This is a genomic window from Microbacterium schleiferi (assembly GCF_038150145.1).
GTDB classification, from domain to species: Bacteria; Actinomycetota; Actinomycetes; order Actinomycetales; family Microbacteriaceae; genus Microbacterium; species Microbacterium schleiferi_B.
In genome coordinates this window covers 1-55,647 of record NZ_JBBWSA010000011.1, presented here as the reverse complement: position 1 = coordinate 55,647, position 55,647 = coordinate 1, and the positions used below count along the sequence as shown (strand labels likewise).

Below are 55,647 nucleotides of genomic sequence, written 5' to 3'. Positions count from 1 at the left end.
AGGTCACCGAGCGCTTCCTCGGCAAGCGCCAGATCGGAACGACCGGCCGCGGCATCGGGCCGGCTTACGCCGACAAGATCAACCGTGTCGGCATCCGGATGCAGGATCTGTTCGACGAGAAGATCCTGCGGCAGAAGGTCGAGGGTGCCCTCGAGCAGAAGAACCACCTGCTCGTGAAGGTCTACAACCGCCGCGCGATCGAGGTCGACGAAATCGTCGAGGATCTGCTCTCGTACACCGAACGACTTCGCCCGATGGTGACCGACACCTCGCTCCTGCTCAACGACGCGCTCGACAGGGGGGAACTCGTCGTGTTCGAGGGCGGTCAGGCGACCATGCTCGACGTCGACCACGGCACGTACCCGTTCGTGACGTCGTCGTCGGCGACCGCGGGCGGCGCGGCAACCGGATCCGGGGTCGGCCCCAACCGGCTAGACCGCATTGTCGGCATCGTGAAGGCGTACACGACCCGTGTGGGCTCAGGCCCTTTCCCCACCGAGCTCTTCGACGAGCAGGGCGAATGGATTCGGCAGCGGGGCTTCGAGTTCGGGACCACGACGGGTCGTCCGCGGCGGGTCGGCTGGTACGACGCGCCCATCACGCGGTACGCCACGCGCATCAACGGCATCACCGACCTCGTGCTCACCAAACTCGACATCCTGACCGGCCTCGAGCAGATCCCGGTGTGCGTCGCGTATGACGTCGACGGGACGCGATTCGACGACATTCCCGACAATCAGTCGGACTTCCACCACGCACGCCCGATCCTGGAGTACTTGCCCGGCTGGAGCGAGGACATCTCCGGGGCGCGCACGTTCGAGGATCTTCCGCTGGAAGCTCAGGACTACGTGCTCGCGCTCGAGGAGATGAGCGGCACGCGCATCTCGGTGATCGGTGTCGGACCTGGTCGCGATGCGGTCATCGTCCGCCACGACCTGGTCGACTGAGGCCCGCGCGCATGCGTTTACTCGTCGGCGGCTACACGGCCGATATGGACGGCACTGCCGACGGGATCGGTCTGCTCACCGCTGGGGACGCTGACTCGACGAGTGCCGGCGCCCTCAGCTGGCGGGGAACCCTGGCCGCCGCTCCCTCTCCGTCGTGGGTGGCGAAGCATCCGACGCTGGATGTGGTCTACGCGACACTCGAGGGCGCGGGTGCTGTCCAGGCGTTCCGGGAGCAGGGGCCAGACCAGTGGGTCGCGTTCGGGCAGCCGAGCCCCGTCGGTGCGGCGCCGTGTCACATCCTCGCTGGCCGCGAGCGGCTCTTTGTGACCTGCTGGGGCGACGGACAGGTGGTGCAGCTCGAGTTGGACGCCGACGGCGGCATCCGTGGTTCCGTCACGGCGGATGCCGCATCCGATCCCTACGCCGGCTACGACCCCGAGCCGCGAGTCTCGCACGCCCACCAGTCCATCGTCGTGGCTCCGGGTGTTGTCGCCACGACGGACATGGGGTTCGACCTCGTGAGGTTCTGGCGCACCGGTTCGCGCGCGCCGCGACTCATACAGGAGGTGACGCTGCCCCGAGGATCCGGGCCGCGGCACGGGCTCCTGCATCCCAGCGGCCACCTGTACATCGTCGCGGAGCTCTCGTGTGAGCTGTTCGCGCTGGCGCCGGACGACGCTGGAGTATGGCACGTCGTGGGCGGCACACCGCTGGGCGCCGGGACGCTCGACGGTGACACGGCAGCGGAACTGACGCAATCGTCCGACGGCGCACTCCTCTACGCCGGTGTGCGAGGAAGCAACACGATAGCCGTGATGCGGGTCGCCGGCGAGGGCGAGGCGACTGCACCGCTTGCGCTCGTGGAGGCCGAGGTCGACTGGCCGCGGCACCACCTCGTCGTCGGTGACGGATTGCTCGTCGCGGGTCAGCGATCGAGCGATGTCGCAGTACTACCGCTCGATGCTCGCGGCATCCCGGGCCGGACTACGACAAGGACCGAGGTCCCTTCACCGACCTGCCTCCTGCGCTTACCGTGACAATCGTCGCAGCGGTCTGACTCCGAGCTCGCCCCCGGCGAGCGGTCACCGGCGACGCGCGGAGGTCGTGATGCCGTCTGCCGTCGACAGCGCCGTAGCCGGGCGCCGGGGAAGCGTCGTCGTCTATCTGATGGTCGCGTTCGGGGTCACCTGGCTGGTGTGGGCGCCCCTGGCGGTTGCGGCGCTGGGCGCGACCGAACTGCCCCCGGTTCCCCTCGTCTTCTTCGCCGGCTCCTTCGGGCCGCTCGCTGGGGCGGTCGTTGCGAGCCTTTTCAGCGGCGGATGGCGCGGGGTGCGAGCCTGGGCGAACCGAACATTCTCCGTGCGATTCCGCCGGGTCTGGTGGTGGTGGGCCGTCGGGATGCCCGTGGCGTACTTTCTCGTCGGCTACCTCACCGCGGCGATCGTCGCGGGCGGCTGGCCCGATATGACACAGTTCGGCCTGACCGAGAAGCTTCCGGGGTGGAACGTGGCAGCCGTGGCCGTCGTATGGATCCTCACCTTTGGGCTCGGGGAGGAAGCGGGATGGCGGGGCTGGTTGCTACCGCACCTCGCGGAGCGCTTCTCCACGTTCTGGGCGGCGCTCATCGTTGCGGGTGTCTGGATCGTATGGCACGCCCCGGCCTTCATCTTCAACCCGACCTATCGCGAGATGGGCCCCGGAATCATCGGATGGATGCTTGCCCTCATCACGGGCTCGTACCTTCTCGCATGGATGGGGCGCGGCGCCGGATGGAGCATCGTCCCCGTGCTGATCTGGCACGGGGGATTCGACCTTCTCACGGCATCCGACCAAGCTGCCGGGACGATTGCGGCCACCATCAGCGCGATCGTCATGGTTCAGGGTGTCATCGCTGCAGGCATCCTGTGGCGCGATCGTAGACGCGAGCGCCTTAGTTCGGCGTAACCGTGTCCAGCATCGGGCCTGTAGCAGGCAGACCGAGCGACACAACACGTTCGCGGGGCTGCGGCGGCGAATGGTCTTGGGTGAGCGCGGCGCCGGCCAGGGCGATGGCGATGGTTGCGAGCAGACCGACCAGCAGATAGTGCCACCACCGTGGCCCAGCGGGCGGTGGAGCAGGGCGACGAGCGCTCGGGTGCTTGCTCGTAGGGGCGTGTCTCATGCGGCGCTCTCCTCCGGTTCGGGCGGGGTGATAGCGGGTAGGGGAACGCGCATCGGCGGCGAGATGTGGATCTCGCGGATTCGCCCGCGTGCGGTCAGCACCGCAAGGGGCGTCCAGACCGTCACCTCGTCGTGAAAGCTTGTGGCCCGCCACTCCGCCCACGCGAGGAGGTGGTCGGGCTCGGCGTCGTGGGTCGAGATGAGTCGGAGCGTGGATGAGCGGTGCAGCACCACCATCTCGAACCAGCGGGCGAGGTTGCCCTTGCCGAGATAGGTGTGCTGCGGCTCGACGAGAATGCACTCCTCTTCCAGCTCACTCAGAAAGCCGGAAAGGTCAGCAGCGCTAATGGCCCGGATCCATCCGGCCACGACAGAGGCAGCAGAACTGCGGGTCACGGGCCTTCCCCAGACGACACACCGGACGCGAGCTCCGATACGCCCACGTTTCCCCCCGCCGCGCTTCGACCGGGTGGACGACGAGATCCCCGCGCCCTGGGCTCGGGCGCTTCGGGAGGAGCGGGGGCCTGGCCGAGGCGATGATGCTCGTCGAGCGCTTCGACGACCACGATCCCGAGATGGATGGCCCGAGGTCGAAGCTTCGGATGATCTCTGGCCCATCACCGCCCTCCTTCGAGCCAGGCACGCTCTGCTTGAACGGAGCCCCATGCGGGCGCCCGAGATCGTCGAGTTCGCCGAGATGACCCACCAGGGCTGGAACAGTCTGTTCGGGCGCGATGTGGTGGCCGCAATGAAGGCCCATGCGCTGCTGCAGCTCTCGGAACCCGAGCGGGCGCGAGCGGTACTGACCCAGGCGCCACAGGGGCCCCTCGTCGCTCTCGCGACAGCGCACCTGAACATGTCAGTGGGGCCAGCCAGACGCTGCGCGTGAACTCGCGACCGCCGTCCTTGATCGCTCGACGAGCAGCCTTGCGGAGCGTGCTGAGGCGCTGCTGGTGCGCATCTGGGCAGACGCGGTGCTCGGCCGTGTGCCGACTGCGAGGGAGGGCGGCATCGTGGGCCACATGGTTGTCGCTGCGGGTCTTGTCCGACGTGGCCAAATCACTGTCGGTATCGCCGAGCACCATCAAGACCCAGCTATCGGCGATCTACCGCAAGCTCGGCGTGAGCTCGCGTCATCACGCGATTCCCGCGGCCTATCGCCTTGGCCTCCTAGAGCGGGGCAGTACCACCCGCACGGTCTAGAGCTTCGCGTCCTGACGGGGAATCACGACCTGCTTGATGATCAGCAGGATCGATGCAGTGATCGGGATAGCGACGAGCGCGCCGAGCAGTCCCAGCAGGGTGCCTCCGACAAGCGCGCCGATCACGACGAGAGAACCGGGAACCGAGATCGCACGGTTCATGACCCGGGGAGTCAGAACGTATGCCTCGAGCTGCATGTAGACCAGGTAGAGCGCCGCGAAGATCAGCGCAGCAACCGGGTCGGTGAACAGCGCGATGATCGTCGCGATACCCCAGTAGAGCACGGGGCCGATCAGAGGGATCAGGGTGATGCAGAACGCGATGACCGCCATCAGCGCGGGGAACGGCAACCCGAGGAAGAGGTGAAGGAAGAAGGCCACGACAGAGTTGAAGAACGCGAGGATGACCATCCCCATGAGGTAGCCGCCGATGCCGTCAGTGATCTGCTCGGTCATCGCCGTCACCTTCGCGCGGGACTTCGCCGGGGTCAGGCGCACAAAGCTTGCCTTGATCGTGTTCAGCGAGGCGAGGAAGTAGAGGCTGAGGACGATCACGATGATGATGCCCGAAATCGCCGTCGCGATTCCCGCACCGACAGCCAGCACGCCGCCCGTGATCGATGCGATGTTCGCAGGATTGAGGATGAACGTTTCGACATCCTTGAGGATGCTGCCGATCTGGTCGCCGAAGTTCGTCTGAAGCCACGCGAAAGCGTCCGACTTTTCGAAGTCATTGATCATCGAGGGGATGTCGCGGATGAACTGCGCGATCTGGGCGACCACCGTCGGCATGATGAGCAGGATGACGCCGGCGATGACGAGCAGGAAGCCCACGTAGACGATCACCATTCCCCAGACACGCCCAACGCCCTTGCGTTCGAGAGCGCGCACGATGGGGTCGAGTCCGAGTGCGGCGAAGAGAGCGAAGCTGATGTAGATGATGACCGTGGCGAGGTTCGACACGGCAAGCCCGAGCAGAAGGGCAGCCAGCGCTCCCAGAGTGACGGCAAACCCAACCGCGAACGGCTGATTCAGGCCGACCCAGAACGACCGCCGTTGCGGCGCTGGGGTGATGGCGTCGTCGGTGGGTGCGGCGGCCGCCGCGGCGGTCTCTCCGTCGGGCGCCACCGAGGATGACGGGGTCGGGCTCTCGTCGCTCATGGTCACACTCTAGGGGTCGGCGGTCGCTGGGTGAGGGAGGCGATAATCTCGACACAGTCCGAAGGGAGTGGCGATGACCGAGCCGACCGATCCAGTTGCCGACCTGCTGCGTTTGCGCGCGACCATCGACAACATCGACGCCGCCCTGATCTTCATGCTCGCGGAGCGTTTTCGCGCTACCAAGCAGGTGGGTGTCTTGAAGGCTGAGCACGGGATGCCTGCCTCGGACCCGACGCGAGAAGAGCAGCAGGTCGCCCGTCTTCGGCGTCTCGCAGAAGAGGCGGATCTGGACCCCGAGTTCGCGCAGAAGTGGTTCTCGTTCGTCGTCGCCGAAGTGATTCGCCACCACACGGAAGCCGCTGACGGGCGCTGATCTCACGCGCTACCGGGTGGAGATCGTCCACGAAGCCTGGTAACTTGGGCCGCCGGGTTCCCCGAACCCTTCGACCCAGTCCGCGGTTGCCGATGTTCGATCTCGGCGAGCGTACGGTCGGTGATCTTGATCGGATCCGACATCCGATGCCAGCGCATGCGTGCCCTATTTCCGCGTGCCTGTGATCGCCACCCGGGCGTGACCGATGCAGCCAGCTGCAACGGCTGCCAAGGTGCACACAGTGACCACATCCCCTGCCCTCCAAGCGCGAGGACTCTTCAAAGTCTTCGGCAAGAACCCTCGATCCGCCGTCGACCGCCTGCGGGCTGGCGCCTCCCGAACCGAGGTCGCCGACCAGGGCACTGCTGCGGTCATCGACGCGAGCTTCACGGTCGAAAAAGGCGAGATCTTCGTCATTATGGGCCTGAGCGGTTCGGGCAAGTCGACAGTGATCCGGATGCTCAACGGACTGCTCGAGCCGACCGCGGGCGATGTCGTCGTCCAGGGCGAGAACGTCACAACGGCCAGCGCGAGCCAACTGCGCGACATCCGGCGCCGCTCGATCTCGATGGTCTTCCAGCACTTCGCCCTGCTTCCGCACCGCACGGTGCTCGACAACGCTGCCTATGCGCTCGAGATCCAGGGCGTCGGGGCGAGCGAGCGACGCGAGCGTGCGCGGGAGATCCTCGACAAGGTCGGGCTGGCCGATCGCGCCGACGCGATGCCCGATGAACTGTCGGGCGGAATGCGTCAGCGTGTGGGACTTGCCCGCGCCCTCACCGCAGGCACCGACATCATGCTCATGGACGAGGCATTCTCGGCGCTCGACCCACTCATCCGGCGGGAGATGCAGGAACAGCTCGTTGAGCTGCAGCGCGAGCTCGGGCGAACGATCATCTTCATCACCCATGACCTCAACGAGGCGATGTTCCTCGGCGACCGCATCGCGGTGATGCGCGATGGCCGGATCGTTCAGAACGGCACACCCGAAGAAATCCTCACCGACCCCGCGAACGACTATGTCGCGCAGTTCGTGCAGGACGTTGACCGAACCCGTGTGCTTACGGCGTCCTCCGTGATGGAACCCCCGGCAGCGATGATGCCCGTCAGTGCCGGCGTGCGTGGCGCGCTGAAGATCATGCGCGATCTGCAGACCGGCTCGGTGCTCGTCACCGAGAACCGAAAGTTCCTGGGAGCGGTCACGGACCGTAGCGTGGTGCGCGCAGTCAAGAACGGCAATACGGACCTGCGTTCCCTCGTGAAAAGCCCGCAGTCGGTCGTCGGACCCGATGAGGCACTCGCTGATGTCATCGAGCGCTCTGTCGAAAGTCCCGTGCCGATCGCCGTCGTCGACGACAAGGGTCGTCTGCTCGGCGCGATCCCACGGGTCGTCCTACTCGCAGCCCTTGGCAACGTCGAACCCACCACGACCGAGATCCCGATCATCGACGTGCCGATGACGGTGCCTGTTGCTGAACTGACCGCGACCCTCGAGGCCGTGTCGGCTGCAAACCAACCGGTCATCGCGACAGAGGGGAGCGTCTGATGGAGAACCTTCGACTTCCCCTCGGCGCATGGGTCGAGGCGCTCCTCGACTTCATCGGGGCCGTGTTCGGCTGGCTCTTCGACGCGATCGCGCTCGCGCTGGGTGCCATTTACGAGGGCCTGGACTGGGTCCTCGTCACTCCGCCGTTCTGGCTGATCATCATCGCCCTGGCAGCGCTCGCCTACTGGGTCAAGGGATGGAAGCTCGCCCTCGGCACAGCGCTCGGCCTGTTCCTGATCGTCCTACTGGACCAGTGGGAGAACGCGATGGACACCCTCGCGCTGGTGCTCGTCGCAGCAGCCATCGCGATCATCATCAGCATCCCGGTCGGCATTTGGGCAGCGCGCAACGACACCGTCTCGCGGATCGTCCGCCCGATTCTCGACTTCCTGCAGACGATCCCCGCCTTCGTGTACCTGATCCCCGCCATCATCTTCTTCGGAGTAGGCGCCGTTCCCGGCATGATCGCGACGATCTTGTTCGCCCTCGCGCCCGGCGTGCGCTTGACCGAGCTCGGCATCCGTGGCGTCGACAGTGAAGTAGTCGAGGCCGGTCAGGCCTTCGGCGCGACCCCGGGTCGCATCCTGCGCCAGATCCAGCTGCCGCTTGCGCTCCCGAGCATCATGGCCGGCGTGAACCAGATCATCATGCTCAGCCTGTCGATGGTCGTCATCGCCGGAATGGTCGGTGCCGGTGGACTCGGTGGCGAGATCGTGCGCGCCCTCGGCCGCATCAACGTGGGGCTTGCGTTCGAGGCAGGGATCTCTGTCGTGATGATCGCCATGATCCTTGACCGCATGACCTCGGCGCTGGCCGACAAGGGTGGCCCGCGCGCCGCTTCCCGCCGCCGCGCCAAGCGCGTCGACGCAGCGCCCACGGCACGTGACAAGCAGGATGCCGCCGGCTCGGTGAGCCGCATCCCGATGCGTTGACCACGACGGATGCCGCGGCATCCGTCCCTCAAGACCGGGTGGGTTCATCGCCCACCGGAGGCACGCGGACCCGCGCGCCTGACAGACAACGACCGATCCGCGGACAGCAACGCGGAAGGAGAGGAAGTCATCATGATGACCAAGAGAAAAAACCTGATCGCCGGTGCAGCACTCGTCGGCGCGGCAACCCTGGCTCTGGCCGGATGTGCCGGCTCGAGCGAGCCCGAGACCACCTCGGACGCCGGAAGCGGTTCGGGCGCTGATCGCCCGATCGAGATCGCCGTCTTCAACGGATGGGACGAGGGCATTGCCGCGTCCTACCTGTGGCAGGCCGTGCTCGAGGAGCAGGGCTACGACGTCAACCTCACGTACGCCGATGTGGCGCCCGTCTACCAGGGTGTTTCGCAGGGCGACTTCGATGTCGTGCTCGACACGTGGCTGCCCGTCACCCACGCCGATTACATGGAGACGTACGGCGACTCCCTCGAGGACCTGGGTGCCTGGAACGACGAGGCCAAGCTCACCATCGCGGTGAACGAGGATGCTCCGATCGACTCGCTCAGCGACCTCGCCGCCAACGCCGACGCGTTTAACAACGAGATCATCGGTATCGAGCCAGGCTCCGGACTCATGGGGATCACTGCCGACGACGTCGTTCCCGGCTACGGCCTGGAGGGCATGAACCTCGTCGCGTCCTCGACCCCCGCCATGCTCACCGAGCTGCGCGCGGCCACCGACGCCGACGAGAACATCGTCGTGACGCTGTGGCGTCCGCACTGGGCCTACGACGCCTTCCCGATCAAGGACCTCGAAGACCCCGACGGCCTGCTCGGCGGTGCTGAGAGCATCCACTCGGTTGCCTCGACGACCTTCGCGACGGACTTCCCGGACGTTCACCAGTGGATCTCGAACTTCACGATGGACAGCGCGACGCTCTACTCGCTCGAGAACGCCATGTTCAACGAGTACGAGGGTGACGACTACCTGCCCGTCGTGCAGCAGTGGATCTCCGAGAACCAGGACTGGGTCGACTCCCTGACCTCCTGACGCTCTGGCGCCAAAAGCGGGCTCCCTACCTGGTGGTGGGGAGCCCGCTTGCGTCGTGTTACTCGACTATTCGGAGATCGGGTCCACCCAGTAGAGCAGGCTCTCGTCGGCGTGCGTCTCTTCGAGTTTGATCGCCCAGCTGGCGCTCTGGAGGTACCACTGCTCGACGCCGTCGGAGTCGACGGTGACCATCTGCTCAAAGCCCATGTCTTTCAGAGAGTCGGCGAAGGCGCGAGCCTCGTCGCTCGTGACTCCCGAGTAGATGTACTCCCAGGCGCTCGCCTCCGGGGTGGCGCTCACGAGCGTGCCGGGCGGAACCGGGAGGCTCGAGTCGAGTCCCTCGGGACGCTCACCTTGGGGCTCGGCGTCGGTCTCGTCGACTGCCTCGTCAGAACCCGACGTATCGGTTGCTGCGGCGTCGGCCGTGGCGACGGGGCCCTCTGCAGCCTCGGCGTCTGTGCCGCCGGTCGCGCAGCCGGCGAGCAGTAGCGCAGCAAGGACGGCAGTGGCGAGGGCGGCGGCGGGGGAACGGAACGCGGGCATGGATCTCCTTGGCTCATCGCGGGATGCGGTCGTCGTGGCGACTGTAGGAGTCCGGCGCGACGGTGTCGATGAGTAAAGATTGCCTACGAGGCGCTGAACGGGGCTCCCGGCCATGTGGCCGGGAGCCCCGTTTCGTTTCGTTGCAGCATCCGTCACGGAATGGCGCGGCGGAGAAGTCCGTAGGCGATCCCCGACAGGACGACCAGGGTGATCACCAGACCAATGGCAAGTCCCTCGGGTCCCTGCGTGACGATCCAACCGAAGACCTGTCCCCACGCGTTGAGGCGTCCGATGAGCCACATCGCACCCACCAGCAGCAGGCCCAGACCGACCAGGATGATCGTGAGGGCGGTGGGACCGAACCGCTTGTAGATCGTGGCGATCGCGAAGCCCGTGACGAAGAAGGTCATCGTCATGAACAGGATGAGGGCTGCTGCCACGACCGGTCCCGAGCTCCAAATCCAGTCCAGGTAGAAGAAGTACCCGTTGACACCCCAGCCGTTGGTCGCCTGCTCGATGAACCCGCCGATGACGAAGATCACCGTGAGGATCGCCGAGGTCAGGGATGCGGTCAGCAGCGATCCGAGGAAGAACTCGCGTCGCGTGACGCTCATCGCCTGCGAGAACGGGAAGGTCTGAGTCATGCCCATGATGCCGACGGCAAAGAAGTACCACATCGGCGCCTGCGCACCGCCGCCGTACTTCACCGCCGCAGGAGGCAGCATCGCCCAGATCATGAGCGTGACCGCGAGCGTGCCACCCAGGACGAGAAGCGGCACCCAGATGAATGTCTGTTTGTTGACCAGCTGCATGCGAACGACATTCCCGATGCGGTTCATCGCCGGCCTCCCTTCGTGGTCGTGTGGGTATCGGATGCCGCAGCATCCGTCTCGTCGGCGTGCTGTGTCGTGCGGACGATCAACTGCTGCAGCGACACCGGACCGATGTCGAGACCAGCAGCCGTCAGGCGGGAGCGCTCATCTGCGGACAGTGCGCCCGCGATCGTGACGGATGCCACCCTTCCGAGGCTCTCGCGGTGAAGCACTTCGCGTCCCGCGACGAAGGCATCGACGGCAGCGGCATCGCCCACGATCGCGGTGGCCTGATCGCGAACGTCATCGGTGGCTGCGTCCATGATGATCTGCCCCCGGTCGATGACGAGCACCCGCTCGATGAGGTTCGAGACTTCATCGATGAGGTGGCTCGAAAGGATGACGGTGCGGGGATGCTCGGTGTAGTCCTCGAGCAGCCGGTCGTAGAAGATCTGACGCGCAACGGCATCCAGGCCCAGGTACGGCTCGTCGAAGAAGGTCACTTCGGCCCGTGATGCGAGCCCGATGATGACCCCGACGGCCGAAAGCTGTCCGCGCGAGAGCTTCTTGATGCGGGTGCGCACGGGAAGGCGGAAGTCGGCGATCAGGCGATCGGCGAGCTCCTGGTTCCAGTTGGGGAAGAACAGCTTCGCCGTCGCGAACGCGTGGATCGGCTTCGCGTCGTCAGGATAGCGCTGGCTCTCGCGGACGAAGCACATGCGGCGCAGCACCCGGGCGTTCTCGTAGGGGTGCTCGCCGAACACGCGCACGTCACCCGACGTGGCGAAGTTCTGAGCAGTGAGGATCGACATCACGGAGGTCTTACCCGCACCGTTTCGGCCAAGCAGCCCGTAGATGGTGTTCTTGTGGATCGAGAAGCTCACATCGTCGACCGCGACAGTATCGCGGTAGCGCTTGGTGAGGTTCTTCACCTCGATCACCGTCTCATCGGCACCCGCGGAGGGTGCGACATCGTTGATAGTCATTGGTCGCCTTCCGTTGTCGTGTTCTGCGCGTGCTCACGGAGCAGCTGCGCGAGGTCTTCGGAGCCGAGCCCGAGCTTGCGGGCCTCGGCCAAGAGGGGGGTCAGGTAGCGGTCGCGGAACGCCGCACGCCGTTCGGCGAGCAGGCTTTCGCGAGCACCCGGGGCGACGAACATGCCGATGCCCCGTCGCTTGTAGAGCACGCCCTTGTCGACGAGCATCGTCACTCCTTTCGCTGCCGTGGCGGGGTTGATCCGGTAGAAGGCGGCGAGTTCGTTCGTCGACGGTGCCTGCGCCTCTTCGGCCAGGCTCCCGTCAACGATCGAGTCCTCGACGCTCTCCGCGATCTGCAGGAAGAGGGCCTTGCCTTCTTCGATCATCCGCGCCTCCGATGTGTTCCTGGGTTAGTTACTCAAGTAGGTAACCACATAACGCAGGATGCGTCAAGCACGGCATCCATCGGGCTTGTCGCCGGGCCTGCTCGTCTGGAGCTGGTTTCAGGAGCGCGGGGTGCGGGAGGGGACGGGCCAGATCCCCGGAGATGCGGGGCCGGCCGTCCGCTCGGATGACGAAGCCGACGGCTCTGCGGTCGGGGGTGACGCCGGAAGCTCGAGAGCCACACGCTCCTCGAGGATCGTGATCGCGTCATCCGAGATAGCGAGCAGACCGTCGAGCTCGTCGCGTACTCGTCGGTACGCGAGCTGGCGCTCGGCGGGGGTGGCAGCCTGATCGATCGCGACGCTCAGCAGTTGCTGCGCGGTGCTCAGGCGTTTGCGCTCATCGGCGGTGAAGGACGAGTCACGGATGCGGCGAGCCTCACGCTCGGCCAGATCGAACGCGACCTCGTAGTCGGTCACGGCGGTGCGGTACTCGGCGAACTGTTCCTTCGAGAGCTTCGCGGTCGCGGAGTCGGGGCGGAGTCGGTCGGCAACCTTCTTGGCGCGCAGAAACGCTGCGGTCAACGGTTGTCGGCCATCGCTCATGGCGGGGTAGGCGATGATCTTGGCGACATCCAGTTCGTACTCGAGCCAGCGCTTGGTCACCGCGTCGTGTTCTGCCAGCAGCTTCTGAAGTGGCGTGACGGATGCCGAACTCGATGCTGTCGCGGTTCGTGGTGCCGTGCCCATTCCGGCGGCGACGGCATCTTCGACCCGCTGCGCGAGAGGATCCTTCGGTGCTTTGGCGCCGGGAAGCGTGACGCCGATCAGAGGGCGGCCGCGTGCAGCGGCCTGGGCAGCGCGAATCTCGCCCTTGGCCTGCAGGATCTCGAGCCGTCGCTTATGCCGGCGCCGCGCGCCGCGCTCCCAGGCGCTACCGATCATCCCCATGACACCCATCAGGGGGAAGACGAGCCACCAGTAGCTGCCGATGAACTGGAACAGCGGTTCCACGCCATCATGCTAATCTCGCAATCCCCCGCCCGGCATGGGGGAAAGCCCGAAGACGGCTCAGCCGAACAGCAGGGCGAGGACGGTGGCGCCACCGCCCACGAGAATCAGCGAAACAATCACGACCCACGCGACGATCTTGATGCGTCGCTGTCGGGTCTCGCTGTAGACGTTGGTGTCGTCGTCGGACATGCGATCAGTCTAAAGGGCAGGCTCGGTGATCGTCGGACCGAACGCGGCCGGCAGCGTCGCTCGCGAGACCTCGCGCAGGTCGGATGCCGACACCGTGAACAACCCCTGCACTTCGAGGCTCGGGTCTGCGCCGTCGCCGGGGGCATCGGTCACACCGATCCGCAGCACGGGATAGCCGCGCCCATCGCACAGGCCGCGGAACTTCACGTCATCCTCGCGGGGGACGGACACGAGAACGCGGCCGGTGGACTCCGAGAAGAGAGCGGATGCCGCATCGACGCCGTCGCGTTCGATGATCTCGTTCAGCCACACGCGGGCGCCGACGCCGAAGCGCATCACGCACTCGGCGAGAGCCTGCGCGAGACCGCCGCTGGAGAGGTCGTGCGCGCTGGAGATGAGACCCTGCAATGCTCCTGCGTGCAGGAGGTCGGCCAGGCGCCGCTCGGCGGCAAGGTCGACGGCCGGCGGCCGACCGCCGAGGTGGTCGTGAACGGTCTGCGCCCACGCCGATCCGCTGAGCTCGTTGGCTGTCACGCCCAGCAGGTAGATGTTCTCGCCGGCATCCTGCCAGCCCGAGGGGATGCGACGCGCGACGTCATCGATGATGCCGAGCACACCCACCACGGGAGTCGGGAAGATCGGCTGGTCGCCGGTTTGGTTGTAGAACGAGACGTTGCCGCCGGTGACCGGGATGCCGAGCTCGAGGCATCCGTCGGCGAGGCCATCGACGGCCTGCCCGAACTGCCACATGACCTCGGGGTTCTCGGGGCTGCCGAAGTTCAGGCAGTCGGTGACCGCGACGGGCTTGGCTCCCGTGACGGCGACGTTGCGGTATGCCTCGGCGAGGGCCAGCTGGGCGCCCTGGTAGGGGTCGAGCTGGCAGTAGCGGCCATTGCAGTCGGTAGCGATCGAGAAGCCGAGGCCCGACTCCTCGTCAACGCGCACCATGCCGGCATCGTCGGGGAACGAGAGGGCGGTGTTGCCCAGCACGTAGTAGTCGTACTGGTTGGTGATCCAGGACGTGTCGGCGAGGTTCGGGCTCGCGACCAGCGCCAGGAACTGCTCCCGCAGCTCGTCGGGCTCGCTCGGCCGCTGCAGCGCGCTCGCCGAGTCGTCGCGGAGGGCGTCGATCCAGGTCGGGTAGGCGACGGGCCGTTCGTAGACGGGGCCATCCACCGCGACGGTTGAGGGGTCGACATCCACGATCTGCTCGCCGTGCCAGAAGATCTGCAGGCGGCCGTCTCCGGTGACCTCGCCGAGCACGCTCGTCTCGACCTCCCAGCGGCCGACGACCTCGAGGAACGCGTCGAGCTTCTCGGGCGCGACGATCGCCATCATCCGCTCCTGCGACTCGCTCATCAGGATCTCTTCGGGAGTCAGGCTCGGGTCTCGCAGCAGCACCTGCTCGAGGTCGACGCGCATGCCGCTGCCGCCGTTTGCGGCGAGCTCGCTCGTGGCACACGAGATGCCGGCGGCGCCGAGGTCCTGGATCGCCTCGACGAGGTTCGCCTTGTAGAGCTCGAGGCAGCACTCGATGAGCACCTTCTCGGCGAACGGGTCGCCCACCTGCACCGCGGGCCGCTTGGTCGGGCCGCCGTCGGCGAAGGTGTCGGAGGCGAGGATGGATGCGCCGCCGATGCCGTCGCCGCCGGTGCGGGCACCGAACAGCACGACCTTGTTGCCGGCGCCTGAGGCGTTGGCAAGCTTCAGGTCTTCGTGGCGGAGGACGCCCACCGCGAGGGCGTTGACGAGCGGGTTGCCCTGGTAGACAGCGTCGAACACTGTCTCACCGCCGATGTTGGGAAGACCCAGGCAGTTGCCGTAGAACGAGATGCCGCTCACGACGCCGTGCACGACGCGGGCGGTGTCGGGGTTGTCGATCGCGCCGAAACGCAGCTGGTCCATGACGGCGACCGGGCGTGCGCCCATGGAGATGATGTCGCGGACGATCCCGCCGACGCCGGTCGCCGCACCCTGGAACGGCTCGATGTAGCTCGGGTGGTTGTGCGACTCGACCTTGAAGGTCACCGCCCAGCCCTCGCCGATGTCGACAACGCCGGCGTTCTGGCCCATGCCGACCATGAGGCGCTCGCGCATCTCGTCCGAGACCTTCTGACCGAACCGTCGCAGGTAGATCTTGCTGGACTTGTAGGAGCAGTGCTCGCTCCACATCACGGAGTACATGGCCAGCTCGCCGCTCGTGGGCCGGCGCCCGAGGATCTCGCGGATCTGGGCGTACTCGTCATCCTTCAGGCCGAGGGCGCCGTACGGCTGCTCGCGCTCGGGGGTGGCTGCGGCGTGTTCGACGGTGTCGGCGACTGCTCGGGCGGGAGTGATCGGGGTGCTCACGGGGTGGGACTCCAGTGGTCGAGGATGCCGAGACCGGCGCCAGCGTGCGGGCTGCTCCAGTCTACGCGGCGGCCGCTTTCGGCATCCGTGTCGCTTCGTGCCCGTCGTCGGGTGCTCGACGTGCCGGTGCGGCCTCGTCGCAACGGCGCAGATCGTGCCGAACACACCGGGCGACGGATGCTGCCGGCGGGGTGTCGTGCAATCCGTGCGCCCTTGCGACGAGCGCGTCACGCCCGTTCTGTGGTGACACGCCGCTCCTCACTCGACCGAGTGGCGCTCGCCGCGGGACGGGGGCGTGTAGGTGCAGGTGTCGCCGGCGCACAGCTGCGGCTTGGTCCGCCCGAAGCGGCGGGCCAGCTCACACCCCACGCAGATGCCGAAGGCCGACTCGGCGAACAGTAGCAGCAGGCATCCGGCGCAGATCGTCTGCGCGATCGCCGCCGGCAGCCCGAGCCATCCGAGCGACAGACACCCGAGAAGGGCCATCGAGAATCCGAGCCCCCAGGCGAACTGCTTGGGGGCGGCATCCACCCATTCGGGTCGCTGCGGACGCGTGATGAGGGTGCCGATCAGAAGGGTGGGCGTGAAGCGGGTTCCGATGAACAGGCGCAGGAACATCTCGGCGGCGAACAGGATGCCGAACCCGCGCATGTACTGCAGGTCGCCGGTGATCACGCCAGAGAGCCAGGCGCCGAAGCCCAGGAGGAACAGGATGCCGGCCGAGGCGCGCACGGCACGCTCGTTGATGACGGGGATGTCGATGCCGTCAACCCACTCGCCGATCACGGGCCGGGTACTGCGGTCGGCGGCGGGTGAAGTCATGCTCCCAATAATACCCCCTAGGGTATAGATCCTCGATGGCACTCGGTTCGCATGACCCTTCAGTCGCGCCATGACGCGGGTTCGTTAGTCCGGCACCCGCACGAGGGCGCGACCGAATCCAGGCCCTACGCTGTGTGCGTGGACTTCTCCTTCGCTTTCACGCCCGATCTGATCGCGGTCTTCGTCACGCTGTTCGTGCTTGAGATCGTGCTGGGCGTCGACAACGTCATCTTCATCTCGATCCTCGCCTCCAAGCTCCCCAAGGAGCAGCAGGCGCGGGCACGCAACCTCGGCCTCACGCTCGCAATGCTGATCCGCGTCGGCCTTGTCTTCGCGGCGGGGTGGATCATCACGCTCACTGAACCCGTCGTGACCCTGTGGGGCATCTCGTTCTCGTGGAAGGACTTCATCCTCATCGCGGGCGGGCTCTTCCTCGTCTACAAGGCGGTCACCGAGATCCACCACAAGCTCGAGGGCGCCGAAGAGGAGCATGGCGAAGGCGCGGGTGCACGCAAGAGCGTGAGCTTCGGATCGGTCATCGCGCAGATCCTCTTGCTCGACATCGTCTTCTCGCTCGATTCCGTCATCACCGCCGTCGGCATGACCTCGAACATGGTCATCATCATCACCGTCGTGGTGCTCTCGTTCGGAATCATGCTGTTCGCGTCGCGGTTCATCTTCGCTTTCGTCAATGCGCATCCGACAGTGAAGATGCTTGCGCTGTCGTTCCTGCTGCTGATCGGTGTCTTCCTCATCGCCGAGGGCTTCCACATCAAGATCGACAAGGCCTTCATCTACGGTCCGATGGCCTTTGCGATCTTCGTCGAGGCGCTGAACCTCACTTACTCGTCCCGCAAAGCGAAGCGGGAGCAGAAGAAGCGGCAGGCTGTGCAGCTTCGGCCTCAGTACCCGGATGTCGACGAGTCAGCCGCCGTCGCTGCGGCGCTGTCGAAGGATCCGGCCTCCGGCTCGGTAGGCCTGTCGCGCAAGCCCGTGGTCGGCGAGGCGGATGCGGCGTCCGCGCCACACCGGGAGGGACTCGGCTGAGGGTCAGTCCGCGGCGGCCTCGGCCACCGCAGCGGCGAAGCGCGCAGCATCCGTGCCGTTCTCACGCACCTCGAAGACGGTGCCGTCGATGACCAGCAACGGGACGTGGTCGACGACCTGGTCGGTGCCGGGAATCGGCTTGCCAAGCCACGCGTCGTTAGCCGCGCTCGCCAGAGTTGCGTAGTCGGCGATCGCGGTCGACAGATCGGATGTCGCACCTGCGGTGGCCGCGAGGTCGAGGAGTTCCTCGTCGCTGGGTGAGTGATCTGCCGTGACCTGGTTCTGCTGGATCAGTCCGTACAGCGGCAGGAGCGCGTCATCCTCGCCCGCAGCTGCGACGCCGAGAAGCAGGGCGGCGGCTCGGGCCGAGTAGTCGGTGACGTCGCCGCGTTTGGCGCTCACGTAGGTCATCGGATGCAGCGTCCAGGTCGCCGTGCCGTCGGCGACGAAGGCCGCGAGGTCGTCGCCGATTGCCTCGTCGAGGCTCATGCAGTGCGGGCACGACGGGTCGCTCCACAGCTGGATGTCGACGGCACCGTCTCCGACGACGATTCCCGCCACCGGGTCGATCGTTGTGGGAGAGAGGGCCGGAGCAGCCGCAGGCGCGCACGCCGCGGCGGCAATCGCGACAGCGGGGAGGAGGGCGAGGCATCCGACCACGCGGCGCCGAGACGAACCGAACACGCTGCCGTTCTACGCCGGGTGCTGGCACATCGCCAATCCTTCAGCGAAGCCCACGACGCCGACCCCTGATGTGGTCAGACCATATAGCGGATTCCGCCAAACGCCCGGCCAGCGCCACTCCATGGCGTCGTCGCGGCGGTATTCAGGAGGAGCGCGACACTACCCGGTATACATATCGCGCTCAGGGAGATCCGAATGTCGGTGAGGCAAAGCCTGTTGGCGATCCTGGCGCAGGGGCCGTGCTACGGCTATCAGTTGCGGTCAGAGTTCGAACGGCGCACCGGCTGGAGTTCGTCGCTCAACGTCGGCCAGATCTACAGCACTCTCGAGCGGCTCGAGCGCGACGGCCTCGTTTCGCGGGGCGCGCCCGACGCAGACGGCCACATTTACTGGCAGATCACGGATGCCGGCCGCGGCGAGGCCCGCGCCTGGCTTGCGTCTCCGGTCGAACGCAACACCGGGACCCGGGATGAACTCGCGATCAAGCTCGCGCTCGCGGCGGCGCTGCCGGGGGTGGATGTCTTCGAGGTCATCAAGACGCAACGACGGGCTTCGAGCGCGCACCTCGAGTCCCTGCGCAGCACCACTTTCGGTGGCGAGGTCGTGGGCGGGCCGGAAGAGCTCGCCTGGTCGCTTCTCACCGAGTCGCTGATCTTCGGCGTGGAGGCGGAACTTCGGTGGCTCGATCACGTCGAGGCGCGACTCGCGGCGCGCTCCGCGCCGGCAATGGTGCTCGAGCTCGACACTCACCGTCCCAAGCGCGGACGACCAGCATCGACTCGGCCGGTATAGCGCTCGTGGACTCTCAACAGCCCGGGGTTGACGGGGGCGTTCGCGTGTTCTAACGTACAACCAAATGGTTGTACAAATGGACCTCACGGATGACGAGATCGATCGACTCTTCCACGCGCTCGCGGCGGCGACGCGACGCGACATCCTGCGCCGGACAATCGAGTCCGAGCACTCGGTCTCGGTGCTCGCGCGGGACTATGACATGTCGTTCGCGGCGGTCCAGAAGCACGTCGCGGTCCTCGAAGAGGCCGGCCTCATCATCAAGCGAGCGGAGGGGCGCGAGCGTCTCGTTCGCGCCGATCCGACCATGATCGCCCGGGCTCGCGCTCTCCTCGCCCGCTACGAAGACCTGTGGCGGGCACGCATCCAGCGGCTCGACGACCTGCTCGCCGAGCCAGCCGACCCATCGGCATCCATCACCACGAAAGGGAACTGACGATGCCCGTCACCGCTGTCACCACCGACCCCGACGCCCTCACGATGACACTCGTCGGCGACTTCGCCGCGCCCGTCGAGCGCCTCTGGCAGGCGTTCACCGACCCTGCCCAGCTCGACCGCTTCTGGGGCCCTCCGGGGTGGCCGGCGACCTTCACGTCGTTCGATCTCACCCCCGGGGGCCGCGCGCAGTACCAGATGACCAGCCCGCAGGGCGAGGTGTCGCGCGGCGGCTGGGAGTTCACCGCGATCGATGCGCCACACCGATTCGAGGTGCTCGACTCGTTCCTCAACGGCGATGGTGACATCCTCGAAGGCACCCCCACGATGCGCGTCGAGTTTCTCTTCGAGGCGACCGCTGAGGGCTCGCGACTCACCAACATCACCTACTTCGACTCGCTCGAAGCCCTCGAACAGGTCGTCGAGTTCGGTGCCGTCGAAGGGTCGACGCTCGCGATCAACCAACTCGACGCGGTGCTGCAGGACCTGCGGGAGTACGCGCAGGGCAAGGGCACGCAGACCGAGATCCTCAGCGACACGCACGTGCGCATCACGCGGCTGATCGAGGGACCCCGCGAGCTCGTGTGGCGGGCCCACACCGAGCCCGAGCTCATGAAGAAGTGGCTGCTGGGTCCTGACGGCTGGCGGATGACGGTGTGCGAGATCGATCCGGCGGTCGGCGGGCGCTACCGCTACGAGTGGACGCCTGACGAGGGTGTGGAGGGTCAGACGTTCGGCTTCGATGGCGAGACGCTCGTGAGCGAGGCCCCGAGGCGTGCGGTGACCACCGAGCACATGACCGGCACCGACTTCCCGTCGACGACCAACGACATGTCCCTCTACGAAGAGGATGGGGCCACCCTGATCACGCTCCTCATCGAATACCCCGACAAGGACATCCGCGACATGGTCCTGGCCACCGGCATGACCGAGGGCATGGAGACCAGCTACGCCCGCCTGGAGCGGGAGCTCTTGCCGGCCTGAGTCGCCGCCCGAGGCATCCGTCTCACGCGAAGGGTCGCAACACGCCACTGCCGAGGTGCAGCGTACGGCGTGTTGTGACCCTTCGGCGTTGAGGGCGGATGCGAAATCCTCAGGATGTCTGGGCGAGGCTCTCTTCGAGGGCGACCCAGGCGAGCATCGCGCACTTGACGCGGGCGCTGAACTTCGAGACGCCCGAGAGGGCTGCGGCATCCTCGTACACGTCCTCGTCGAGCTCGATCGTGCCGCGCGAGCGCAGCGCCTCGCGGAAACCGTCGATCAGTTCAGCTGCCTTCTCGCGCGGGACGCCGTCGATGAGATCGACGAGCATGGATGCCGACGCCTGCGAGATCGAGCAGCCTTGGCCTTCCCACGTCACATCGCGGATCGTCTGACCATCGTCCGAGACGCGCACCCGTAGCGTCACTTCATCGCCGCAGATCGGGTTGCGCTGATAGCTCGTGCCGGTGTGGTCATCGGCCTCGGCAAGACCGAAGCCGTGCGGACGCTTGGAGTGGTCCAGGATCAGCTCCTGGTACAGGGATTCAAGACTCATCAGGATGCTCCGAAGAACGCGCGGACGCCACGGGTTGCGTCCAGGAATCGGTCGACCTCATCGGGGGTCGTGTAGACGGATGCCGAGGCCCGCACCGAGGCCGTAAGACCGAACCGGCGGTGCAGGGGCTGCGCGCAGTGATGTCCCACGCGCACCGCGACGCCCCGCGAGTCGAGGAACTGCCCGACGTCGTGAGCGTGGACGCCGTCGACCGCGAAGGAGGCGAGCCCGACGCGGGGCGCGGCATCCGTGTCTCCGAGCAGACGGATGCCGGGAATCTCGCGCAACCCGTCACGCATGCGCCGCTCGAGCTCGACCTCGTGCGCATGCACGGCATCCATCCCGAGGCCCTGCAGGTAGCGGGCAGCGGCGGCGAGTCCGACGGCCTGCGAGACCGGCTGCGTGCCGGCCTCGAAGCGCTGCGGCGAGGGCAGGTACTGGGCCTCATCCAGCGTGACTGTCGTGATCATCGACCCGCCGGTGAGGAACGGCGGCAGGGCGTTGAGCAACTCCCGCTTGCCGTAGAGCCCGCCGATCCCGTACGGACCGAGCATCTTGTGTCCGCTGAACACGGCGAAATCCACGCCGGTTGCCGGAAGGTCGATGCTCAGGTGCGGCACCGACTGGCAGGCATCCATCACCGTGAACGCGTCGACACCGCGCGCGAGGGCGATGAGCTCGTCGATCGGGTTGATGATGCCCAGCACGTTCGACACGTGCGGGAACGCGACCATCCGGGTGCGGTCGCCGATCAGTTCGGCGGCGGCATCCATGTCGAGGCGTCCGTCGTCCAGCACCGGGATGTGGCGCAGCCGCGCGCCCGTGCGGGCGGCGAGCTCTTGCCAGGGGATGAGGTTCGCGTGGTGCTCGGACTCCGTGACGGCGATCTCGTCATCGGGGCGCAGGGCGAAGCGCCGCGCTGCCTCGCCGCCCCGCCCGAGGGTCGCATTCCCGATCGCGTATGCGACGAGATTGATGCCGGCGGTGGCACCGGAAGTCCAGACGAGCTCCCCCTCGCCGGCGCCCACGAACGCGGCGACCGCCTCACGGGCATCCTCGAACGCGTCAGTGGACTCCGCTGCGAGCGTGTGAGCACCGCGGTGGACCGCGGCGTTCGTGTGCGTCAGAAACTCGACCTCGGCATCGATCACCTGCTGCGGCTTCTGGCTCGTCGCGGCAGAGTCCAGGTAGGCGAGCGGGTGGCCATTCACCTCCTGCGCGAGCAAGGGGAAGTCGGCGCGGATGGCGGCGAGATCCAGCGGGGTCACGGCAGGAACGGTCACCCCTCCAGCGTACGCGCCGTACGTGTCGGCGGATCGGGTCGGTGGTCCGGGGTGACGGATGCCGCGCGCTAATCCTGGGGACGCTCGAGGCTCGAGTGCTCGGCGTGCTCGAAGTTCTCGACCGGATCGTAGGGGCGCCCCGCCCGCTCCTGGCCGGGCAGGGGACGCGACCGGCGACCGTAGATCAACTCCGAGGAGTCGAGCAACCACGGCACGAGCGTGATCGTGACGCCGTGAATCAGCATGAGCTGCTGGGCGAGCCGCCGGGAGCGGCGGTTGTGCAGCAGCGTCTCCCACCAGTGCCCCACGATGTACTGCGGCAGATACACCGTCATCACGGCCGGCCCGTTCTTCTCGCGGTAGCGCCGGATGAACTCGCCGATCGGGCCGGCGTAGGTGCGGTAGGGCGAATCGATGATGACGAGCGGGATCGGAATGCCGTGCGCCTTCCACTCCTCCTGCAGGGCACCAGCATCCTCGTGATCCGTCGCGACGTGCAGGGCTATCGTCTTGTCGTGGCGGGCTGCGACCGCGTAGTCCAGCGCCTTCACCACGGGCTTCTGCAGCCGGCTGACCATGACGAGTGCAACGTCCCCGTCCGAGCCGAAGTGGATCTCGTCATCCATCCGGATCTCGTGTTCGACGTCGCGGTAGTACCGGTTAACGCCGAGCATCAGTGTCGCAAGGATCGGGATGGCCAGGAAGACGAGCCAGGCCCCGTGCGTGAACTTCGTCACGGTCACGATGATCAGCACGGCGGCGGTGAAGGTCGCGCCGGTCGTGTTGATGATCAGTCCCGTGATCGCGCCACGGCGCTCGAGGCCGGATGCCGGATCCCGCCGCGCTTCTACACGGGTTGTCGCCCGGATGATGCGGCGCCAGTGCCGCACCATGCCGATCTGGCCGAGCGAGAACGAGACGAAGACCCCGATGATGTACAGCTGGATGAGTGTCGTGAGGTTGGCTTGGTAGATCACCAGCACAGCGATCGCGATGAGGCCGAGCACCAGCATCCCGTTGGAGAACACGAGTCGGTCGCCGCGGGTGTTCAGCGCCTTCGGTGCGTACCCGTCGCGCGCGAGCACGGCGCCCAGAAGCGGGAAGCCGTTGAACGCTGTGTTCGCCGCCAGCAGCAGCACGAGCGCGGTGGCAGCCTGGATCAGGTAGAAGGGGATCGACCCCATGCCGAACGTTGCGGCAGCGACCTGTGCCATGAGGCTCGGCTGCGGTTGATTCGCACAGTCGAACCCGACGAGCGTGCAGGGGTCTTCGGCGTAGTGGACCCCCGAGATCAGGGCCAGTGCCGTGAGGCCTGCGAACATCAGGATCGCGACGCCGCCCATCATCGAGAGGGTGGTCTGGGCGTTGCGTACCTTGGGTCGGCGGAACGCCGGGACTCCGTTGGAGACCGCTTCGACACCTGTCAGGGCCGAGCATCCGCTCGAGAAAGCCCGCAGCACGAGCAGGATGACGGCAGCCTGTGACAGGCTCTCGGCCTGCACCGCGAATTCGGCGGATGACGCGACCGGCGGGTCGCCGAGCGCGGTGCGCACGAGCCCGGTGCCGATCATGAACACCACCGAGCCGATGAAGACATAGGTGGGGATTGCGAAGACGAGGGATGCCTCGCGCACGCCTCGCAGGTTGATGAGCACGATGACGACGACGAAGCCGATGGCAAGTTCGACCCGAGCCGGGTCGAGCCCCGGTAGCGCCGAGATGATGTTGTCGACCCCCGAGGCCACCGACACCGCCACGGTGAGGACGTAGTCGACCAACAGGGCGGCCGCCACGACGACACCGGGTACCTCGCCGAGATTGGTGCGGGCCACCTCGTAGTCCCCACCGCCCGAGGGATAAGCCTTGATGAGCTGCCGGTAGCTGAGCACGACGACGCTCAGCAGCACGACGACAGCGGCGGCGATCCACGGCGAGAAGGCGAGAAAAGCGAGCCCACCGGTCAGCAGGATCATGAGCAGTTCCTGCGGCGCGTAGGCCACTGACGACAGCGCGTCCGAGGCGAAGATCGGCAGTGCCATCTTCTTCGGGAGCAGGTGCTCGTCCATCGCATCGGAGGACAGCGGCTGGCCCAGGAGGATGCGCTTAGCGACGGGCGTCTCGGGTACGCCCGATTCGGGCGCGTCAAGTGTCACGGCGGGCGAGACTACGCCTGCACGGGCGCCCGCGCAAGCTGCAGAAGACCCACGGTCAGGTGCCGATACGCGCGGTGCTGCCCCGCACGACGAGTTCGTAGGGCAGCTCTTCGCGGTCGGGGACGCTGCCTGCCGGTTGCTCGAGCTCGTGGAGGATCGTGGCAGCGGCACGAGCGCCCTGCCTCGCGGGGAACTGGTCGACGGTCGTCAGGTCGAAGAATCGGCCGAGTTCGTGACCGTCGATCCCTGCGATGGACAGGTCTGTGGGCACGCGGTATCCGAGGTCGCGAGCGGCGAGCATCGCCCCGATAGCCATCTCATCGGATGCCGCGAAGATGGCGGTCGGCGATGCTCCGGGCCTGCCCAGGAGCTGCTTCGCTGCGCGGAAGCCGCCCTCGATCGTGAAGTCGCCGGGCTCGAACAGCTCTGGTCGCGGATCGATGCCCGCTGCCCGCAGCGCCGACTCGAAACCGTGCCTGCGGCTGGACGGAATGTGGAAGTCGATGTCGAACTCGGGGTCGGCTCCGATGTGACCGATGTCGAGGTGTCCCATCGCAAGCAGGTGCTCGGTGGCCAGGCGCCCGAGGCCCACATCGTCGATGGAGAGCGTGGGAAGCAGTTCGTTCGGCCCGCCGATCGCGATCACCGGCATTCCGAGCGAGAGCAGCGCCCGCGACTCGTGCTCGCCGAGCTCCAGCGCAACAGCGATCACCCCGTCGACCCGCTGCCGGCGCAGGAAGGTGTCGAACACCTGGCGGCGGTGCTCCCGGTCGGGCGTCACGTTGTACAGCGTGATGTCGTAGCCCGCCCGCGTCACCTCTTCGGCGATGCCGCTGAGGAGTGTGCTGAAAAACCACCGGTCGAGGTGAGGGATCACGACGCCGATGTTGCGGGTGCGGCCGGATGCCAGGCTCGACGCCGACGAGGACACGACGTAGCCCAGGCGCTGCGCGGCCTCTTGCACGCGTTCGCGGGTCGAGTCCGAAACGTTGTGCTTGCCGCTGAGCGCGCGCGACACGGTCGCGGTCGAGACCCCGGCCGCTCGGGCTACCTCATCGATTCCGACCATGACGACCCTCGCGGCTTACTCGCCGGTCAGCCACGCCGCCTGGTCGACCGGCAGCATCCTGCCGGCGAGCGGGCCGCTGGAGACGACGACAACGCCTGAGGGAAGCTCGATGGGCTTGTCGCTCAGGTTCGCCACCACGGTGATCGAGCCGTTGCGGAAGGCCACGACATCCGGGCCGAGACCGTCTACCCACTCGAGGGTCCCCGCCCCGAGGCCCCGCGCCCGCCGCTCGGCGAGCAGGCTCTTGTAAAGGGTGAGCGTCGAATCGGGGTCGTCGCGCTGAGCGTCGCGGGCAAGGCCAGCCCACTCGGCGGGCTGCGGCAGCCAGGACTCTCCGGTGTCGTTGAAGCCGAAGGCGGGCCCGTCCGAGGTCCAGGGGAGCGGGACGCGGCATCCGTCGCGCCCGTAGCGCTGGCCGTTCGTGCGGAACCAGGTCGGGTCCTGGCGTGCCTCGTCGGGCAGGTTGATGACTTCGGGCAGGCCCAGTTCCTCGCCCTGGTAGAGGTAGGCCGAACCGGGAAGCGCGAGCATCAGCGTGGTGGCGGCGCGAGCGCGACGCAGCCCGACCTCGGGGATCGGCTTGCCCGGTGACTTCGGCCCGATGCCGGCGCCCTGCGGGTTCTCGGCGGTCAGGGCCAGACGCGACGCGTGGCGGACAACGTCGTGATTCGAGAGCACCCAGGTGCTGGGGGCTCCGACCGCGCCGTAGCCTGCGAGCGAGTCGGCGATCACGAGGCGCAGCTTCTCGGCATTCCACGGGGTCTCGAGGTATTCGAAGTTGAATGCCTGATGCATCTCATCGGGACGCACCCACAGGGCGGTCTGCGCGACCGAGGGAAGCCAGGCCTCGGCGCACAGGGCCCGGTCACCGTCGTACTCGGCGAGCAGCGCGTGCCAGTCGCGATAGATCTCGTGCACTCCGTCCTGACCCCAGTAGGGGACTGCTGCCTCGCCGCCGCCCATCGAACCGGCATCCGTCGGCGGTGTGTAGTCGGGGAGGCCCTCTTTCTTGACGAGCCCGTGCGCGACATCCACGCGGAAGCCGTCGACGCCGCGGTCGAGCCAGAAGCGCAGGATGCGGCGGAACTCCTCGCGCACCTCGGGGTTCGACCAGTCGAAATCGGGCTGTGAGGCGTCGAAGAGGTGCAGGTACCACTGGCCGGGCGTGCCGTCGGGCTGCGTGAGGCGCGTCCAGGCGCCGCCTCCGAACACCGACTCCCAGTTGTTGGGCGGCAGCTCGCCGTTCGCGCCCTTGCCGTCACGGAAGATGTATCGCGCGCGCTCGGGGCTGCCGGCGGGAGACGCAACGGCCTCCTGGAACCACGCGTGCTGGTCTGAGGAGTGGTTGGGAACGAGGTCGACGATGATCCGGATGCCGCGTGCGTGCGCCTGCGCGAGCATCTCGTCGAAGTCGGCAAGGGTGCCAAAGAGCGGGTCGACGTCGCAGTAGTCGGCGACGTCGTAGCCGGCATCCTTCTGGGGCGAGCGCTGGAAGGGGCTCAGCCAGATGGCGTCGATGCCGAGGGTCGCGAGGTCGCCGAGGTGGTTCGTCACGCCGCGCAGGTCGCCGATGCCGTCACCCGACTGGTCAGCGAAGGAGCGGGGGTAGATCTGGTAGATGACGGCGGTGCGCCACCACTCGCCGCCGGGCGCCGCCTCGCGAGAGAGCGCGGGGGCAGCGACGGATTCTGCAGAAGTCATGGAGCACACCATACTGCACCGATGTAAGCGCTTGCATGCGAGTCTGAGGCGGCCCGCGCGGTGCGGCGGTCGGACACGCGCGCGACACGCGTAAGCCGTAGTCTGTCGGCGTGCCCGACACCGCCGCCCTCGACCGCGCAGAGTCCTTGATCCGGACGATCCCCGACTACCCGAGTCCCGGCATCCAGTTCCGTGACATCACGCCGCTGCTCGCTGATGCCGCGGCCCTGCGCGCAGTCACGCGTGCGCTCATCGAGCCGTTCGAGGGCGGGTTCGACGTCGTCGGCGGAATCGAGGCTCGCGGATTCCTGCTCGCGGGAGTCATCGCCGCCGAAGCAGGTGTGGGTCTCGTGCCGATTCGCAAGGCCGGAAAGCTGCCCCGGCCCGCGGCATCCGTCTCGTACGCCCTCGAGTACGGCGAAGCAGCCATCGAGGCTCACGACGACCTCGCGCCGGGCACTCGGATCCTGCTGGTCGACGACGTGCTGGCCACCGGCGGCACGATCGCCGCTGCGCGCGAACTGATGACGACGCTCGGGACCGAGGTGATCGGCACGGCAGTGCTCATGGAACTCGAGGCACTGGACGGTCGCGCCATCGCCGGCGAGGTCCACTCCCTCTTCGTCGTCTAGTTCTTCGCGCCGCCCGACCCGGGCCAGTTGTTCGGTCGCGCCGTGTTGCGGGTGTGTGGCGCCGTCACCCGCGCAATGGCGCGACCGAAAGGAGAGCCCAGATTTTCGGTCGCGCCGTCGTGCGGGTCGGTCGCGCGCACACCCGCACGACGACGCGACTGAACGGATGGATGATCCGGCCCGGATGCCTCGCGCTGGCGATCGCGCCGCCCGACCCGGGTCAGAGGGTTCCGACGCCGAGATTGATGGGGCTGCCCTCGATGTTGCCGACGATGCCGCGGATGATGTCGGTTCCGTCGGTGCCGCGCAGGCTCTCGTACCAGGCCTCGGTCGCACCGGGCACGAACCCGTGCGTCTCGGCAGCGCGCTTGCGGGCCCGGTTCACGAGATCACCCGCCCGCTCGGTGCGCGAGCGCTCGTAGCGGCGCAGCGCGTCCTCGACGGAGTTCGTGTTCGTGGCCAGTGAGATCGCGAGCGCGAAGGTGTCCTCCAGCGCCGAGCACGCGCCCTGCCCGATATCGGGCGCCGTGTTGTGAGCGGCATCCCCGAGGATTGCGACCCGACCCTTCACCCACGTGTCGAACGGGTCGATGTCCCAGATCTCGACGCGGTTGAGTGAGGATGCCGGGTCGATCGACTCCAGCAGTGTCTGCACCCCGGGCGCCCAGTGCCCGAACGCTTCGCGCAGCGCGGCGAGGGGCTCACCGGCCTCGGTGGCGTGCCCGGCCGGCTGGGGTATATCGACGAAGAAGTAGAAGCGGTCGTCCGCTATCGGCATGACGGCGCAGCGCTTTCCGTCGCCGACGTAGGTCGTCCACTGGTTCGCGGGGCCGATCGCGGCATCCTGGTCCACCAGACCGTTGAAGTTCGTGTACCCCGAATAGGTGCGTTCGATGCCGCCGCCGGTCACGTAGTCACGCACCATGGAGCGGGCACCATCAGCGCCGATCAGCAGATCGCCGGTGTCGGTCGAGCCGTCGTCGAAGGTCACCGTCACGGTCTGCCCGTCGTCGGCCACCGACACCGCCTTGCGCCCCAGATGGATGCGGTCCATCCCGACGGTCTGCATGAGCAGCGCCTGCAGGTCAGCCCGGGCGACAGGGTAGGGGCGCTGACCGGTCTGCGCAGTGACGGGCTCGAGCGAGAACTGGCACATGACTTCACCGGTGAGCCCGTCGAGGTAAGCCATGTCATCCATGCGGCCACCCAGCGCGGCAACCTCATCGGCAAGCCCGAGCCAATTGAGGACCTTCACCCCGTTGGACCACAGCGACAGCGCCGCACCGACCGGCTTGTTCTCTCGCATCCGGTCGTAGATGACGACCTCGTGGCCCAGGCGCTGCAGCGCGATCCCGGCACTGGCGCCGCCGATGCCTGCGCCGATGATGATGATTTTCATGCGACGAACATTAGGGAGCGTGTGTCACGGCCGCGTTACGGCGCCTCAGCTGCCGCGATAGGTCGAGTACGCGAACGGGCTCAGCAGTAGGGGCACGTGATAATGGCGAGCGCCGGTGATCGTGAAGTCCACCGTGACGCTCGGATAGAAGCAGTCGGTGCCGTGAGCTGCGAAGTAGGCGCCGGTGGCGAAGGTGAGCGCGTAGGTTCCCGGCTCAAGCAGCTCGGGTCCGAGCCCGGCACGACCGTCGGCATCCGTTACAGCCTCGGCGATCGCCTCGCCGGATGCGCCGCGCAGCGTGACCGCGACGCCAGCAGCGGGGGTTCCGCTGGTCGTATTCAGGATGTGGGTGGTCAGGTGCGCTGTCACGGTGTCACTCTCCGCTCAAGGGGTCGGGTTCGATGGCGGCGCGCAGGCGCAGCATCGCGATCTGTCGAAGTTGGTCGAGCGCCTCGTCGACTTCGGCGTCAGGGGTGTTGTCCAGGCGCCGCTGCAGCTCGACCAGGATCTCGTCGGGCGTGCGTCCGGCGGCACGGATGAGGAAGACCCGCCCGAATCGCGCCTCGTAGTCGGCGTTGCCGGCGGCGATCTGCTCGGTCACGGATGCCGCGGCATCCGTCATCGCCGATTGCTCGCGTCGCGAGGCATTGGCTTCGGCGCCCTCACCGCTCGGGCGTTCGCCGATGCGCGGATGGTGGGCGAGCGCGGCATCCAGTTCGGGAAGACGCCACGTGCCGGCCAGTCGTGCTGCCGTGGCCTCGAGCTCGTCGACGGAGAAGAACGGGCGTGCGTCTGCGACGGCCTCGGCCCAGGCCGGGACGCGCGCCCACACCGACACGACCTCGATCGCCTCGGTCTCGGGCAGGTCATTGAAGTGCGTCAGCTCCATGCGGACACCGTAACGCGCTCGACCCGGCACGACGGCAGACGTGATCCGAAATGTTGGTACAGGTAACATGCGAGAAATGCGCGGATCATACGGTGACGGCATGTCGTCCCCGGCCATCGCCCTCGCGTCACGCCGGGTGTTCCTTGACGGCGGCTTCTCGGCCGCGACCGTCCTCGTTCGTGATGGCCTCATTGCGGGGATTGCTCCGTACGACCCGGATGCGCACCTCATCCTCTCTGACGACGAGGTGCTCCTGCCGGGCCTCGTCGACTCGCATGTGCATCTGAACGAACCGGGCCGCACCGACTGGGAGGGCTTCGAAACCGGTACCGCCGCCGCTGCGGCGGGGGGTATCACCACCGTCGTCGATATGCCGCTGAACTCGCTGCCGGTCACGACGACCGTTGAGGCGCTGGCGACCAAGCGCGCCGCGACACCGGGCAAGCTCGCCGTCGATGTCGCGTACTGGGGTGGCGCCGTGCCAGAGAACCTCGGGTCGCTGCGTCCCTTGTTCACGGCCGGGGTGGTGGGGGTGAAGTGCTTCCTCTCGCCCTCGGGGATCGACGAGTTCGGGCATCTGGATGCCGCCGCCCTGGAGTCCGCGCTGACCGAGCTTGCCGTCTTCGACGGGTTGCTCATCGCTCATGCCGAAGACCCCGCCCACCTGCACGATGACCCGGCGATCGGCAGCAGCTACGCCAGATTCCTCGCGAGCCGACCGCCGATCAGCGAAGAATCGGCGATCGCCGCTGTCGCCGCTGCCGCGGGCCGCACCGGAGCGCGCGCCCACATCGTGCACGTCTCGGACGGGCACGCGCTCGATGTCATCCGCGAGGCGAAGGCCGCCGGCATCCGGCTCACCGCCGAGACCTGCCCGCACTATCTGACCCTGCGGGCCGAGGACCTCCCGGATGGGTCGGGCACCGTGAAGTGCTGCCCGCCCGTGCGTGATGGCCACAACCAAGACCTCCTGTGGGCGGGGCTGCTCGACGGCACGATCGACGCGGTCGTCAGCGATCACTCGCCGGCGACCCGCGATCTCAAGGAGCGCGAAGACGGCGACCTCGGCCTCTCGTGGGGCGGGATATCGGGGGTACAGACGGGGCTCCGTGCCGTGTGGACAGAGGCATCCCGTCGCGGCATCCCGCTCGAAGCGGTGATCCCGTGGTTCACGACCGGGCCTGCCGCAATCGCCGGCATCCGCAGCCGCGGTGTGATTCGGCAGGGCGCTCCCGCGCACCTGGTCGCGTTCGCGCCGGATGCGGCATCCGTCGTTCGCGCCGCTGACCTGGAGTATCGCAACAAGCTCTCGCCGTGGGACGGTGCGCTGCTGCGCGGCGCCGTGCACACGACGTGGGTTCACGGCGAGACGGCCTACACGGCAGACCAGGGCATCGCGGGCCGCCACGGGCGTGAGATCCTGGCCACCGATCCCGCTTCGGACGAAGGAGCCCGATGACCACCTTCCCCTTCCCGATCCTCCAACCCGGTGTCGGCGAGATTCCCGGCGACCACTACCTGCGCTCCACACCCGACACAGTGATGTGGGGGCGCCTGCCGTGTGTCACCGACACGGCGGTGCTCGAGGTCGCATCCGGCGAGACGGTGACGATCGACACCGTCAGCCACGAAGGCATCCTCGATGACCACGGCACCGACCCGGTGGCCTACTTCGGAAGCCACGGCATACCCCGCGAGGCGGTGCTCGACGACGCCGTCGAGGTGGCCTCGGCGCTGTCCCGAAACCCCGACACCGACGGTCCGCATGTGGTTACCGGGCCCATCCGGGTGACGGATGCCGAACCCGGCGACCTCTTGAAGATCACCGTGGTCAGCCTCGCACCCCGCGTGCCGTACGGCGTGATCTCGAACCGTCACGGCAAGGGCGCCCTGATCGGCGAACTGCCGCGCGGCGCGCACAACGTCAGCGTCTTCACCCCCGTCGAAGCCCGGCCCGAGGGCCTCGTCGGTGTGCTGCCGGTGACCGAGGGCGGCGAGGGCCGCGTCGAGTTCCCGCTTGCACCGTTCCTCGGGATCATGGGGGTCGGGGTCTCCGACGATGAGCGTCCACATTCGGTTCCGCCCGGGCCCCACGGCGGCAACATCGACATCAAGCTGCTGACCGAGGGGTCGGTGCTCTACCTTCCGGTGCAGGTCCCGGGCGCGCTCGCTTACGTCGGCGATCCGCACTTCGCGCAGGGAGACGGCGAGGTCGCGCTCACCGCGCTGGAGGCATCCCTGCGTGCCACGCTGCGGTTCGACGTCGTGCCGCGCGAGGTCGCGCTCGCCGAGTTCGGAGAGCTCGCTGGCCCCCTTGTGCGAACCGACGAGTACCTCGTTCCCACGGGCATGGATGTCGACCTCAACGTCGCGATGCGCAACGCTGTTCGCGCCGCCGTGAGCCTCATCGAGGCGCGCTGGGGGCTCGACGAACACCTCGCCTACGCCTACCTGTCGGCTGCCACCGACTTCGACATCTCGCAGGTCGTGGATGTCGTGTGCGGCGTGCATGCGCGCATTCGTGAGGCCGACTTTGCGAAGGTAGACCGTGGCTGAGGCGACCCTGCCGCCGAGCGGCTTTCCCGACGACATCCCCGACGACCTGTTCACGGCCTTCGACGCCTATGAGCGCGCGATCCTCGCGAATGACCTCGACGCGCTCGATGCCGCGTTCGCGCCGGGGCCGGAGACGATCCGCGCCGACGGAGCCGGCCTCCTCGTCGGCCACGACGCCATCAGCGCGTTCCGCGTCACTCGTGGCGGGGTTGCGCCGCGCACGATCGAGCGCCTGGAGTACCGGCCACTCGGGCCTGACATCGCGCTGCTGGTCGCCGAGTCCCGCTTCCACGGGGGAGGACGCGGCATCCAGACCCAGGTGTGGCAGCGCATCGACGGGCGGTGGCTGATCACGGCTGCCCACGTGACACCGCGCACTCCGGCGTTCGACAGGTCGATCTGGCGCAGCGTCGGCGACCCGCTCTGGCAGGGCGCGTGGGAGGGGCCGCTCGCGGGCCTCACCGTCGCGGTGAAAGACCTCTTCGCCCTGACCGGTTTCCGCATCGGCGCCGGAAACCCCACGTATCTGCGCGAAGCGCGGGCAGAGAAGACGACCGCGCCGGCGCTCGCTGACCTCATCCGAGCCGGCGCCTCGGTGCGAGGGATCGCGCGCACCGACGAGTTCGCGTACTCGATCGCCGGCGACAACGCCCACTACGGCACGCCCCCGAACGCCGCGCTGCCGGGCGCGCTGCCGGGTGGGTCGTCGAGCGGGCCGGCCAGTGCCGTCGCCCTCGGCCAGGCGGATGTCGGCCTCGCGACCGACACTGCAGGGTCCATCCGCGTCCCCGCGTCGTACCAGGGCCTGTGGGGTCTGCGAACGACGCACGGCCTCGTGCCCCGGCAGGGGATGCTCCCTCTCGCGCAGAGCTTCGACACCGTCGGTTGGCTCACCCGCGATGGTGCGACGCTGCAGCGCGTGGCCGAGTGGTGCCTGAGCTACGACGGGTCCGATTCCACCGAGAGCGTCTACGGCGAGTCCGGCGATGACCTGCCGTGGCGGTTCCTCGTGCCCGATGAGGTGCTGGATGCCGCCGATGCGCCGACCCGCGAGGCTTTCGACTCCCTCGTCGCGCGGCTCGCGGCATCCGATGATCCGCCGCGTCTGGCGCGGATCGAGATCGGCGACCTCGACGAGTACGTTGCACCGTTTCGCACGGTGCAGGGTGCCGAAGCGTGGCGCAACAACGGGGAGTGGCTGCGTGAGCATCCCGGCGCGGTGGGTCCGGCGGTCGCCGAGCGCTTCCGGCTGGCGGCCTCGGTCTCTCCCGCGGCGGAGGCCGACGCTCGTGGGGCCCTCGCCCCGCTGCGCGAGAGCCTGCACCACCTCGTCCGTGACGCCGTGCTGTTGCTGCCGACAGTTCCGGGTCCCGCGCCGGCACGGACTGCCGCTCCCGCCGAGGTCGACGCCACCCGCCTGGCGACGCTGCGGATGACGACTCCAGCCGCTGTCGCGGGATTGCCTGCGCTCTCGATCCCGCTGCTCACGGTGCGCTCGCCCCTCGGTCCCGCGCCCGTCGGGGTGTGCCTGATCTCGCGCGCAGGCACCGATATCGCCCTCGTTCGACTGGCCAGGCGCCTCGCGGCTCTCGTCGCGACCGACCCGGCCGAAAGGACCCTGACATGACGCACGCACCCTCGTCGACCATTCCCGGCCCGATCGATCCACCCCGCCGGCTCCTCATGGGGCCCGGGCCCGTGGATGCCTACCCTGGCGTGCTGCGCGCGATGTCGGCGCCGCTGGTCGGCCAGTACGACCCGTTCATGACGGCCACGATGACCGAGACCCAGGAGCTGTACCGCGGCGTCTGGGGAACCACCAACGACGCGACACTGCTGATCGACGGTACCTCGCGCGCCGGGATCGAGGCAGCGATCCTCTCCCTCATCCGTCCCGGCGACCGCGTGCTCGTGCCCATATTCGGCCGGTTCGGTCACCTGCTCGCCGAGATCTCGGAGAGGGCGATGGCCGAGGTGCACACGATCGAGACGGAGTGGGGACAGGTGTTCACGCCCTCCGCGATCGAAGAAGCGATCGTGCGCGTGAAACCGACGCTGCTGGCGCTCGTGCAGGGCGACACGTCCACGACGATGCTGCAGCCCCTCGACGAGATCGGCGAGATCTGTGCCCGCCACGGCGTGCTGTTCTACTCCGACGCGACGGCATCCCTCGGTGGCAACCCGTTCGAGGCCGACGCGTGGGGATTGGATGCCGCGACCGCGGGTCTGCAGAAGTGCCTGGGTGGGCCATCGGGGTCGGCGCCGATCACGCTCAGTGACCGCGCCGTTGAGGTGATCTCGTCGCGCAAGAAGGTCGAGGCCGGCATCCGGGAACCCGGTGACCCGTCGTCGCCGGACTTCGTTCGCTCCAACTACTTCGATCTCGGCATGATCCTCGACTACTGGGGGCCGCGGCGTCTGAACCACCACACCGAGGCGACCTCGATGCTCTACGCCGCTCGAGAGTGCGCGCGGCTGCTGCTGCTCGAGGGCCGCGATGCCGTCATCGCCCGCCACCGCCGCGTCGGAGCTGCGATGCTCGCCGGCGTCGAAGCCATGGGTCTGCGGGTCTTCGGCGACGTCTCACACAAGATGAGCAACGTCGTCGCGGTCTACATCCCCGAGGGTGTGCCGGGTGATGTCGCGCGTGCCGCGATGCTCGAGGAGTTCGGGATCGAGATCGGCACTTCGTTCGGGCCGCTCCACGGCAAGGTCTGGCGCATTGGCACGATGGGCTACAACGCGCGTCCGGATGCCGTGCTGCAGACCCTCGTGGCACTCGAGGCTGTGCTCCGCCGGTTCGGTGCTGCGGTGCCTGCCGGTGCCGGCGTGGATGCCGCATCCGACGCTCTGGCGGGAATCTGACCCATGCCGCTGCTCGAAGCATCCCCCGATCGCATCGCTGCCGCCGCCCGCCGGGTGATGGCGCGCTGCGATGAACTGGCGCGCGTGAGCGCTCAGCAGGGAGCGATCGAGCGCGTGTACCTCTCGCCCGAGCATGCCCGCGTCAACCGGCTCGCCGCGGAGTGGATGCGCGAGGTCGGGCTGCGATCCTGGCAGGATGCCGCGGGCAACCAGCTTGGCCGCATGGAGCGCGGCACCGACCCTGACCCCGCTGCGCCGGCCCTCATGATCGGTTCGCATCTGGACACCGTGAAGGATGCTGGCCGGTTCGACGGCATCATCGGCGTACTGATGGCCCTCGAAGTCGTTCGGCTGCTGCGCCAGGAGAGCGACGGGGTCTCCCGGGTGCCGCTGCCGTTCGCCGTCGAGGTCGCTGCCTTCTCGGATGAAGAGGGCACGCGGTTCGGCAAGGCGCTGCTCGGATCCTCTGCCGTTGCCGGCACCTGGAACGACGCCTGGTGGACGCTCGCCGACGAGGACGGCGTGACCCTGCGCGAGGCCTTCCGCGACTTCGGCCTCGACCCGGGTCGGATCGGCGAAGCCGCGCGCCGACCCGACCATCTCGTCGCCTACCTCGAGGCGCACATCGAGCAAGGCCCCGAGCTCGATCGCGCCGGTGAGCCGCTCGCCGTGGTGTCATCGATCGCCAGCGCCCGCCGCTTTCAGCTCACCGTCGAGGGCGAAGCCCGCCACGCCGGCGGCACGCCCTACGACATGCGCCGGGATGCGCTCCTTGGGGCGAGCGAGGCCGCGCTCGCCGTCGAACGCATCTGCCGCAGCGAGCACCACATCATCGGGACGGTCGGGCAGCTCGAGGCGTTCCCGGGCGCGGTCAACGTCGTGCCCGGAGAGGCTCGCCTGAGCGTCGATTTGCGCGGTGAGCTGGATGGCGAACGCGACCGGGTCTGGGACGAGATCAGCCGCGAACTCGACGACATCATGGGCCGTCGAGGGCTCCGCTGGCAGGCGCGCGAAGTGCACAACGCGCCGGCCGTGCGGTGCGGACTCCTGCTGCAGGATGTCGTGCGCGAGGGCATCGTCCACGCCGTCGAGCGCCGCAGCGACGAACCGCCCGTGATCTTCAGCCGCGCGGGCCACGACGCGATGGCGATCGGCTCGATCACGGATGTCGGGATGCTGTTCCTGCGCAACCCCGACGGCGTGAGCCACCACCCCGACGAAGCCGTCTCGGCCGCAGACGTCGCTCTCGGCATCCGTGCCCTGACCGAATCCGTGCTCCAGCTGGCCGCCGACCGCCTCTGACGTCCGGGTTTACTTTCAGTCGCGCCTTTCTGCGGGTTTCTCGAGCGCCACCCCGCCTCTTGGCGCGACCGAATGTGGGGTCACTACTTTCGGTCGCGCCTTCCTGCGGGTCGCGTCAGCTCACACTCGCATCTCGGCGCGACCGAACACGGGGTGCTGCTGCGGTCGCGCCGATATGCGGGTTTGGCGGACGTGAGTTCACAAGAGGGCGCGACTGAAACTGAGGTTGACACGTTCGGTCGCGTCTTGGTGTGGAGTGTCGCCCCACGGGCGCGCAGGACGGCGCGACCGAAGCTGGGCAGCGAGGCAGGTCACGTATGCCAGCGACCCTGGTCAACGGCTCGACGGATGCGACGCACGAGAAGCTCGGGGGCCCCGAACACGTCTGCCTTGGTCACACGGATGACGCGCCAGCCGAGCTCGGTTAGACGTTCCACGCGCGCGATGTCCTTTGCCCACTGCACGGGGTCGGTGAGGTGGTGTTCGCCCTCATACTCGAGTGCGAGAAGGATTCGCGGGAGCGCGAAGTCGACCTGCGCGATCCAGACATCTCCGTCGAACACGTCGAAGTTCGGCAAGAACCCGCTGAGACCGGCACGGCCGAGCAGTAAGCGCATCACCGACTCCGGGCGTGACCGCGAGCGCGGGTGGATTAGAGGCAGGGCATCGCGAAGGATGCCACCTCTGATGCGCCGGCCCGCGTCCGCCGCGAGCTGGAGGGAGGTCAGAGTGGTCAGCGGGGGCGGATCATCACGGTGCATCTTGTCGCGAATCACTGCATCGCCGGCAACCACGGCATCATCGACCGATCGGTAGCGCGAAGACAGCATGGCCCAGGTCGCTGCTGGTGACGACACGGAGACTCCGAACTCCGGATGCCGCACGAATTCGCACATCCACGGACGCAGCGCGTGTCCGCGCACACCCTGGGACGCTGGTGCGCGCCGCGGCCAGATCACCGCAACGTCCAGCGTGCTGGCGCGCAGCATCCGCCGGGGAAGTGGCATCCCCCACAGGACGGCGGCCGAGATGTGGCTGAAGAACTCGTGCTCGGTCATGCGCTGCGCGTAGGCATCCATCGAATCGAGCAGACGGGTCTCGACCGTGTTGGGCGGGTCGGCGCGTAATTGACGAACGCCCCGGAACGGGATCTCGAGGTCGGAGGCGCGAAGGCGGGACGGGGTGACTCCGCGTTGGCGGGCATGCTTCACTGAGAACGCAGTGCCAAGGTCCATGGGCAATTCGCTGGGGTGCACTTCTCAACCGTGAGCTTCGGGCGTCTGCCGGGGTGACCGCACGATCCCATCGGGGAGAGATGCGTGCAGAGTCGGTTTGTGGAGGAGTCGACGGAGGCGCGGTGTCCGTGCGTACCCACAGCTCGAGAAGATACCCTCGCCGGTTCGGTCGCGCCGTTGTGTGGGTTCTGGGCGCGTGAAACCGCGAGAACGTGCGACTGAACGGATGGCCTGCGTGCATGCGGAGCCGCCGTCCCGTTCGGTCGCGCCGTTGTGTGGGTTCTGGGCGCGTGAAACCGCGGGAACGCGCGACTGAACGGATGGCCTGGCGAGTCGAGGGTTGCGCGGATGCTGGCGCCAGCGGGCGTAGCAGCGGCGAAACATGGGAGCTGTAGCGTTGCGACACCCTCGCACCACCGGAGAACCTATGGCATCCCTGCTCGTCATCAACGCCCGACTCATCACTGTCGCCGCCGGCGCGGACGACCTCGGCTACCTCGACGAGGGCTGGATGCTGGTCGAGGACGGTCGTATCGCCGCGACAGGTGCCGGTCAGCCCCCGGCAGGAACGACCGCTGACGAGACCCTCGATGTCGCAGGAGCATTCGTCGCACCCGGGTTCATCTCCAGCCACAGCCACCTCTTCACGAGCGGCCTGCGCGGCCTTGGCGCGAACGAGACCCTCTACGGCTGGTGCGACTCGATGCTCGGGTTCACCGCGAACCTCAGCCCCGACGACATGTACTGGTCGACGCTGCACGGATCGCTCGACTTCCTCGCGAACGGCGTCACGACCGCCTATAACTTCACCGACCCGCTGCAGGCGTGGGAGTCGATGGTCGACGGCAAGCGCCTGGGCGGCAACGCGCCGCTGCGGCCGGTCGAGTACCACACGCGTCAGGCCGACGGATGCCGCGACGCGGGCCTCCGGTTCGTCGACGCGATCGGGATGGATGTCTCCACCGGCACTGACGACGAGATTTTCGACCGCTTCGCCGCCGAGGTTGCCCACACCCGCGCCATGGACCCGGCGCTGGCCCTCGGCGCCTCGATCATGGGCCAGGTGCAGTGGTCGCCGCGCCCCGAGGCTGCGGAGCTCGAAGTCGAGGCGATGCGCCGGTTCGGCGTGACCAACCAGGCCCATTTCCTCGAGTCGCCCGAGGCGGTGCCGCTGCAGCAGGCGAAGTTCGCGATGTACCAGGATGCCGGAGCCCTCGGCCCCGACATGATGTTCGGCCACTTCATTCAGACGACCCCCGAGATCATCCGCGCCACCGCTGAGGGTGGCGCGTCGATGTCGTGGCAGCCGGCCTCCAACGGACGCCTGGCGTCGGGGGTCGCGCTCGTGCCCGAGATGCTCGATCTCGGCATCCGTATCGGGATGGGCCTCGACGACCAGGCCTGCACCGACCTCGCCGACCCATGGGGCAACATGCGCGCCGGCATCTTCATGCAGCGCGCCCGCACGAAGGACCCGCTGTCGATGACTCCCGAGACGGTGCTGCGCCTGCACACCCTCGGCGGCGCCGAGATCCTGGGGGTCGCCGACCGGGTCGGCAGTCTCGAGGTGGGCAAGTTCGCCGACTTCGTCGTCGTCGACCCCCGCACTCCGGATGTCGGCCCGCTGTGGCACCCCGTGCGCACCTACGTGCTCTCGATGAGCCTGCGCAACCTGAAGCAGGTCTATGTCGGCGGGGTGCTCGCGAGCGAGAACGGCGTCTCGACGAACCCGCTCGCTGCCGAGGCGTCAGCCCGCATCCACGCCGACCTGCCGGCTCGGGCAGCGCAGTTCGGCCACCCGCGCTGAGTCACCCGCGCTAGGCCGACGCACACGGGACGCACATCGTCGCCGTGGGCATGACCTCCAGCCTCTCGGCGGGGATCGGCTGTCGGCAGCGGATGCAGATTCCGTAGGTGCCGGCATCCAGGCGCCCCAGCGCCTCGATGACCGCCGCGCGATCGCGCAGCGCCGCCTCGCGCAGGGCCTCGACGCGCTGCCACTCGCCCGAGAGCGTTGACCCCTCCGGGTCGTGCTCGTCGTCGGCTGTCGCGTCAGCGCGGTCGGCGCGCAAGGACGCGGCATCCGCGTCCAGCCGCGCGAGCTGATCATCCAGCGCACGCAGACGCTCGGCCAGCACGGTGCGGTTCACGCCCCGAGGCTACGCCGCGCCACCGACATCCGGGCCGGCATCCGGCTCGAGACGACGGTCGCAATCTCGAAGAAACACCCGGATGATAGGCAAGAGGCCGGGAGGTACGCCATGCGAGAGATCCTCGATCCGGCTGCGGCCTGGGTCGCCGAGGCGCGGCAGTTCGCGCTCGCGGTGCTCGTGTCGGCGCAGGCGAGCTCGCCCCGGGAACTCGGCGCCGCGATGATCGTGGATGCCGATGGCGTCGTCTTCGGCAATGTCTCGGCGGGCTGCGTCGACGGCGACGTGCACGCCTTGTGCCTCCAGGCGATCGAGACCGGTGAGTCTGCCCGCGTCCGCTACGGCATCTCGGACGAGGCCGCGTTCGAGGCGGGTCTGAGCTGCGGCGGCGTCATTGACGTCCTCGTTCTCCCCGTTCTTCCTGGTACACCGGCTGCGACGGCGATAGCCGACCTTCACGCCGCCATCCTGCGCAGGGAACCGTGCGCGCTCGGCATCGTCACCGCCGGGGCCGGTCGCGGCGCCCTCGTGCTCGCTCGCGAGAGTGCGGATGCCGAGACCGACCTACACGTAATGATCGGCTCCGGCATCCGTGCCGCGCTGACCGCCGACCTCGCGCGCCTTCGCACCGATGAACACGCGCTGACCCTGCGCTACGGGACTGACGTCGACCCGCTCGAGGTGCTCGGCCTGCCGTTCCCTCACGCACCGCGCCTGATCATCATCGGGGCCGTCGAGTTCTCGGTCGCGCTCAGCAGGCTGGGCGCGGCATCCGGATTCGACGTCACGGTTTGCGACCCGCGGGATGCCTTCGCCGCCCCGGCGCGCTTTCCCGACGCGCACGAGGTCGTGCACGAGTGGCCGCACGACTACCTCGCGCGTACCCCGATCGATGCGCGCACGGCGATCTGCGTCCTCACCCACGACCCTCGGTTCGATGTGCCAGCGCTCACGATCGCCCTGCGCAGCCCCGCCGGGTATGTCGGCGCCATGGGCAGCCGCCGCACGCACGACGACCGAGCTCGCCGCCTGCGCGAAGCCGGAGTGACGGATGCCGAGACTGAGCGCCTGCGCTCCCCGATCGGCCTCGCGCTCGGGGGCCGGACGCCTGAGGAGACCGCGCTGTCGATCCTCGCCGAGATCGTGATGGTGCGCTCGGGCGGACGCGGTGGAGCTCTGCGCGATACGACAGGTCCCGTGCATCCCGCACTGTCAACACCCGACGTGCCGAGGTCCCAGCCGGGCGCGGAAGAGGGCATCGCCTGCGCACCCGGCGCCGGTACCGTCGTGCCTCGCTGAGCGCGCTGCCTGCATCACGCAGCTGTTCGCCGCTTCCGTGCATTCGGTAACGCGGACGAAACAGTCCGGCGAGTGTTCATGAAATCTACATCTCGTACGGTCGGACTCGACGACCCGACGAGTCCCGTAGTCGTGTGTCACCGAGTGTCCCATTCATCCGCAATCAGGAGACGCAGCAAACATGACATCTCTTTCCTCCCGAATCGTGCGCCGGTCCGCCATGGCCGTCGCAGCCGTCGCCGTGTCGGCGCTTGCACTGAGCGCCTGCGCCAGCGGTGGCGAGTCCACCCCGTCTGAGTCCACCGGCGGCGACGCTGCAGAGGGCTTCGGCACGCTTGCGGTTCAGCTCAGCTGGATCAAGAACGAAGAGTTCGCCGGCGACTTCTTCGCCCTCGAGAACGGCTACTACGAAGAGGCCGGCTTCGACGAGGTCACCCTCACGCCTGGCCCCTCGACCGGTGCCGCCGAGCTCATCTCGGGCACGGCTGATGTCGCGTTCTCCGACGCCGTCTCGATCGGCTCGGTTGTCGCAGCCGAAGGTGCGCCGCTGAAGATCATCGGCTCGGTATACCAGAAGAACCCCTTCACGATCCTCTCGCTCGCTGACGGTGGCAACATCACGACGCCCGAAGACCTCAAGGGCAAGAAGATCGGTGTTCAGGACTCCAACACCGCGCTGTTCAAGGCTCTGCTTGCCGCCAACGGCATCGACGAGTCCGAGCTCGAGATCGTGCCCGTGCAGTACGACCCGGCGCCGCTGACCAACGGTGAGGTCGACGGCTTCATGGCCTACCTGACCAACGAGTCGATCACGGTCGCCGCGGCTGGCTTCGACGTCGCCAACCTGCCCTTCGCTGACAACGGTCTGCCGTTCGTCGCCGAAACCATCACCACGACCGACGACATGATCGCGAACGATCGCGAGAAGCTGAAGGCGTACCTGGTCGCCGAGATCAAGGGCTGGGCCGACGCGGTCAACGACCCCGCAGAGGGCGCTCGCCTGGCCTACGAGGTCTACGGAGCCGACCTCGACCTGAACCCGGAGAACTCCACCGCCGGTTCGATCGCACAGTCCGAAGAGCTCGTCGTCTCGCCTGACACCGAAGAGTTCGGCCTCTTCTGGATCACCCCGGAGCTGCAGGAAGCGACCCTCGCCAGCCTCGCAGGCGCCGGCATCGAGCTCGAGGCAGCCGACCTGTTCGACCTGTCGCTGCTCGAAGAGGTCTACGCCGAGAACCCCGACCTGATCGCCTACGCGGGCTGATCAGAAACACGCAAGGAGAATCCATCGTGACCGAACCCACCGCATCCGGTTCAGTACTCACGACGGGCTCTGCCGAGACCGGTGCCCAGGGCGAGTCCCTGGGCACCGGCCTGCAGATCTCCGGACTGAACAAGGTCTTCACCACCGGAAGAAAGACCGTCACGGCGCTGCAAGACGCCAACCTTCACACTGAGCAGGGAACCTTCCTCTCCCTCCTCGGACCATCAGGATGCGGAAAGTCGACGATCCTGCGCATCCTCGCCGGTCTCGAACAGCCCACCAGCGGCACAACCCGCGTGGATGGGAAGAGCCCGAAGGAACTGCGCAAAGAGAACAAGCTCGGCATCGCCTTCCAGGATTCGGCGCTGCTGCCTTGGCGCAGCGTGCTCTCGAACATCCGGCTCCCCTTCGAGATCGCGGGAGCCTCGGTCGACAAGGCTTACGTCGACGAGATGATCGCCCTGGTCGGCCTCAAGGGCTTCGAGAAGGCCAAGCCGGCGCAACTGTCGGGTGGCATGCGCCAGCGCGTGTCGATCGCGCGGTCGCTGATCATGAAGCCCGAGGTCCTGCTCTTCGACGAGCCCTTCGGTGCCCTCGATGACATGACCCGGCAGAAGCTCAACCTCGAGCTGCTGCGCATCTGGACCGAGAAGCCTGCGACCACGCTCCTCGTGACCCACGGTATCTCGGAGGCCATCTTCCTCTCCGACCAGGTTGCGGTCATGAGCCCGCGGCCCGGTCGGGTCAAGGAGGTCATGACCATCGACCTTCCCCGTCCCCGCACGCCCGAGATGATGCGCACCCCTGAGTTCCACGCGTATGTCGACCAGGCATCCGAGTTGCTGTTCGGTGCCGGAGGAGCAGCGGCGGATGACCACTGAGAACCCCACGCGCGGGCGCGCGATCGAGTGGGAGGACTTCCGTCTTCCCCCGTGGCTGATCGGGGTCATCGGTGGCATCGGCATCATCCTGCTGTGGTGGATACTGGCAGCCACCGTGTTCTCCAACGTCGGGCCCTCCGGTGCCAGCGCGATTCCCACGCCGTTCCAGGTCATCCAGGTCATGATCGAGACAGGCCCGCAGTACTACCTCAACAACTTCGCCGTCACCCTCGCCGAGGCCGGCGTCGGCTACCTGTGGGGCAACGGACTCGCCCTGCTGCTGTCGGCGTTCGTGCTCCTCGTGCCGCGGCTCGAGGGTGTCGCGATGCAGCTCGCGATCCTCACGTACTGCATCCCGATCGTTGCGATCGGCATGCTCGCGGTCATCGTCATCACCCCTCCCAAGGTCGGTGAGCCCAGTGGCACGGCCATCCTTCTCGCTGCGCTGTCGGTGTTCTTCACGACGGTTGTCGGCGCGCTTCTGGGCCTGAAGTCAGCAGACAAGTCGAGCCTTGACCTGGTCACGGTGTACGGCGGATCGAAGCTCACCCAACTCGTGAAAGTGCGGCTGATCGCGGCGCTCCCGGCCACGCTGAGCGCCCTGCAGATCGCGGTGCCCGCCGCGTTCCTCGGTGCGGTGCTCGGTGAATTCTTCGGCAAGATCGAGGTCGGCGTGGGTCTCGCGATGATCCTCGCCCAGCAGGCCTCGAACGGACCGCAGGTGTGGGCGCTGGCGCTTCTGAGCGGCGGCGTCGCGCTTCTCGGGTTCGCGCTCGTCGGGTGGATCGCCAAGGCGATCGCCCCCTGGTCGAAGGGACGTTGACGATGGCGCAGATCACACTCACCGGGGCTACCGACGTACAGGCCGAAGCAGCAAAGCTCAACGCCAAGCTGCGCGCCCAGTCGACCCGCGCCGTTCTGCGTGCGCTTGGCTGGTCGACTCTCACCTTCGTCCTGACAATCGTTGCCGTTCTGGTGATCTGGGTCGGGCTGCTCTGGGCGCTCCAGCTCTCCCCCCTGATCGCCAAGGGCCCGGTCGACGTCTGGAACTACCTCTTCACCGTTCCGGCAGCCGAAGCCAACCGGACGATGCTCATGGGCAACCTCGCGGTCACCCTCGGAGATGCCGCGATCGGGTTCGTGGCTGGTCTCGTCGTCGCTCTCGTCGCGGCGATCGCGTTCGAACTCAACAAGGGCATCGAGCACGCTCTGATGCCGGTCGCGATGCTGCTGCGATCGGTGCCGCTGATCGCGATGGCACCGGTCATCATCCTGATCTTCGGCCGTGACTTCTGGACGGTGGCCGTCATCGGTGGCATCGTCGTGCTCTTCCCGGCTCTCGTGAACATCTCGTTCGGTCTCAAGTCCGCGCCGCCGATGATGAACGACCTCGTCGATGTCTACGGCGGGGGTGCGTTCACGAAGCTGCGCAAGGTCGCCTTCCCCTCCTCGCTTCCCGCCTTCTTCGCTGCAGTGCGCATCTCGGTACCCGGTGCCATCACCGGGGCGCTGCTTGCCGAATGGCTCGCAGTCGGCGGCGGTATCGGCGGATCGATCGGCGGATTCATCCCGCAGGCGCAGTTCGCGGCACTCTGGGCATCCGTCGTGGCGGTCACCGCCGCATCGCTCGTGCTCTACAACCTCATCCAGATCGTCGAGGATGTCGTGCTGGCACGCATGGCGATGCACCCGCAGAAGGGCATCTGAGCGGACCATGGCACAACCCGAGCTGGCGAGCTTTGCCCGCGGGCTTCCGAAGGCCGAGCTGCACCTTCACCTCGAGGGGACGCTCGAGCCGGACATGATGTTCGCGCTTGCGCAGCGCAACGGTCTGACCCTGCCCTACAGCGATGTCGCAGCCGTGAAAGCTGCGTACGACTTCACCGATCTGACGAGCTTTCTCGCGGTGTACTACCCCGCGATGGCGGTGCTGCAGACTGCCGACGACTTCCATGACCTCGCCTGGGCGTACCTGCTGAAAGCGAAGGAGCAGGGCGTCGTGCACGCCGAGCTGTTCTTCGATCCGCAGGCTCACACCGGGCGGGGAGTTCCCTTCGGGACAGTGATCGGCGGCTATCGGCGCGCGATCGTGCGGGCTCAAGCAGAGCTCGGCATCTCGGCGGAGTTGATCTTGTGCTTCCTGCGTGACCTCTCGGCAGAACACGCGATGTCGACACTGCTGGAGGCCCTGCCCTACCGGCACTGGATCATCGGGGTAGGCCTTGACTCCGATGAGCGCGACAATCCTCCGGCGAAGTTCGCGGCAGTGTTCGAGCGGGCTCGCGCCGAAGGGTTCCTGGTCACGATGCACTGCGACATCGACCAGCCCGGGTCTATCGAGCACATCCGTCAGGCGCTGGAGTTCGGCGTCGATCGCATCGACCATGGCACCAACATCGTCGAAGACCCCGCGCTGGTCGCGACAGTGCTCGAGCGCGGCATCGGGCTCACCTGCTGCCCCGTATCGAACTCCTTCGTCACCGAGCAGATGAAATCCGACGAGATCGTCTCGCTGCTGCGCGCCGGGGTCCGGGTGACGATCAACTCCGACGACCCCGCCTACTTCGGCGGTTACGTCGGCGACAACTATGTCGCGCTTGCCGAGCAGGCAGGGCTTTCGGCATCCGACCTCGTGCAGCTTGCGCGCAACTCGTTCCACGCTTCGTGGCTCACTCCCGCGCGCCGATCCGCCTACCTCGCGCTGGTCGACGAGTATGCGAGCGCGGCCGGAGTACGCTCAGCGGCATGAGCATGCCCGACGGTCTCGACGAGCGTGCAGCAGGCGCTCGTCTGGGAAGCCACATCCGGATGCTGCGCAAGACCCGCGGTCTGACCCTTGTGCAACTGGCCGAGCGTACCGAGCTGTCGCATCCGTTCCTCAGCCAGCTCGAGCGCGGGCTCGCGCAGCCGAGCCTGGGGTCGCTTCGGCGAATCGCCATTGCGCTGGAGACCAGCCCGATCGAGCTCATCGCTGCAGCCGACGCGCCAGACGAGTCGGGGCCGTTCGTCGAGGTGAGCCGGCCCGGCGAAGGGGAAATCCCCGAGGGCTTCGCGTCCGGGACGGCCAGGATGCTGGCGCAACGGGCGCGCACGTTCCATCCCATGGAGGTCGTCTCCGACAGCCTCGAGCCGGGCGAACGATTCGTCCACGCTGAGGACGAGTTCCTCTATGTGATCGAAGGCCAGGTGCGCATCGAGCTCGGTGACCAGACGTGCGATCTCGAGCCGGGGGCATCGGTCTACTACACCGGCGGCACCACCCACCGGTGGTGGTCGGCGGACGGGCAGCCCTACCGGCTGCTCGTCGTGAAACAGGTTCCGGGGCGCGCCGCGCCTCGCACGTCCGGAGAGGGGCCTGTGTGATCTCGTACGCCGACTACCTGCGCTTGTTGCCGAAGACCGAGTTGCACTGCCACTTCGCGTCGACGATGAGCGCCGAGCTGTTCATCGAGCTCGCGGCAAAGCACGGTGTCGAGCTGCCGACGACGGACCCCGACACGCTGTTCGACTTCGCCGATCTGGTGGACTTCCTCGTTGCATTCCGCTTCGCGCATGATGTGCTGCGTGACCCCGAAGACTTCGAGCGTGTCGCCTACGACGGGGTTGCGTCTGCCGTCGCCGACGGAAATCTGCGCTACCGCGAGTACTACGTGAACCCGCAGTACTTCGCCGAACGAGGGCTGTCATACGCCGAGGTGATCGACCCGATCATTGCGGGGCTGGCGCGCGCCGAGAAGGACTTCGGTGTCGGCTTCCGGATTGTCGTGGCGATCAATCGGCGCGCTGACGCGGCATCCGCCCTCGACCTTGTGCACGAGATGATCGCACACCCCCGGCCCGAGGTCGTGGGTCTCGGACAGGACGATCTCACGCCCGAGAACACGGAGGATCCGGGCCGGTTCGTCGAGGCGTACGCGCTGGCTCGCGAGCACGGATTCTTGCTGACAGCCCACGTCGGCGAGACCGACCACGCGACCCCGGATGCCGTCCGTATCGCCATCGAGGAGCTGGGCTGCGACCGCCTCGACCACGGCTATCGCATCGTTGACGACCCCGCGATCGTCGCGCTCGCCCGGGAACGGGGCATCGGCTTCGCTGCAACGCCGCTGTCGACGACGATCTGCTCGGGCTGGACGATCGATGAGAGCCACCGCATCCGTCGCATGATCGATGCCGGGCTCGCGGTGAACGTCTCGACCGACGATGCGATGTTCTTTCGCACCGATATCGGACGCGAGTACACCGAGGGTCTGCGCCTCATGGGCGTGACCCCCAATGAGGCCAAGCAGATCGCGCTCAACGGCATCGACGCCGCGTTTTGCGACGAGGCTCAGAAGGCGCGGTTACGCGCAGAGTTCCGCGGCGCCTTCGCCGCGCTGGATGCCGTGCTGGACACGGCTACCGCGTAGCATCCGTCGCCCTGCGAACCCGCGCCTTCATTTCGGTCGCGCCGTATTGCGGGTGGCTGGCGTGTCGAGTGACATGAAGGCGCGACTGAACGCGGATGGTGCTTCGTTTCGGTCGCGTCTTGTTGTGGGTGGCTGGCCTGCTGGGTGACGTGAAGGCGCGACTGAACGCGGATGCCGATCCCGTCGCGGTCAGGACTTGGACCCGGTGAGCGCGAGTGCGCCGCCGAGCCCGATCATCATGACGCCGCCCGTCGCGGAGAGCGTCGAGATTCGCCGGGGTGAGCGAGCGAACCATGCGCGCGCAGTTCCGGCTGCGAGTGCCCAGATGCTGTCGCATGCCAGCGCCAGCGCCTCGAAGACGAGTCCGAGCAGCAGGAGCTGCATCCATACCGGGCCTGCGGCGGGGTCGACGAACTGCGGGAGCACTGCGACGAAGAACGCGATCGTCTTCGGGTTGGTGAGCCCCACGATGAAGCCCTCGGCCAGGAGCGTGCGGGTGCGGGCGGGCCGCTGCTGGATGCCGGGAATGTGGGCATGGCGGTGGCGGATCGCCTGGACGCCGAGGTACACGAGGTAGAGCGCGCCGACGATCTTGATGACCGTGAAGGCGACGACCGACGACGCGACGATCGCGCCCACGCCGAATGCGACGGCGATGATCGCGGGGATCGTGCCGAGCGCATTGCCGACGACGCTGAGCACGCCCGCACGGCGGCCGAGCGCAATGGCGCGGCCGATGACGAACAGCACGCTCGGACCGGGGATCACGATGATCACCAACGACGTCAGCATGAACGTCAGCAGGTTCTCGATCGGGATCATGGTCGAACGTTATCGCGTCTGAGTTTCGGGGAGAGTACGCTCGCGCCAAGACGGTGCGAGGCCGAAGGGGGCGGGATGTCGGCATCCGACGAGCGGGAGCAGTTGGCGGCGCGGATCCGAGGGATCGTCACGGATGACGACGTCCGCGAGATGCGGATGTTCGGCGGCATCGGATTCATGGTTCGCGAAGCCCTCGCTATCGTCGCGGAGGGCGGCGGGAGTGCGATGGTGCGGACAGACCCGAGACTGCGCGCCGATCGCCTGGCGCGCGGTGCAGTCCCCGTCGTGATGGGGAACGGGCGCACCATGGGGGATGCCTGGCTGCGGATTCCTGCCGAGCAGGTGGCCGACGACGCCGAACTCGCGGACTGGGTTGCCATCGGCATCCACGCGGGGGATGTCTTGCGCGGCGAGGCGTAGCCCGAGGCCGCTTCGGTCGGATGCTTCGGGTCCCGTCGGATGCATGTGGGACTGGAATCCGACAGAGGCCGCTTTCTCCGACGCAGGGTTCAGCCGGCGGCGATGAGTTCGGCGGCGCGCTCGGCGATCGCGACGGTCGGTGCCTGCGTGTTCGCGGTCGGGATGATCGGCATGACCGAGGCATCCGCGACCCACAGCCCCTCGAGCCCTCGCACCCGCAGCCCCGGGTCGACCACGGCGAGCTCGTCAGTGCCGATGCGCGCGGTGCCGACGCCGTGGAAGAAGCTCCCGACGTTCTCGCGCACGAACTGCACGCGCTCGGCGCGGTCAGTCATCGACGGCGGAGGCGTCAGCGGTTCCGGATGCAGGTCGGCATACGCGGGACCCGCGACGAGCTCTTGCGCGACATCCATCGCCTCGACCATCGCGACGAGATCCTTCGGGTCGGCGAGGTAATTCGGCTGGAACTCCGGCTGCACCGTCGGATCGGCCGAGCGCACCCGCATCCACCCGACCGAACGTGACCCGTAGAGCCCGGGAACGAGCGCGAACAAGCGATCGCCGGCGAGGTCGTAGCGCGCGTGCAGGGCCTCGTCGCCGCGCGAGCCATGCGCGATGACCGTGTGCAGGTCGGGGCCGCGCTCGGCGTAGGAGCTGCGCCAATTGAGCATCGTTCCGCCGCCGTTGCCGATGACCGGTCCGAGCCCCTCGCGGGCGCGGAAGTTCACGCCGAGCACGAGCGGATGGTCTTGGAAGTTCTCGCCCACACCGGGCAGGGCGTGCCGGGGACGGATGCCGACACCCGCCAACCGGTCGGGATCACCGATCCCCGACAGCTGCAGCAGGCGCGGGGTGTCCATGGCGCCGGCGGCCAGCACGATGCGGTCCGCGGTTGTGGCTACTTCACGTCCGCCGATGAGGTGCGTGACGCCGGTCGCGCGGGAGCCGGCGAGTTCGATCCGGTGCACGGGACTGTCGACGAGGACGTCGAGGTTCGGCCGCGCCAGCGCGGGTTCGAGGTAGGCGCGGGCGGTGCTCCAGCGCTCGAACGATCCGTCGGGGCCCTCGACGGCGTTGTAGTCGGCGAACACGGCGCCTTCGTTCGAGGGGCCGTTGGCGTCATCCAGCACGGGAAGTCCGCGGGCGGCCGCGGCATCCAGCAGTGCCGTCGCGATCGGATGCACGCGCGACAGCGGCGCGACCCGCACCGGTCCGTCCAGGCCGCGGTAGGCGGGGTCGCCGCCGGGCCGGGCCTCGGAGCGGCGGAAGTAGGGGAGCAGGTCGTCGTAGCCCCAGCCGGTGGCGCCGGCATCCGCCCACGCGTCGTAGTCGGCGCGGGCGCCGCGGTACCAGAGCATCGCGTTGGTCGACGAGCTGCCGCCGAGCACGCGCCCCCGGGGCATTGCGATCGAGCGCCCCAGCACGTGCGGGGTCGGGGCCGACCGGTAGCCGTAGTCGAGACGGCCGCCGATGAGGGAGTCCCAGTGCGCGGCATCCAGGATCTCGCGGAGCCCGCGGTGGTCGGGACCCGCCTCGATCAGCAGCACCCGCGCGTCGGGATTCTCGCTGAGCCGCGCAGCCAGCACGCAGCCGGCCGCGCCGGCCCCGACCACCACGTAGTCATAGTGCGCCTCGGGCGCCTGCACCACCGTCATCCGTCGCGCTCCGGGTCAGTTGTGCTCGCTGGGGCCCATGATCGTGATGCCCTCGATCTTCTCGACGTGGCGCACGAAGATGTACTTGTCTTCGCGGCCGTCCGAGTGCTTGCGCTTGATGCCGGGCTGCAGGATGCCGTCGGTCTTGGCCACGACGATGTAGGGCTCGGTCGCGGCGAGGCCTGCGGCGCAGTGCTCGTCGAACTCCTCGAGCGTGTGCGCCGTGAACGCCTTCTCGACCCCGGCGCCGCGGGCGATCGCGGCGAGGTCGACGCGTCCCTTTGCGGTGTGGGTCGCCGGTCCGCCGATCGACTGGTACTGCTCGTTGTCCCACACGACGATGAACAGGTTCTCGGGTTGTTCGTTGCCGAGGGTCGCGAGGATGCCGAGGTTGAACAGCAGTCCGCCATCCGTGTCGAGCGAGACGATCTGGCGGTGGGGCAGGCCGACGGCCAGGCCGAAGGCTTCACCGCTGACGCATCCGAGCTGCTGCTGGAACAGGCTCGCCTCGCGCATGTGCGGGGCGGCGTTGTACCACTCGTCCACGGCGCCGCCGAGGGACAGGATGACGAGAGCGTCGTCGGTGAGGCGCTTGCCGAGAAGCTCCATGGCCTCGAATCTGCTGTAGCTCATCGGACGAGCCCCCCTCCCAGGACGATGGCGGCGTGGTAGTACGACGAATAGGCCGTTTCGTAGGCATCCACGACCGCCTGCTCGATCTCGTCGACGTCGCGCACGATGCGGTACGGGGTGCGGAGGGCTCCCAGCAGCGGCTCCATCGTGATGCCGTGCGGGATCGCCCACCAGTTGTTCTCGCCCAACTCGCCCCGGTAGCTCATGATCATGACGACCGGGATGCCGGCGCCGAGGCCCAGGCGAGCGAGGTGCTCGGTCGCGGCGCGCAGTCCCGAGTTCTCCATGACGAGCACGGCGCGCTTGCCCGAGAGGAACACGCCGCCGGCGATCGCGGCGCCCTCGCCCTCGTTGGTCACGGGGATCGTACGGATGTCGGGATCGGCATCCAGCGCGGGGTACAGCTCTTTGAGCAGGGAGTCGGGCAGGTAGGTCGCGACGCTTACGCCGGCTCGCTTGAGGCCGCGGATCACCGCCTCGACGGCGTCGGCTTTCATACGTGGAGTCCTTTGTGGTGGGGGTGGCGTCTGGGTGGGGTGGTGCGTCTGCGGTTCCCCTTCATTTGCCGCAACACGCCGTGCGCCGGTGGGGTACGGGACGATTTGCGGCAAATGAAGGTGGGTTGTCTGGTTTGGGGCCTCTGTCGTTCCCCTTCACGTGCCGCAACACGCCGTGCGCCGGTGGGTGCGCCGACGACTTGCGGCAAACGAACGCGGGTCATGTCGCGGCGCTCGATAGTTGGGCCCCGACGGATGCCTCGGCTGGCGCATCCGCGGCTGACGCATCCGCAGCGCTCGCGGTGAGGCGGTGCGCGCGGTGGGTCGGGGCGAGGCGCGGAGATCCGCTGACGCGCTCGCGCAGGGTCGCGCCCGAGGGACGCCCCGCACGGCCGCGTTCGACGAGGATCGGCAGCACGAGCTCGATGAACGCCTCGTACGACCCGGGTCCGCCGAAGGTCGGCTCGAGCATGAGCCCGTCGAGCCCCGATCCGTCGACGGTCGCGATGATCTCGTCGGCAACCTGCTCGGGTGAGCCGGTGATCTGGAACCCGCGGATCGCCCGGGTGCGGAACTGGTTGAGCACCGCCCGCACGCGGATGTCGGGATCCGTGCGCGCGTAGCGGTTGATGAGGGTCTGCCCGAGATCGGTGTGCAGGTCGGCGACGCGTGTGTCGGGGTCGATCCCGGTGAGGTCGATCCCGGTGATGCCGGCGAACATCACCGCGGCGTCATCCAGCCCCAGCACCTGCTCGTACTGTGCGCGCAGGGTCCAGGCCTCGGCTTCGGTCGGGGCCACCGTGACGGTCATGCCGCTGATGACCTTGACGTCTTCGGGACGTCGCCCCTGGCGCACTGCCTGCTCGCGGATATCGGCGACATGCGCTGCCGCGGTGGCGATCGACTGCCCCTGGATGAAGACTGCCTCAGCGTTGCGGGCGGCATACGCGCGCCCGCGATCGCTCGTGCCGGCCTGGAAAAGCACGGGCGTGCGCTGCGGCGTCGGCGGCACCGCGAAGATCCCCGCCGCCCGCTGGTACGTCCCGTCGACCTCCACGCGGTGCAGCATGCCCGGATCGGCATAGACCCCGCGCGCGCGGTCTCGGACCTCGGCATCCTCGTCCCACGAGTGCTCCCAGAACCGCAGGCACGTGTCGAGGAACTCGTCGGCTGCGTCGTACCGCTCGTCGTGCGAGAGTCTCTGCGTCACGCCGAACAGCTCGTCGGTGGTGGCCTGAGACGACCCGGTCACGACGTTCCAGCCGATGCGTCCGCCGGTGAGCCGGTCGAGGGTCGCGAACCGCCGCGCGGTGCCGTAGGGCTTCTCGACCGTGGTCGGCGAGGTCACGACGAACGCCAGGTCGCGGGTCGCGTGGGCCAGCGCCGGGATCGTGAGCATCGGGTCGAGTGCCGGGAACTGGATGCCGTGAGCGGCGACCTCGTCAGGCATCCGTCCGTCGAGGGTGGCGTAGCCGTAGGTGTCGGCGAAGAACAGGAAGTCGAAGCCCGCCTCGTCGAGGGTGCGGGAGAGGCTGAGCCAGTAGTCGAGCTTGTCCCAGTCGTCGCCGCGGCCGCGCGGGTCGGTCCATGTCGGCATCCCGTTGTTGGGGTTCATCATCTCGAACGCGCCGAGCAATATGCGCCCGGAGGAATGAGCGGTCACAGCACCATCACCACCGTCTTGGTCTCCAGATAGTTCTCGAGGCCCTGCGGGCCGTTCTCGTATCCCCAGCCCGATTCCTTGTGGCCGCCCTTGGGGAGTTCGGGCCCGAGGAAGGAGTGGCAGTTGACCCACACGGTGCCGGCTTCGAGCTGCGCGGCGATGCGGTGGCCGTTGCTGAGGCCTTCGGTCCAGACGCTCGCGGCCAGCCCGTACGGGGAGTCGTTGGCCCACCCGACCACCTCGTCGAGGTCGTCGAACGGGGTGACGACCGCGACGGGTCCGAAGATCTCTTCGCGCATGAGGCGCATCTGCGGCGTCACGTCGGTGAGCACGGTCGGCGTATAGAAGGTGTCGCCCTCACGGATGCCGCCGCTCACGACCCGCGCACCTTCAGCCCGGCCCTCGTCGACGTAGCCGGCAACCCGGTCGGCCTGCGCCTTGCTGACGAGGGGTCCGAGGTCTGTGCCTTCGGCGAGACCGTGCCCGAGGTTGAGGCCGGTGCCGAAGTCGGCCATCCCGGCGATGACGTCGTCGTAGACATTCCGGTGCGCGTAGATGCGGGCGCTGGCGACGCACACCTGGCCGCCGTTGTCGAAGATGCCGCGCGAGACGCCTTCGATCGCGGCGGGCAGGTCGGCGTCGGGCATGATGATCGACGGCGACTTGCCGCCGAGTTCCAGGGTGAGGCGGGCCAGGCGCGTGCCGGCCGACTGCACGAGGCGTTTGCCGACGGCGGTGGAGCCGGTGAAGGCGATCTTGTCGACATCCGGATGCTCCGCCAAAGCCTGCCCGGCCTCGTGACCGTATCCGGTGACGATGTTCAGCACCCCTTCGGGTAGGCCCGCCTCGAGCATGAGCTGGCCGAGGTAGATCGCGGTGAGGGGGGTGTTCTCGGCGGGTTTGAGCACGATCGTGCAGCCGGCGGCGAGGGCCGGGGCGAGCTTCATGGCCGTCATGATGAGCGGCGAGTTCCACGGCACGATCGCGCCGACGACGCCGACCGGTTCGCGGCGCGTGTAGGCGAAGACCTCTTTGCCGGGAGGGGTGCGCGACAGCGACGTGGGGATCGTGTCGCCGAGGATCTTCGTCGGCCAGCCCGCGTAGTAGCGGAACTGGTTGATCGCCGCCGGAACCTCACCGAACCGCGACGTGCGCAGCGACTTGCCCTGGTCGAGCGTCTCGAGCTGCGCGAGGTCGTCGAGGTGCTCGGTCATGAGGTCGGCGATGCGCCACAACAGCGCGCCGCGGTCGGCGGGCCGCATGTCGCGCCAAGCCGAGGAGCGCAGCGCGCCCTTCGCGGCGCGGACCGCCTTGTCGACATCCGGCGCCGTGGCACGGGCAACCTCGGCGAGGGCGGAGCCGGTGGCTGGGTCGATCGTGGTGAAGGTCGCGCCATCGGATGCCGGGAGCCAGTGGCCGTCGATCAGCAGCTCCGTGCGCCCCGACGCCAGAAACTCCTGCACGCGCGGGCGCAGGGTGAACTCGTCAGTGTTCGTCACACCGCGATGCTAGGAGGCAATCATTGATTGCTCATGGCTATCACGTTTCGAGGGTGTTTCGGGTGGTGTCTCCGCAGTGCGCTGCTAGTAGTGGCCGAAATCCTCGAGGTCCTGCCAAAGCTGCAGCCGTTCCCAAGCGCGGCGACTAAACGAATAGCGATCGAGCCAATCAGCTACCTGCTCGAGCGTCCGCTCCTTAGCTGCTACCGCGAGGAGGAAACTCTCCGCTTCATCCACTGTTGGTCCATCGAACACGAAGTTGTTCTCTTCGATGAAGACTGTCGCGCATAGGAACGACGTTCTCTTGTTGCCATCCCAGAAGAACTGAGACGTGGCAAACCCATGGAGGTAGGCGGCGGCCTTGTCAACAAGTCGAGGAAAAAGCTCATTGCCGTCCCAGCTAGTGATGGGTCGCGAAC

Annotated in this window: 58 protein-coding genes (1 of these 58 only partly in view); 29 read left to right on the top strand and 29 right to left on the bottom strand. The window is 67.7% G+C overall.

Annotated features, from left to right (window positions below; genetic code table 11):
• The 3 genes from AADH62_RS12630 to AADH62_RS12620 all read left to right on the top strand — a co-directional run.
• Positions 1-947 carry the 3' portion of an adenylosuccinate synthase gene (locus AADH62_RS12630; RefSeq protein WP_341579777.1) on the top strand. The gene continues 340 nt to the left of window position 1, outside the view, so the window shows 947 of its 1,287 coding nt (coding positions 341-1,287); its start codon lies beyond the left edge, outside the window; its stop codon occupies positions 945-947.
• An 11-nt stretch (positions 948-958) separates the two neighbouring features.
• Positions 959-1,984 carry a lactonase family protein gene (locus AADH62_RS12625; RefSeq protein ID WP_341579776.1) on the top strand — a complete coding sequence of 342 codons (1,026 nt, stop codon included), beginning with the start codon at positions 959-961 and terminating at the stop codon, positions 1,982-1,984.
• Between the two features lie 70 nt (positions 1,985-2,054).
• Positions 2,055-2,891, top strand: a complete 837-nt coding sequence (locus AADH62_RS12620; RefSeq protein WP_341579775.1) for a CPBP family intramembrane glutamic endopeptidase — start codon at positions 2,055-2,057, stop codon at positions 2,889-2,891.
• Here the strand turns inward: AADH62_RS12620 and AADH62_RS12615 are convergent.
• Entirely contained in the window at positions 2,878-3,108 is a 231-nt protein-coding gene (locus AADH62_RS12615; RefSeq protein ID WP_341579774.1) for a hypothetical protein, read from the bottom strand. The genes AADH62_RS12620 and AADH62_RS12615 overlap by 14 nt on opposite strands.
• Positions 3,105-3,503 (bottom strand): hypothetical protein, encoded by a 399-nt coding sequence (locus tag AADH62_RS12610; protein WP_341579773.1) that lies wholly within the window; start codon positions 3,501-3,503, stop codon positions 3,105-3,107. The genes AADH62_RS12615 and AADH62_RS12610 overlap by 4 nt, the downstream gene beginning before the upstream one ends.
• Before the next feature lie 268 nt (positions 3,504-3,771).
• On the opposite strand from AADH62_RS12610, the gene AADH62_RS12605 reads away from it, so the two are divergent.
• Both AADH62_RS12605 and AADH62_RS14610 read left to right on the top strand, forming a co-directional pair.
• The gene (locus AADH62_RS12605; RefSeq protein ID WP_341579772.1) at positions 3,772-3,996 is read left to right on the top strand and encodes a hypothetical protein; all 225 of its coding nucleotides are present in this window, start codon (positions 3,772-3,774) and stop codon (positions 3,994-3,996) included.
• Positions 3,993-4,310, top strand: a complete 318-nt coding sequence (locus AADH62_RS14610) for a response regulator transcription factor (RefSeq protein WP_425355688.1) — start codon at positions 3,993-3,995, stop codon at positions 4,308-4,310. The genes AADH62_RS12605 and AADH62_RS14610 overlap by 4 nt, the downstream gene beginning before the upstream one ends.
• Here the strand turns inward: AADH62_RS14610 and AADH62_RS12600 are convergent.
• Positions 4,307-5,470, bottom strand: a complete 1,164-nt coding sequence (locus AADH62_RS12600; RefSeq protein WP_341579771.1) for an AI-2E family transporter — start codon at positions 5,468-5,470, stop codon at positions 4,307-4,309. The two genes, AADH62_RS14610 and AADH62_RS12600, sit on opposite strands and share 4 nt — an antisense overlap.
• Positions 5,471-5,543: 73 nt before the next feature.
• Between AADH62_RS12600 and AADH62_RS12595 the strand changes: the two genes are divergently transcribed.
• From AADH62_RS12595 to AADH62_RS12580, 4 genes are all read left to right on the top strand, one after another.
• On the top strand, positions 5,544-5,843 hold the full coding sequence (locus AADH62_RS12595; RefSeq protein WP_300590818.1) for a chorismate mutase: 300 nt from the start codon (positions 5,544-5,546) through the stop codon (positions 5,841-5,843).
• A gap of 241 nt (positions 5,844-6,084) precedes the next feature.
• Complete coding sequence (locus tag AADH62_RS12590; RefSeq protein ID WP_341579770.1) at positions 6,085-7,389, top strand: quaternary amine ABC transporter ATP-binding protein; 1,305 nt, start codon at positions 6,085-6,087, stop codon at positions 7,387-7,389.
• A complete protein-coding gene (locus tag AADH62_RS12585) occupies positions 7,389-8,321 on the top strand; it encodes an ABC transporter permease (protein WP_341579769.1) in 933 nt (310 codons plus the stop codon). Before AADH62_RS12590 ends, AADH62_RS12585 begins: the two co-directional genes overlap by 1 nt.
• 132 nt (positions 8,322-8,453) lie before the next feature.
• Complete coding sequence (locus AADH62_RS12580) at positions 8,454-9,368, top strand: glycine betaine ABC transporter substrate-binding protein (RefSeq protein WP_425355687.1); 915 nt, start codon at positions 8,454-8,456, stop codon at positions 9,366-9,368.
• 66 nt (positions 9,369-9,434) lie between these two features.
• Here the strand turns inward: AADH62_RS12580 and AADH62_RS12575 are convergent, their stop codons facing one another.
• The 8 genes from AADH62_RS12575 to AADH62_RS12540 form a co-directional block, all read right to left on the bottom strand.
• Positions 9,435-9,911 (bottom strand): hypothetical protein, encoded by a 477-nt coding sequence (locus tag AADH62_RS12575; RefSeq protein ID WP_341579768.1) that lies wholly within the window; start codon positions 9,909-9,911, stop codon positions 9,435-9,437.
• A 152-nt stretch (positions 9,912-10,063) separates the two neighbouring features.
• Positions 10,064-10,750, bottom strand: coding sequence for a hypothetical protein (locus AADH62_RS12570; protein WP_341579767.1), 687 nt, complete (start codon positions 10,748-10,750; stop codon positions 10,064-10,066).
• The gene (locus AADH62_RS12565) at positions 10,747-11,709 is read right to left on the bottom strand and encodes an ABC transporter ATP-binding protein (RefSeq protein ID WP_341579766.1); all 963 of its coding nucleotides are present in this window, start codon (positions 11,707-11,709) and stop codon (positions 10,747-10,749) included. The genes AADH62_RS12570 and AADH62_RS12565 overlap by 4 nt, the downstream gene beginning before the upstream one ends.
• On the bottom strand, positions 11,706-12,086 hold the full coding sequence (locus AADH62_RS12560) for a GntR family transcriptional regulator (RefSeq protein WP_300590815.1): 381 nt from the start codon (positions 12,084-12,086) through the stop codon (positions 11,706-11,708). Before AADH62_RS12560 ends, AADH62_RS12565 begins: the two co-directional genes overlap by 4 nt.
• A gap of 117 nt (positions 12,087-12,203) precedes the next feature.
• Positions 12,204-13,097: a hypothetical protein gene (locus AADH62_RS12555; RefSeq protein ID WP_341579765.1), complete on the bottom strand. Its 894-nt coding sequence runs from the start codon at positions 13,095-13,097 to the stop codon at positions 12,204-12,206.
• A gap of 57 nt (positions 13,098-13,154) precedes the next feature.
• Positions 13,155-13,286: a hypothetical protein gene (locus tag AADH62_RS12550; RefSeq protein ID WP_267189853.1), complete on the bottom strand. Its 132-nt coding sequence runs from the start codon at positions 13,284-13,286 to the stop codon at positions 13,155-13,157.
• Between the two features lie 9 nt (positions 13,287-13,295).
• On the bottom strand, positions 13,296-15,635 hold the full coding sequence (gene purL / locus AADH62_RS12545) for a phosphoribosylformylglycinamidine synthase subunit PurL (RefSeq protein ID WP_341579764.1): 2,340 nt from the start codon (positions 15,633-15,635) through the stop codon (positions 13,296-13,298).
• Positions 15,636-15,893: 258 nt separating this feature from the next.
• The gene (locus AADH62_RS12540) at positions 15,894-16,457 is read right to left on the bottom strand and encodes a DUF4395 domain-containing protein (protein WP_341579763.1); all 564 of its coding nucleotides are present in this window, start codon (positions 16,455-16,457) and stop codon (positions 15,894-15,896) included.
• A 138-nt stretch (positions 16,458-16,595) separates the two neighbouring features.
• Here AADH62_RS12540 and AADH62_RS12535 point away from each other — a divergent pair, with 138 nt between their 5' ends.
• Complete coding sequence (locus tag AADH62_RS12535) at positions 16,596-17,504, top strand: TerC family protein (protein ID WP_341579762.1); 909 nt, start codon at positions 16,596-16,598, stop codon at positions 17,502-17,504.
• A gap of 3 nt (positions 17,505-17,507) precedes the next feature.
• On the opposite strand, the gene AADH62_RS12530 is transcribed toward AADH62_RS12535, so the two are convergent.
• The gene (locus tag AADH62_RS12530; RefSeq protein WP_341579761.1) at positions 17,508-18,188 is read right to left on the bottom strand and encodes a hypothetical protein; all 681 of its coding nucleotides are present in this window, start codon (positions 18,186-18,188) and stop codon (positions 17,508-17,510) included.
• A 195-nt stretch (positions 18,189-18,383) separates the two neighbouring features.
• Here AADH62_RS12530 and AADH62_RS12525 point away from each other — a divergent pair, with 195 nt between their 5' ends.
• The 3 genes from AADH62_RS12525 (at position 18,384) to AADH62_RS12515 (ending at position 20,399) form a co-directional block, all read left to right on the top strand.
• The gene (locus tag AADH62_RS12525) at positions 18,384-18,980 is read left to right on the top strand and encodes a PadR family transcriptional regulator (RefSeq protein ID WP_341579760.1); all 597 of its coding nucleotides are present in this window, start codon (positions 18,384-18,386) and stop codon (positions 18,978-18,980) included.
• A 64-nt stretch (positions 18,981-19,044) separates the two neighbouring features.
• The gene (locus AADH62_RS12520; RefSeq protein ID WP_341579759.1) at positions 19,045-19,416 is read left to right on the top strand and encodes a metalloregulator ArsR/SmtB family transcription factor; all 372 of its coding nucleotides are present in this window, start codon (positions 19,045-19,047) and stop codon (positions 19,414-19,416) included.
• 2 nt (positions 19,417-19,418) lie between these two features.
• Positions 19,419-20,399: an SRPBCC family protein gene (locus AADH62_RS12515; RefSeq protein WP_341579758.1), complete on the top strand. Its 981-nt coding sequence runs from the start codon at positions 19,419-19,421 to the stop codon at positions 20,397-20,399.
• A gap of 109 nt (positions 20,400-20,508) precedes the next feature.
• On the opposite strand, the gene sufU is transcribed toward AADH62_RS12515, so the two are convergent.
• The 5 genes from sufU to AADH62_RS12490 form a co-directional block, all read right to left on the bottom strand.
• Entirely contained in the window at positions 20,509-20,955 is a 447-nt protein-coding gene (gene sufU, locus AADH62_RS12510; protein WP_228179322.1) for a Fe-S cluster assembly sulfur transfer protein SufU, read from the bottom strand.
• Positions 20,952-22,235: a SufS family cysteine desulfurase gene (locus tag AADH62_RS12505; protein ID WP_341579757.1), complete on the bottom strand. Its 1,284-nt coding sequence runs from the start codon at positions 22,233-22,235 to the stop codon at positions 20,952-20,954. The genes sufU and AADH62_RS12505 overlap by 4 nt, the downstream gene beginning before the upstream one ends.
• A 68-nt stretch (positions 22,236-22,303) precedes the next feature.
• The gene (locus tag AADH62_RS12500) at positions 22,304-24,301 is read right to left on the bottom strand and encodes an APC family permease (RefSeq protein WP_341579809.1); all 1,998 of its coding nucleotides are present in this window, start codon (positions 24,299-24,301) and stop codon (positions 22,304-22,306) included.
• 142 nt (positions 24,302-24,443) lie between these two features.
• Positions 24,444-25,457, bottom strand: a complete 1,014-nt coding sequence (locus tag AADH62_RS12495; protein ID WP_228179291.1) for a LacI family DNA-binding transcriptional regulator — start codon at positions 25,455-25,457, stop codon at positions 24,444-24,446.
• 15 nt (positions 25,458-25,472) lie between these two features.
• Positions 25,473-27,158 carry a glycoside hydrolase family 13 protein gene (locus AADH62_RS12490; RefSeq protein ID WP_341579756.1) on the bottom strand — a complete coding sequence of 562 codons (1,686 nt, stop codon included), beginning with the start codon at positions 27,156-27,158 and terminating at the stop codon, positions 25,473-25,475.
• A 110-nt stretch (positions 27,159-27,268) separates the two neighbouring features.
• Between AADH62_RS12490 and AADH62_RS12485 the strand changes: the two genes are divergently transcribed.
• Positions 27,269-27,790: an adenine phosphoribosyltransferase gene (locus AADH62_RS12485; RefSeq protein WP_341579755.1), complete on the top strand. Its 522-nt coding sequence runs from the start codon at positions 27,269-27,271 to the stop codon at positions 27,788-27,790.
• Positions 27,791-28,010: 220 nt separating this feature from the next.
• Here AADH62_RS12485 and hpxO read toward each other — a convergent pair whose 3' ends face one another.
• The 3 genes from hpxO to uraD are packed head-to-tail and all read right to left on the bottom strand — an operon-like array spanning position 28,011 to position 30,078.
• Positions 28,011-29,189, bottom strand: coding sequence for an FAD-dependent urate hydroxylase HpxO (gene hpxO, locus AADH62_RS12480; RefSeq protein ID WP_341579754.1), 1,179 nt, complete (start codon positions 29,187-29,189; stop codon positions 28,011-28,013).
• Between the two features lie 45 nt (positions 29,190-29,234).
• A complete protein-coding gene (gene uraH / locus AADH62_RS12475; protein ID WP_341579753.1) occupies positions 29,235-29,558 on the bottom strand; it encodes a hydroxyisourate hydrolase in 324 nt (107 codons plus the stop codon).
• A 4-nt stretch (positions 29,559-29,562) separates the two neighbouring features.
• On the bottom strand, positions 29,563-30,078 hold the full coding sequence (gene uraD, locus AADH62_RS12470) for a 2-oxo-4-hydroxy-4-carboxy-5-ureidoimidazoline decarboxylase (RefSeq protein WP_341579752.1): 516 nt from the start codon (positions 30,076-30,078) through the stop codon (positions 29,563-29,565).
• A gap of 100 nt (positions 30,079-30,178) precedes the next feature.
• Between uraD and allB the strand changes: the two genes are divergently transcribed.
• From allB to AADH62_RS12445, 5 genes are read left to right on the top strand one after another with little or no spacing between them, the layout of a single operon-like run.
• The gene (gene allB, locus AADH62_RS12465) at positions 30,179-31,537 is read left to right on the top strand and encodes an allantoinase AllB (protein ID WP_341579751.1); all 1,359 of its coding nucleotides are present in this window, start codon (positions 30,179-30,181) and stop codon (positions 31,535-31,537) included.
• A complete protein-coding gene (locus AADH62_RS12460; protein WP_341579750.1) occupies positions 31,534-32,634 on the top strand; it encodes an acetamidase/formamidase family protein in 1,101 nt (366 codons plus the stop codon). Before allB ends, AADH62_RS12460 begins: the two co-directional genes overlap by 4 nt.
• The gene (locus AADH62_RS12455) at positions 32,627-34,261 is read left to right on the top strand and encodes an AtzH-like domain-containing protein (RefSeq protein WP_341579749.1); all 1,635 of its coding nucleotides are present in this window, start codon (positions 32,627-32,629) and stop codon (positions 34,259-34,261) included. Before AADH62_RS12460 ends, AADH62_RS12455 begins: the two co-directional genes overlap by 8 nt.
• Positions 34,258-35,499 carry an alanine--glyoxylate aminotransferase family protein gene (locus AADH62_RS12450; RefSeq protein ID WP_341579748.1) on the top strand — a complete coding sequence of 414 codons (1,242 nt, stop codon included), beginning with the start codon at positions 34,258-34,260 and terminating at the stop codon, positions 35,497-35,499. The genes AADH62_RS12455 and AADH62_RS12450 overlap by 4 nt, the downstream gene beginning before the upstream one ends.
• 3 nt (positions 35,500-35,502) lie before the next feature.
• Positions 35,503-36,801 (top strand): allantoate amidohydrolase, encoded by a 1,299-nt coding sequence (locus AADH62_RS12445; RefSeq protein ID WP_341579747.1) that lies wholly within the window; start codon positions 35,503-35,505, stop codon positions 36,799-36,801.
• A 311-nt stretch (positions 36,802-37,112) separates the two neighbouring features.
• Here the strand turns inward: AADH62_RS12445 and AADH62_RS12440 are convergent, their stop codons facing one another.
• A complete protein-coding gene (locus tag AADH62_RS12440; protein ID WP_341579746.1) occupies positions 37,113-38,036 on the bottom strand; it encodes a hypothetical protein in 924 nt (307 codons plus the stop codon).
• A gap of 427 nt (positions 38,037-38,463) precedes the next feature.
• Between AADH62_RS12440 and AADH62_RS12435 the strand changes: the two genes are divergently transcribed.
• Positions 38,464-39,843 carry an amidohydrolase family protein gene (locus tag AADH62_RS12435; protein WP_341579745.1) on the top strand — a complete coding sequence of 460 codons (1,380 nt, stop codon included), beginning with the start codon at positions 38,464-38,466 and terminating at the stop codon, positions 39,841-39,843.
• Positions 39,844-39,853: 10 nt separating this feature from the next.
• Here AADH62_RS12435 and AADH62_RS12430 read toward each other — a convergent pair whose 3' ends face one another.
• Entirely contained in the window at positions 39,854-40,186 is a 333-nt protein-coding gene (locus tag AADH62_RS12430) for a TraR/DksA family transcriptional regulator (protein WP_341579744.1), read from the bottom strand.
• Positions 40,187-40,297: 111 nt separating this feature from the next.
• On the opposite strand from AADH62_RS12430, the gene AADH62_RS12425 reads away from it, so the two are divergent.
• The 8 genes from AADH62_RS12425 to add all read left to right on the top strand — a co-directional run bounded on the left by AADH62_RS12425 (position 40,298) and on the right by add (position 48,039).
• The gene (locus AADH62_RS12425) at positions 40,298-41,485 is read left to right on the top strand and encodes an XdhC/CoxI family protein (protein ID WP_341579743.1); all 1,188 of its coding nucleotides are present in this window, start codon (positions 40,298-40,300) and stop codon (positions 41,483-41,485) included.
• A gap of 181 nt (positions 41,486-41,666) precedes the next feature.
• Positions 41,667-42,749 (top strand): ABC transporter substrate-binding protein, encoded by a 1,083-nt coding sequence (locus tag AADH62_RS12420; RefSeq protein ID WP_341579742.1) that lies wholly within the window; start codon positions 41,667-41,669, stop codon positions 42,747-42,749.
• Positions 42,750-42,847: 98 nt separating this feature from the next.
• Positions 42,848-43,630 (top strand): ABC transporter ATP-binding protein, encoded by a 783-nt coding sequence (locus AADH62_RS12415; RefSeq protein WP_292729345.1) that lies wholly within the window; start codon positions 42,848-42,850, stop codon positions 43,628-43,630.
• A complete protein-coding gene (locus AADH62_RS12410) occupies positions 43,620-44,453 on the top strand; it encodes an ABC transporter permease (RefSeq protein WP_292729342.1) in 834 nt (277 codons plus the stop codon). The genes AADH62_RS12415 and AADH62_RS12410 overlap by 11 nt, the downstream gene beginning before the upstream one ends.
• Positions 44,454-44,455: 2 nt before the next feature.
• Positions 44,456-45,337: an ABC transporter permease gene (locus AADH62_RS12405; RefSeq protein ID WP_341579741.1), complete on the top strand. Its 882-nt coding sequence runs from the start codon at positions 44,456-44,458 to the stop codon at positions 45,335-45,337.
• A 7-nt stretch (positions 45,338-45,344) separates the two neighbouring features.
• A complete protein-coding gene (locus AADH62_RS12400) occupies positions 45,345-46,379 on the top strand; it encodes an adenosine deaminase (RefSeq protein ID WP_341579740.1) in 1,035 nt (344 codons plus the stop codon).
• On the top strand, positions 46,376-46,993 hold the full coding sequence (locus AADH62_RS12395) for an XRE family transcriptional regulator (RefSeq protein WP_341579739.1): 618 nt from the start codon (positions 46,376-46,378) through the stop codon (positions 46,991-46,993). Before AADH62_RS12400 ends, AADH62_RS12395 begins: the two co-directional genes overlap by 4 nt.
• Entirely contained in the window at positions 46,990-48,039 is a 1,050-nt protein-coding gene (gene add, locus AADH62_RS12390) for an adenosine deaminase (protein WP_341579738.1), read from the top strand. Before AADH62_RS12395 ends, add begins: the two co-directional genes overlap by 4 nt.
• Positions 48,040-48,228: 189 nt before the next feature.
• Here add and AADH62_RS12385 read toward each other — a convergent pair whose 3' ends face one another.
• Complete coding sequence (locus AADH62_RS12385) at positions 48,229-48,861, bottom strand: LysE family translocator (protein ID WP_341579737.1); 633 nt, start codon at positions 48,859-48,861, stop codon at positions 48,229-48,231.
• A gap of 75 nt (positions 48,862-48,936) precedes the next feature.
• On the opposite strand from AADH62_RS12385, the gene AADH62_RS12380 reads away from it, so the two are divergent.
• Entirely contained in the window at positions 48,937-49,281 is a 345-nt protein-coding gene (locus AADH62_RS12380; RefSeq protein ID WP_341579736.1) for a TfoX/Sxy family protein, read from the top strand.
• 89 nt (positions 49,282-49,370) lie between these two features.
• On the opposite strand, the gene AADH62_RS12375 is transcribed toward AADH62_RS12380, so the two are convergent.
• The 6 genes from AADH62_RS12375 to AADH62_RS12350 form a co-directional block, all read right to left on the bottom strand.
• The gene (locus tag AADH62_RS12375; protein WP_341579734.1) at positions 49,371-50,936 is read right to left on the bottom strand and encodes a GMC family oxidoreductase; all 1,566 of its coding nucleotides are present in this window, start codon (positions 50,934-50,936) and stop codon (positions 49,371-49,373) included.
• A gap of 15 nt (positions 50,937-50,951) precedes the next feature.
• Complete coding sequence (locus AADH62_RS12370) at positions 50,952-51,569, bottom strand: thiamine pyrophosphate-dependent enzyme (RefSeq protein WP_341579733.1); 618 nt, start codon at positions 51,567-51,569, stop codon at positions 50,952-50,954.
• Positions 51,566-52,066: a thiamine pyrophosphate-binding protein gene (locus tag AADH62_RS12365; protein ID WP_341579732.1), complete on the bottom strand. Its 501-nt coding sequence runs from the start codon at positions 52,064-52,066 to the stop codon at positions 51,566-51,568. The genes AADH62_RS12370 and AADH62_RS12365 overlap by 4 nt, the downstream gene beginning before the upstream one ends.
• Positions 52,067-52,286: 220 nt before the next feature.
• Positions 52,287-53,729, bottom strand: a complete 1,443-nt coding sequence (locus tag AADH62_RS12360) for an NtaA/DmoA family FMN-dependent monooxygenase (RefSeq protein ID WP_341579731.1) — start codon at positions 53,727-53,729, stop codon at positions 52,287-52,289.
• Complete coding sequence (locus AADH62_RS12355) at positions 53,726-55,228, bottom strand: aldehyde dehydrogenase family protein (protein WP_341579730.1); 1,503 nt, start codon at positions 55,226-55,228, stop codon at positions 53,726-53,728. Before AADH62_RS12355 ends, AADH62_RS12360 begins: the two co-directional genes overlap by 4 nt.
• A gap of 84 nt (positions 55,229-55,312) precedes the next feature.
• Positions 55,313-55,647 (bottom strand): type II toxin-antitoxin system death-on-curing family toxin (locus tag AADH62_RS12350; RefSeq protein ID WP_341579729.1); only part of this gene is annotated, 335 nt, incomplete at its 5' end.

What these genes read in the sequence shown, in the direction of transcription:
- AADH62_RS12620 (WP_341579775.1), top strand. Translation starts at nt 2,055, where the DNA reads ATGCCGTCTGCCGTCGACAGCGCCGTAGCCGGGCGCCGGGGAAGCGTC.
- AADH62_RS12450 (WP_341579748.1), top strand. Translation starts at nt 34,258, where the DNA reads ATGACGCACGCACCCTCGTCGACCATTCCCGGCCCGATCGATCCACCC.
- AADH62_RS12625 (WP_341579776.1), top strand. Translation starts at nt 959, where the DNA reads ATGCGTTTACTCGTCGGCGGCTACACGGCCGATATGGACGGCACTGCC.
- AADH62_RS12520 (WP_341579759.1), top strand. Translation starts at nt 19,045, where the DNA reads ATGGTTGTACAAATGGACCTCACGGATGACGAGATCGATCGACTCTTC.
- AADH62_RS12550 (WP_267189853.1), bottom strand. Translation starts at nt 13,286, where the DNA reads ATGTCCGACGACGACACCAACGTCTACAGCGAGACCCGACAGCGACGC.
- AADH62_RS12615 (WP_341579774.1), bottom strand. Translation starts at nt 3,108, where the DNA reads ATGAGACACGCCCCTACGAGCAAGCACCCGAGCGCTCGTCGCCCTGCT.
- AADH62_RS12400 (WP_341579740.1), top strand. Translation starts at nt 45,345, where the DNA reads ATGGCACAACCCGAGCTGGCGAGCTTTGCCCGCGGGCTTCCGAAGGCC.
- AADH62_RS12540 (WP_341579763.1), bottom strand. Translation starts at nt 16,457, where the DNA reads ATGACTTCACCCGCCGCCGACCGCAGTACCCGGCCCGTGATCGGCGAG.
- AADH62_RS12445 (WP_341579747.1), top strand. Translation starts at nt 35,503, where the DNA reads ATGCCGCTGCTCGAAGCATCCCCCGATCGCATCGCTGCCGCCGCCCGC.
- AADH62_RS12380 (WP_341579736.1), top strand. Translation starts at nt 48,937, where the DNA reads ATGTCGGCATCCGACGAGCGGGAGCAGTTGGCGGCGCGGATCCGAGGG.
- AADH62_RS12575 (WP_341579768.1), bottom strand. Translation starts at nt 9,911, where the DNA reads ATGCCCGCGTTCCGTTCCCCCGCCGCCGCCCTCGCCACTGCCGTCCTT.
- AADH62_RS12565 (WP_341579766.1), bottom strand. Translation starts at nt 11,709, where the DNA reads ATGACTATCAACGATGTCGCACCCTCCGCGGGTGCCGATGAGACGGTG.
- AADH62_RS12525 (WP_341579760.1), top strand. Translation starts at nt 18,384, where the DNA reads ATGTCGGTGAGGCAAAGCCTGTTGGCGATCCTGGCGCAGGGGCCGTGC.
- AADH62_RS12365 (WP_341579732.1), bottom strand. Translation starts at nt 52,066, where the DNA reads ATGAAAGCCGACGCCGTCGAGGCGGTGATCCGCGGCCTCAAGCGAGCC.
- AADH62_RS12395 (WP_341579739.1), top strand. Translation starts at nt 46,376, where the DNA reads ATGAGCATGCCCGACGGTCTCGACGAGCGTGCAGCAGGCGCTCGTCTG.
- AADH62_RS12495 (WP_228179291.1), bottom strand. Translation starts at nt 25,457, where the DNA reads ATGGTCGGAATCGATGAGGTAGCCCGAGCGGCCGGGGTCTCGACCGCG.
- allB (WP_341579751.1), top strand. Translation starts at nt 30,179, where the DNA reads ATGTCGTCCCCGGCCATCGCCCTCGCGTCACGCCGGGTGTTCCTTGAC.
- AADH62_RS12460 (WP_341579750.1), top strand. Translation starts at nt 31,534, where the DNA reads ATGACCACCTTCCCCTTCCCGATCCTCCAACCCGGTGTCGGCGAGATT.
- AADH62_RS12375 (WP_341579734.1), bottom strand. Translation starts at nt 50,936, where the DNA reads ATGACGGTGGTGCAGGCGCCCGAGGCGCACTATGACTACGTGGTGGTC.
- AADH62_RS12440 (WP_341579746.1), bottom strand. Translation starts at nt 38,036, where the DNA reads ATGGACCTTGGCACTGCGTTCTCAGTGAAGCATGCCCGCCAACGCGGA.
- AADH62_RS12605 (WP_341579772.1), top strand. Translation starts at nt 3,772, where the DNA reads ATGCGGGCGCCCGAGATCGTCGAGTTCGCCGAGATGACCCACCAGGGC.
- AADH62_RS12585 (WP_341579769.1), top strand. Translation starts at nt 7,389, where the DNA reads ATGGAGAACCTTCGACTTCCCCTCGGCGCATGGGTCGAGGCGCTCCTC.
- AADH62_RS12600 (WP_341579771.1), bottom strand. Translation starts at nt 5,470, where the DNA reads ATGAGCGACGAGAGCCCGACCCCGTCATCCTCGGTGGCGCCCGACGGA.
- AADH62_RS12410 (WP_292729342.1), top strand. Translation starts at nt 43,620, where the DNA reads ATGACCACTGAGAACCCCACGCGCGGGCGCGCGATCGAGTGGGAGGAC.
- AADH62_RS12515 (WP_341579758.1), top strand. Translation starts at nt 19,419, where the DNA reads ATGCCCGTCACCGCTGTCACCACCGACCCCGACGCCCTCACGATGACA.
- AADH62_RS12405 (WP_341579741.1), top strand. Translation starts at nt 44,456, where the DNA reads ATGGCGCAGATCACACTCACCGGGGCTACCGACGTACAGGCCGAAGCA.
- AADH62_RS12370 (WP_341579733.1), bottom strand. Translation starts at nt 51,569, where the DNA reads ATGAGCTACAGCAGATTCGAGGCCATGGAGCTTCTCGGCAAGCGCCTC.
- hpxO (WP_341579754.1), bottom strand. Translation starts at nt 29,189, where the DNA reads ATGAAAATCATCATCATCGGCGCAGGCATCGGCGGCGCCAGTGCCGGG.
- AADH62_RS12595 (WP_300590818.1), top strand. Translation starts at nt 5,544, where the DNA reads ATGACCGAGCCGACCGATCCAGTTGCCGACCTGCTGCGTTTGCGCGCG.
- uraD (WP_341579752.1), bottom strand. Translation starts at nt 30,078, where the DNA reads ATGGAGCTGACGCACTTCAATGACCTGCCCGAGACCGAGGCGATCGAG.
- AADH62_RS12500 (WP_341579809.1), bottom strand. Translation starts at nt 24,301, where the DNA reads ATGGACGAGCACCTGCTCCCGAAGAAGATGGCACTGCCGATCTTCGCC.
- AADH62_RS12580 (WP_425355687.1), top strand. Translation starts at nt 8,454, where the DNA reads ATGATGACCAAGAGAAAAAACCTGATCGCCGGTGCAGCACTCGTCGGC.
- AADH62_RS12490 (WP_341579756.1), bottom strand. Translation starts at nt 27,158, where the DNA reads ATGACTTCTGCAGAATCCGTCGCTGCCCCCGCGCTCTCTCGCGAGGCG.
- AADH62_RS12420 (WP_341579742.1), top strand. Translation starts at nt 41,667, where the DNA reads ATGACATCTCTTTCCTCCCGAATCGTGCGCCGGTCCGCCATGGCCGTC.
- AADH62_RS12570 (WP_341579767.1), bottom strand. Translation starts at nt 10,750, where the DNA reads ATGAACCGCATCGGGAATGTCGTTCGCATGCAGCTGGTCAACAAACAG.
- AADH62_RS12385 (WP_341579737.1), bottom strand. Translation starts at nt 48,861, where the DNA reads ATGATCCCGATCGAGAACCTGCTGACGTTCATGCTGACGTCGTTGGTG.
- AADH62_RS12435 (WP_341579745.1), top strand. Translation starts at nt 38,464, where the DNA reads ATGGCATCCCTGCTCGTCATCAACGCCCGACTCATCACTGTCGCCGCC.
- AADH62_RS12425 (WP_341579743.1), top strand. Translation starts at nt 40,298, where the DNA reads ATGCGAGAGATCCTCGATCCGGCTGCGGCCTGGGTCGCCGAGGCGCGG.
- AADH62_RS12560 (WP_300590815.1), bottom strand. Translation starts at nt 12,086, where the DNA reads ATGATCGAAGAAGGCAAGGCCCTCTTCCTGCAGATCGCGGAGAGCGTC.